The 57,671-nt window shown below is 42.4% G+C and carries 48 protein-coding genes, 1 tRNA gene and 1 pseudogene (1 of these 50 only partly in view); 21 read left to right on the forward strand and 29 right to left on the reverse strand.

What is annotated here, in order from left to right:
- The 3 genes from BLP85_RS02300 to BLP85_RS02310 form a co-directional block, all read left to right on the forward strand.
- Positions 1 to 146: the end of a Cd(II)/Pb(II)-responsive transcriptional regulator gene (locus BLP85_RS02300; protein ID WP_092818524.1), read on the forward strand. Its footprint begins 283 nt before the window's first position; 146 of the gene's 429 nt are visible here — the last part of the coding sequence; the start codon falls outside the window, past its left edge; its stop codon occupies positions 144 to 146.
- A gap of 68 nt (positions 147 to 214) precedes the next feature.
- The gene (gene trhP, locus BLP85_RS02305; protein WP_092818525.1) at positions 215 to 1,612 is read left to right on the forward strand and encodes a prephenate-dependent tRNA uridine(34) hydroxylase TrhP; all 1,398 of its coding nucleotides are present in this window, start codon (positions 215 to 217) and stop codon (positions 1,610 to 1,612) included.
- A gap of 14 nt (positions 1,613 to 1,626) precedes the next feature.
- A complete protein-coding gene (locus BLP85_RS02310; protein WP_092818526.1) occupies positions 1,627 to 1,881 on the forward strand; it encodes a YfhL family 4Fe-4S dicluster ferredoxin in 255 nt (84 codons plus the stop codon).
- A 232-nt stretch (positions 1,882 to 2,113) separates the two neighbouring features.
- On the opposite strand, the gene ahpF is transcribed toward BLP85_RS02310, so the two are convergent.
- The 4 genes from ahpF to BLP85_RS02330 form a co-directional block, all read right to left on the reverse strand.
- The gene (gene ahpF, locus BLP85_RS02315; RefSeq protein ID WP_092818527.1) at positions 2,114 to 3,679 is read right to left on the reverse strand and encodes an alkyl hydroperoxide reductase subunit F; all 1,566 of its coding nucleotides are present in this window, start codon (positions 3,677 to 3,679) and stop codon (positions 2,114 to 2,116) included.
- 206 nt (positions 3,680 to 3,885) lie between these two features.
- The gene (locus BLP85_RS02320; RefSeq protein WP_092818528.1) at positions 3,886 to 4,809 is read right to left on the reverse strand and encodes a hypothetical protein; all 924 of its coding nucleotides are present in this window, start codon (positions 4,807 to 4,809) and stop codon (positions 3,886 to 3,888) included.
- 42 nt (positions 4,810 to 4,851) lie between these two features.
- The gene (locus BLP85_RS02325) at positions 4,852 to 5,985 is read right to left on the reverse strand and encodes a toxic anion resistance protein (RefSeq protein WP_092818529.1); all 1,134 of its coding nucleotides are present in this window, start codon (positions 5,983 to 5,985) and stop codon (positions 4,852 to 4,854) included.
- Between the two features lie 20 nt (positions 5,986 to 6,005).
- Complete coding sequence (locus tag BLP85_RS02330) at positions 6,006 to 6,794, reverse strand: tellurium resistance protein (protein WP_092818530.1); 789 nt, start codon at positions 6,792 to 6,794, stop codon at positions 6,006 to 6,008.
- 351 nt (positions 6,795 to 7,145) lie between these two features.
- On the opposite strand from BLP85_RS02330, the gene BLP85_RS02335 reads away from it, so the two are divergent.
- From BLP85_RS02335 to BLP85_RS02350, 3 genes are all read left to right on the forward strand, one after another.
- Positions 7,146 to 8,396, forward strand: coding sequence for a YncE family protein (locus tag BLP85_RS02335; protein WP_092818955.1), 1,251 nt, complete (start codon positions 7,146 to 7,148; stop codon positions 8,394 to 8,396).
- Positions 8,397 to 8,477: 81 nt separating this feature from the next.
- On the forward strand, positions 8,478 to 8,960 hold the full coding sequence (locus BLP85_RS02340; RefSeq protein ID WP_092818531.1) for a hypothetical protein: 483 nt from the start codon (positions 8,478 to 8,480) through the stop codon (positions 8,958 to 8,960).
- Positions 8,961 to 10,520: 1,560 nt separating this feature from the next.
- Positions 10,521 to 11,360: an SPFH domain-containing protein gene (locus BLP85_RS02350; protein WP_092818533.1), complete on the forward strand. Its 840-nt coding sequence runs from the start codon at positions 10,521 to 10,523 to the stop codon at positions 11,358 to 11,360.
- Positions 11,361 to 11,993: 633 nt separating this feature from the next.
- Here the strand turns inward: BLP85_RS02350 and BLP85_RS02360 are convergent.
- From BLP85_RS02360 to efp, 7 genes are all read right to left on the reverse strand, one after another.
- Positions 11,994 to 12,070, reverse strand: a tRNA-Val gene (locus BLP85_RS02360).
- 31 nt (positions 12,071 to 12,101) lie between these two features.
- Positions 12,102 to 14,111 (reverse strand): transglutaminase family protein, encoded by a 2,010-nt coding sequence (locus BLP85_RS02365; RefSeq protein ID WP_092818534.1) that lies wholly within the window; start codon positions 14,109 to 14,111, stop codon positions 12,102 to 12,104.
- Between the two features lie 3 nt (positions 14,112 to 14,114).
- The gene (locus BLP85_RS02370; protein ID WP_092818956.1) at positions 14,115 to 15,020 is read right to left on the reverse strand and encodes a DUF58 domain-containing protein; all 906 of its coding nucleotides are present in this window, start codon (positions 15,018 to 15,020) and stop codon (positions 14,115 to 14,117) included.
- Between the two features lie 24 nt (positions 15,021 to 15,044).
- Complete coding sequence (locus BLP85_RS02375) at positions 15,045 to 15,950, reverse strand: AAA family ATPase (RefSeq protein WP_228143244.1); 906 nt, start codon at positions 15,948 to 15,950, stop codon at positions 15,045 to 15,047.
- Between the two features lie 153 nt (positions 15,951 to 16,103).
- Positions 16,104 to 16,406, reverse strand: coding sequence for a YbdD/YjiX family protein (locus tag BLP85_RS02380; RefSeq protein WP_092818535.1), 303 nt, complete (start codon positions 16,404 to 16,406; stop codon positions 16,104 to 16,106).
- Complete coding sequence (locus tag BLP85_RS02385) at positions 16,403 to 18,496, reverse strand: carbon starvation CstA family protein (RefSeq protein ID WP_092818536.1); 2,094 nt, start codon at positions 18,494 to 18,496, stop codon at positions 16,403 to 16,405. Before BLP85_RS02385 ends, BLP85_RS02380 begins: the two co-directional genes overlap by 4 nt.
- Positions 18,497 to 18,669: 173 nt before the next feature.
- Positions 18,670 to 19,239, reverse strand: coding sequence for an elongation factor P (efp, locus tag BLP85_RS02390; RefSeq protein WP_092818537.1), 570 nt, complete (start codon positions 19,237 to 19,239; stop codon positions 18,670 to 18,672).
- Between the two features lie 70 nt (positions 19,240 to 19,309).
- Between efp and epmB the strand changes: the two genes are divergently transcribed.
- Genes epmB through BLP85_RS02405 form a run of 3 tightly spaced genes read left to right on the forward strand, consistent with a single transcriptional unit; the run spans position 19,310 to position 24,178 of the window.
- Positions 19,310 to 20,326: an EF-P beta-lysylation protein EpmB gene (gene epmB, locus BLP85_RS02395; RefSeq protein ID WP_092818538.1), complete on the forward strand. Its 1,017-nt coding sequence runs from the start codon at positions 19,310 to 19,312 to the stop codon at positions 20,324 to 20,326.
- 13 nt (positions 20,327 to 20,339) lie between these two features.
- Entirely contained in the window at positions 20,340 to 22,085 is a 1,746-nt protein-coding gene (locus BLP85_RS02400) for a GTPase (protein ID WP_092818539.1), read from the forward strand.
- Complete coding sequence (locus BLP85_RS02405; RefSeq protein WP_092818540.1) at positions 22,067 to 24,178, forward strand: EAL domain-containing protein; 2,112 nt, start codon at positions 22,067 to 22,069, stop codon at positions 24,176 to 24,178. The genes BLP85_RS02400 and BLP85_RS02405 overlap by 19 nt, the downstream gene beginning before the upstream one ends.
- Before the next feature lie 87 nt (positions 24,179 to 24,265).
- On the opposite strand, the gene rpmE is transcribed toward BLP85_RS02405, so the two are convergent.
- The 4 genes from rpmE to BLP85_RS02425 all read right to left on the reverse strand — a co-directional run bounded on the left by rpmE (position 24,266) and on the right by BLP85_RS02425 (position 28,803).
- A complete protein-coding gene (rpmE, locus tag BLP85_RS02410; RefSeq protein ID WP_001200845.1) occupies positions 24,266 to 24,490 on the reverse strand; it encodes a 50S ribosomal protein L31 in 225 nt (74 codons plus the stop codon).
- 203 nt (positions 24,491 to 24,693) lie between these two features.
- Positions 24,694 to 25,692 (reverse strand): bile acid:sodium symporter family protein, encoded by a 999-nt coding sequence (locus BLP85_RS02415; protein WP_092818541.1) that lies wholly within the window; start codon positions 25,690 to 25,692, stop codon positions 24,694 to 24,696.
- A gap of 258 nt (positions 25,693 to 25,950) precedes the next feature.
- Entirely contained in the window at positions 25,951 to 26,352 is a 402-nt protein-coding gene (gene gloA, locus BLP85_RS02420) for a lactoylglutathione lyase (RefSeq protein WP_092818542.1), read from the reverse strand.
- A gap of 288 nt (positions 26,353 to 26,640) precedes the next feature.
- Complete coding sequence (locus tag BLP85_RS02425) at positions 26,641 to 28,803, reverse strand: AmpG family muropeptide MFS transporter (RefSeq protein WP_092818543.1); 2,163 nt, start codon at positions 28,801 to 28,803, stop codon at positions 26,641 to 26,643.
- Between the two features lie 183 nt (positions 28,804 to 28,986).
- Between BLP85_RS02425 and BLP85_RS02430 the strand changes: the two genes are divergently transcribed.
- The gene (locus BLP85_RS02430; RefSeq protein WP_092818544.1) at positions 28,987 to 31,626 is read left to right on the forward strand and encodes a Lon protease family protein; all 2,640 of its coding nucleotides are present in this window, start codon (positions 28,987 to 28,989) and stop codon (positions 31,624 to 31,626) included.
- Between the two features lie 66 nt (positions 31,627 to 31,692).
- Here BLP85_RS02430 and grxD read toward each other — a convergent pair whose 3' ends face one another.
- A complete protein-coding gene (gene grxD, locus BLP85_RS02435) occupies positions 31,693 to 32,034 on the reverse strand; it encodes a Grx4 family monothiol glutaredoxin (RefSeq protein WP_086175639.1) in 342 nt (113 codons plus the stop codon).
- Positions 32,035 to 32,197: 163 nt separating this feature from the next.
- Between grxD and BLP85_RS02440 the strand changes: the two genes are divergently transcribed.
- Positions 32,198 to 33,409 carry an aspartate aminotransferase family protein gene (locus BLP85_RS02440; RefSeq protein WP_092818545.1) on the forward strand — a complete coding sequence of 404 codons (1,212 nt, stop codon included), beginning with the start codon at positions 32,198 to 32,200 and terminating at the stop codon, positions 33,407 to 33,409.
- Positions 33,410 to 33,465: 56 nt separating this feature from the next.
- Here the strand turns inward: BLP85_RS02440 and BLP85_RS02445 are convergent, their stop codons facing one another.
- The 3 genes from BLP85_RS02445 to surE all read right to left on the reverse strand — a co-directional run bounded on the left by BLP85_RS02445 (position 33,466) and on the right by surE (position 36,185).
- Positions 33,466 to 34,395 carry a LysR family transcriptional regulator gene (locus tag BLP85_RS02445; protein WP_092818546.1) on the reverse strand — a complete coding sequence of 310 codons (930 nt, stop codon included), beginning with the start codon at positions 34,393 to 34,395 and terminating at the stop codon, positions 33,466 to 33,468.
- 93 nt (positions 34,396 to 34,488) lie between these two features.
- Positions 34,489 to 35,298, reverse strand: a complete 810-nt coding sequence (locus BLP85_RS02450; protein WP_092818547.1) for a peptidoglycan DD-metalloendopeptidase family protein — start codon at positions 35,296 to 35,298, stop codon at positions 34,489 to 34,491.
- A gap of 116 nt (positions 35,299 to 35,414) precedes the next feature.
- On the reverse strand, positions 35,415 to 36,185 hold the full coding sequence (gene surE / locus BLP85_RS02455; RefSeq protein WP_092818548.1) for a 5'/3'-nucleotidase SurE: 771 nt from the start codon (positions 36,183 to 36,185) through the stop codon (positions 35,415 to 35,417).
- A gap of 110 nt (positions 36,186 to 36,295) precedes the next feature.
- On the opposite strand from surE, the gene BLP85_RS02460 reads away from it, so the two are divergent.
- From BLP85_RS02460 to BLP85_RS02480, 4 genes are all read left to right on the forward strand, one after another.
- A complete protein-coding gene (locus BLP85_RS02460; RefSeq protein ID WP_092818549.1) occupies positions 36,296 to 36,670 on the forward strand; it encodes an MCR_0457 family protein in 375 nt (124 codons plus the stop codon).
- A 246-nt stretch (positions 36,671 to 36,916) separates the two neighbouring features.
- Complete coding sequence (locus BLP85_RS02470) at positions 36,917 to 37,306, forward strand: MCR_0457 family protein (RefSeq protein WP_092818551.1); 390 nt, start codon at positions 36,917 to 36,919, stop codon at positions 37,304 to 37,306.
- 118 nt (positions 37,307 to 37,424) lie between these two features.
- A complete protein-coding gene (gene dacC / locus BLP85_RS02475; protein ID WP_092818552.1) occupies positions 37,425 to 38,573 on the forward strand; it encodes a D-alanyl-D-alanine carboxypeptidase PBP5/6 in 1,149 nt (382 codons plus the stop codon).
- Positions 38,574 to 38,666: 93 nt separating this feature from the next.
- Entirely contained in the window at positions 38,667 to 39,197 is a 531-nt protein-coding gene (locus BLP85_RS02480) for a gamma carbonic anhydrase family protein (RefSeq protein ID WP_092818553.1), read from the forward strand.
- A gap of 156 nt (positions 39,198 to 39,353) precedes the next feature.
- On the opposite strand, the gene BLP85_RS02485 is transcribed toward BLP85_RS02480, so the two are convergent.
- Together BLP85_RS02485 and BLP85_RS02490 are read right to left on the reverse strand one after the other, a co-directional pair.
- Positions 39,354 to 40,007 carry a hypothetical protein gene (locus BLP85_RS02485; RefSeq protein ID WP_092818554.1) on the reverse strand — a complete coding sequence of 218 codons (654 nt, stop codon included), beginning with the start codon at positions 40,005 to 40,007 and terminating at the stop codon, positions 39,354 to 39,356.
- 11 nt (positions 40,008 to 40,018) lie between these two features.
- Complete coding sequence (locus BLP85_RS02490; RefSeq protein ID WP_092818555.1) at positions 40,019 to 41,233, reverse strand: DnaJ domain-containing protein; 1,215 nt, start codon at positions 41,231 to 41,233, stop codon at positions 40,019 to 40,021.
- A gap of 270 nt (positions 41,234 to 41,503) precedes the next feature.
- Between BLP85_RS02490 and BLP85_RS02495 the strand changes: the two genes are divergently transcribed.
- From BLP85_RS02495 to BLP85_RS02520, 6 genes and pseudogenes are all read left to right on the forward strand, one after another.
- A complete protein-coding gene (locus BLP85_RS02495; RefSeq protein WP_092818556.1) occupies positions 41,504 to 41,989 on the forward strand; it encodes an NUDIX hydrolase in 486 nt (161 codons plus the stop codon).
- A gap of 4 nt (positions 41,990 to 41,993) precedes the next feature.
- Complete coding sequence (gene mnmA, locus BLP85_RS02500) at positions 41,994 to 43,127, forward strand: tRNA 2-thiouridine(34) synthase MnmA (protein WP_092818557.1); 1,134 nt, start codon at positions 41,994 to 41,996, stop codon at positions 43,125 to 43,127.
- A gap of 16 nt (positions 43,128 to 43,143) precedes the next feature.
- On the forward strand, positions 43,144 to 43,875 hold the full coding sequence (gene hflD / locus BLP85_RS02505; RefSeq protein WP_086195683.1) for a high frequency lysogenization protein HflD: 732 nt from the start codon (positions 43,144 to 43,146) through the stop codon (positions 43,873 to 43,875).
- 63 nt (positions 43,876 to 43,938) lie between these two features.
- Entirely contained in the window at positions 43,939 to 45,327 is a 1,389-nt protein-coding gene (purB, locus tag BLP85_RS02510) for an adenylosuccinate lyase (protein WP_092818558.1), read from the forward strand.
- 230 nt (positions 45,328 to 45,557) lie between these two features.
- Positions 45,558 to 45,785: pseudogene (locus tag BLP85_RS02515) on the forward strand (IS30 family transposase); the annotation flags it as partial.
- Between the two features lie 100 nt (positions 45,786 to 45,885).
- Positions 45,886 to 46,554 carry a DUF2238 domain-containing protein gene (locus tag BLP85_RS02520; protein ID WP_092818560.1) on the forward strand — a complete coding sequence of 223 codons (669 nt, stop codon included), beginning with the start codon at positions 45,886 to 45,888 and terminating at the stop codon, positions 46,552 to 46,554.
- On the opposite strand, the gene BLP85_RS02525 is transcribed toward BLP85_RS02520, so the two are convergent.
- The 8 genes from BLP85_RS02525 to BLP85_RS02565 form a co-directional block, all read right to left on the reverse strand.
- Positions 46,513 to 47,130 carry a cytochrome b/b6 domain-containing protein gene (locus tag BLP85_RS02525; protein ID WP_092818958.1) on the reverse strand — a complete coding sequence of 206 codons (618 nt, stop codon included), beginning with the start codon at positions 47,128 to 47,130 and terminating at the stop codon, positions 46,513 to 46,515. The genes BLP85_RS02520 and BLP85_RS02525 overlap by 42 nt on opposite strands.
- A 125-nt stretch (positions 47,131 to 47,255) precedes the next feature.
- Entirely contained in the window at positions 47,256 to 48,218 is a 963-nt protein-coding gene (sohB, locus tag BLP85_RS02530; RefSeq protein WP_092818561.1) for a protease SohB, read from the reverse strand.
- A gap of 470 nt (positions 48,219 to 48,688) precedes the next feature.
- Positions 48,689 to 49,615: a phosphate ABC transporter ATP-binding protein PstB gene (gene pstB / locus BLP85_RS02535; RefSeq protein ID WP_092818562.1), complete on the reverse strand. Its 927-nt coding sequence runs from the start codon at positions 49,613 to 49,615 to the stop codon at positions 48,689 to 48,691.
- Positions 49,616 to 49,629: 14 nt separating this feature from the next.
- Positions 49,630 to 51,021, reverse strand: a complete 1,392-nt coding sequence (gene pstA, locus BLP85_RS02540; protein WP_092818563.1) for a phosphate ABC transporter permease PstA — start codon at positions 51,019 to 51,021, stop codon at positions 49,630 to 49,632.
- The gene (pstC, locus tag BLP85_RS02545; protein WP_092818564.1) at positions 51,018 to 52,397 is read right to left on the reverse strand and encodes a phosphate ABC transporter permease subunit PstC; all 1,380 of its coding nucleotides are present in this window, start codon (positions 52,395 to 52,397) and stop codon (positions 51,018 to 51,020) included. The genes pstA and pstC overlap by 4 nt, the downstream gene beginning before the upstream one ends.
- Positions 52,398 to 52,496: 99 nt before the next feature.
- The gene (locus tag BLP85_RS02550) at positions 52,497 to 53,522 is read right to left on the reverse strand and encodes a substrate-binding domain-containing protein (protein ID WP_092818565.1); all 1,026 of its coding nucleotides are present in this window, start codon (positions 53,520 to 53,522) and stop codon (positions 52,497 to 52,499) included.
- An 863-nt stretch (positions 53,523 to 54,385) separates the two neighbouring features.
- Positions 54,386 to 55,918 (reverse strand): pyridoxal phosphate-dependent decarboxylase family protein, encoded by a 1,533-nt coding sequence (locus tag BLP85_RS02560; RefSeq protein WP_092818567.1) that lies wholly within the window; start codon positions 55,916 to 55,918, stop codon positions 54,386 to 54,388.
- A gap of 3 nt (positions 55,919 to 55,921) precedes the next feature.
- Positions 55,922 to 57,295 carry a diaminobutyrate--2-oxoglutarate transaminase gene (locus BLP85_RS02565; protein WP_092818568.1) on the reverse strand — a complete coding sequence of 458 codons (1,374 nt, stop codon included), beginning with the start codon at positions 57,293 to 57,295 and terminating at the stop codon, positions 55,922 to 55,924.
- Positions 57,296 to 57,671 lie beyond the last annotated feature (376 nt).

Genomic DNA, 57,671 nt, shown 5'->3' on the forward strand with positions numbered 1-57,671 from the left:
AACAAGTCACTGATAAAATTATAGAATTACAAAAATTTCAACAACAGCTCATCCAGCTACGTGCCTCTTGCAGTAGCACCAAAACCATTGACAGCTGCCAGATTTTGAAGCAGCTCGAATCCGAAAATAAGGAAATATCCAACTAATTTACTAGGTTGAATCATTTTTTTAGATCCCTACAATAAAGCCATAGTTTTTTTATGCCTTTAAAGACATGACCATTTCACACGTAACCGAACTTCTTTCTCCTGCCGGCTCGCTGAAAAACATGCGCTATGCCTTTGCCTATGGTGCCGATGCGGTATATGCAGGTCAGCCACGTTATAGTTTACGTGTACGTAACAATGCTTTTGATCATGACAATCTGGCAATTGGCATTGCCGAAGCACACGCCTTGGGCAAAAAATTCTATGTGGTGGTGAATATCCAGCCGCATAACTCAAAGTTAAAAAACTTCATTCGTGACTTGGAACCTGTCATTGGGATGAACCCAGATGCACTGATCATGTCCGATCCGGGTTTAATCATGATGGTGCGTGAACATTTTCCCGACATGCCGGTTCACTTGTCTGTACAGGCCAATGCCGTGAACTGGGCAACGGTAAAATTCTGGAAAAACATGGGACTCACTCGTGTCATTCTGTCACGTGAACTTTCTATCGAAGAAATTGAAGAAATTAAAAATAATGTTCCTGACATGGAAATTGAAGTTTTCGTGCATGGTGCATTATGTATGGCTTATTCCGGTCGTTGCCTGCTTTCTGGCTATATGAATAAACGTGATGCCAATCAGGGCGCATGCACCAATGCGTGTCGCTGGGATTATAAAATTCACGAAGCAGCTGAAGATGAAACTGGAGATGTGATTCCAGTTCAACAAATCGAAGAATCAGCATGCTGCAAAAACCAAGATGCCGATGAGCAACACGCCCTAGAACAACACCAATTTGGCGAGCCGGTTTTATTACAACGCAATGAAGAAGACATGTTTGCAGCTGAAGAAGACGAACATGGCACCTACTTCATGAACTCTAAAGATTTGCGTGCGGTACAGCATGTCGACCGTTTAACCAAAATGGGCATTCATTCCTTAAAAATTGAAGGTCGTACCAAATCATATTTCTACTGCGCGCGTACTGCACAGATCTACCGTAAAGCGATTGATGATGCGCTAGAGGGTAAACCGTTTGATCCATCCCTGATGACTCAGCTGGAAGGCCTGGCGAATCGTGGTTATACCGAAGGTTTCCTGCGTCGTCATGTACATACTGAATATCAAAATTATGAAACCGGTTCATCGCGTTTTGACCATCAGCAATTTGTTGGTGAAGTATTAGAGCGTAACGGTGACTATATCAAGATTGAAGTAAAAAACCGTTTTGTGGTGGGTGACTCGCTTGAGCTGATGACCACTTCAGGCAATATCACTTTTACTTTAACAGAAATGAAAGATAAAAAAGGTAACCTGATTGAAGATGCCAAAGGTTCAGGCCATGTCGTGGATATTCCTGTTCCTGCGGATGTAGATATGAACTATGCCCTGTTGATTCGCAACTTACCGAATTCAACAGCAGATATTTCAGCATCTTCTTTGGCTTATCAAGCCATCTAGTTTGAGAGATCAGGATGGCTTTACTGATTACCGATAAATGTATCAACTGCGATATGTGTTTGCCTGAATGTCCGAATGAGGCCATTTATGAGGGTGACAAGGTGTATGAAATTGATGTGAAGCGCTGTACAGAATGTGTCGGCTTTTATGAGCACCAAACCTGTATAGCCGTGTGTCCAATTGAGTGCATTATTCCGCATCCTGAACATGTGGAAACGCAAGAACAGTTGATTCAGAAGTTTAAGAGCTTGAATTTATTCAAATCTTAAAAATATTTGAAAATGGCATATAACTTGCTTAATTAAATTTAAAAAGCTTGGGGAAAGAACAATAAAAAAGCAAAACAAAAAATGCAGAAGAACAGAATAACCATGGAAATGGTCATAATAAAAAAAGGAACCCAGAGTTAGCATGCTGAGTTCCTATAAACAGGGTAAAACAAAAACTTGGGGAACTAAAGCCAAAGTGTCTATGTTTACATAGCCACTTTGGCTTTTTTAATTACTGTCCCGAACGGATAATATAATCAAAGGCAGATAGCGATGCCTTGGCACCTTCACCTGTAGCAATGATGATTTGCTTGTACGGCACGGTAGTACAGTCACCGGCAGCAAACACACCCTTCACGTTGGTTTCGTTGCGCTCGTTAATCACGATCTCGCCACGATTGGTCAGTTCAACAGCTGTTTCTTTCAGGAAGTCCGTGTTTGGCAACAAACCGATCTGTACAAAAATTCCCACCAGTTCAATCGTATGTTCTTCATCCGTTGCACGGTCCTTGTATTTCAGTGCAGTGACCTGTGAACCATCACCGACTACTTCAGTCGACAGCGCATTCTTGATCACGGTGGTATTTGGCAAGCTGTTAAGCTTGTCTTGAAGCACCTGATCGGCACGCAGTTTGGTATCGAACTCCACCAAAGTTACATGCTCGACAATCCCGGCCAGGTCAATCGCAGCTTCCACACCCGAGTTACCGCCACCAATCACCGCAACGCGTTTGCCTTTAAACAGTGGGCCATCACAGTGTGGACAGTATGCTACACCACGAGTTTTGTATTCCTGCTCACCCGGAACGTTCATCTCTCTCCAGCGTGCACCAGTCGATAGAATGATGGTTTTCGATTCTAACTTCGCGCCATTTTCCAAAGTGACTTCAACTAGGCCATTCGCCGTTTCATCTGCACCTTTAATGTTAGCAACACGTTGCAGGTTCATGATGTCCACACCATACTCACGTACATGCGCTTCCATTTCGGCGGCAAATTTCGGACCCTGGGTTTTCTGTACGGAAGTGAAGTTTTCAATGTCCATGGTATCCATGACTTGACCGCCCATGCGCTCTGCCACGATTCCGGTTTTAATGCCTTTACGCGCGGCATAAATCGCTGCGGTGTTGCCGGCAGGACCGCCACCAATCACCAGCACATCAAAGGCGTCTTTGGCATTTAACTTTGCGGCGTCTTTGGCTGCAGAATTGCTATCCAGTTTGGCAATGATCTCTTCCAAAGTCATACGGCCCTGACCGATGTGGGCGTTGTCCTGGAACACCATAGGTACTGCCATGATCTTGCGCTGTTCCACTTCATCCTGGAAGAATGCCCCGTCAATCATGGTCGCCGTGGTGCCCGGGTTATAGATGGCGATCAGGTTTAGAGCCTGTACCACATCCGGACAGTTATGGCAGCTGAGGGAAACAAACACCTCAAAATCAGCCGTTAAATTTAAACCCTTGATCTGTGCCAGGACTTCATCCGATATTTTCGGAGCATAGCCTGAAGTTTGTAGCAATGCCAAAATCAAAGAGGTGAACTCATGGCCCATCGGTAAGCCAGCAAAGAAAACACGCGGTTCTTCACCTTGTTTTGCCACCCCAAAGCTTGGGGCACGTTTATTTGTACCGTCGAAGCGTGCAGTCACTAAATCAGACAAAGCTGCAACTTCATTCACCAGTTCTTTGATCTTGTCCGACTTGTCCGAACCATCTAGAGTTGCGACCAGTTCAATCGGGCTTTCCAGACGTTGCAAGAGTGTTTTAAGTTGTGCTGAAGTGTTTTGGTCTAACATGGCTAACGTCTCCAAGGGAGTAAATGCTTATTTAATAAAGCTATAGTAGGATAAATATTTAAATAGTTAAAACAGTTTGTTTTTATTATTATAATCGAAATACCAAATCAAATGAATTTTATCCTGCCCTTAAGCATGACTAAAATCACCTGACTGAAAGAAAGCATCAAAAATAAAAAAGCCCTTCTGTGGGCTTTTGTATGGCATCATTTAAGCTGCATACGCTGCTCAACCCTGAATATCCGCCTTTTTAAATGCTGCGACAGCAGCAGCAGAATTGCACTTAAAATTCCGAACAGTATGGCAGCAGCAATAATCAAAATTTGTACCACTGAACTCATCTGCTCTGCCTGAGCTACCTGTCTGGAAACAATTTTTGCCATTGGCGTTAAACTCTGACCATAAAGCTGGTGCTGCATGGTCCAAAGCTGTTCGGGTTTAAAACCATATTCAAAAAAATCAGGATCTGTTTTTTCCGCTTTCACTAAAGCCAGCACTTGTGGAATAGCCGCATCCTTATCCACCGGTGTATGCAGCAGCGCAGCTTGTGCCAGCAGATAAGCTTTGACGGGTTCATCTACATTACTACGCTGTAAGTACTGGGCCAATTCGCTTTGCTGAATATTTTTATCATAGTGAATGACGTCACTATAGGCCTCATTTTCTTCATTATTTAACTCATATTGCAGATAGGTCAAGCCAGCCCACAGCACAATAAAGGCAATCAGCCAGCCCACAAACTTCAAAATAAAAGACTGAAAACGGACATAGAAAAACCGTATTTTCTTTAAAAAATGAATGACAAAAAACGCACCCATAAAAGAAACAAACAGCTTCAGAATCAGCCAGCCAAACCATGACAGCAGGTTACTAAAATAATCCCGATGCTGACCCAGTTCAGCAAGGTTTGCATCGACACTGAGCGGGATATGCAATTGTTTCAGTTCCGTCGTAATACCGAAAAAACTATAGACAAAATCATGTTGCAGAAAAAAAGCCACCACGGAAGCCAGGAAAATGGTGCTGCTGGTGATCGCCCATAACATCACATTGCGTTGACGCTTCTTCAGCATCACCACACCATTTTCAATCTGTTGCGGATTCACGGCATATTCATCTAAGGGAGGCAAACGCTTTCTCCTAAAGTGCAGACAATGAACTTAAACGAATAGTTAAGATTTATTCACTCCACTGTTACTGGATTCTATCACCAAATGGTTCAGATTTTCCTGCAAGGCACGTAAACGCGTGGTCGCTTCGGCGCGTTTTTGCATCCCCTCTTTTTGTACCTGAATCACGTCGTTCACTGTTTTAATGAGGGTATTCTGCACATGTTCAAGCGTTTCAATATCAATCACTGAACGCTGGTTGGCTTTGGCCGTAGCCACCGAGTTTTGGTGCAGCAAGTCGGCGTTACGGCGTAACAGGTCATTGGTGGCATCATCAATGCTATTGGCCAGCTGGACACTGTTTTTCTGTTCATGCAGGGAAATAGCCAAGCTGATCTGATTTTTCCATGCCGGTAAGGTAATGTTTTTAATGGCATAAAATTTGTCGACCAACATCAGGTTATTGGACTGGATAATCCGGATCATCGGCAAGGTTTGCATGGCAGACTGCTGTAAAACCTGTAAATCACTGACCCGTTTTTCCAGATTATTGGCCAGATGATTCAGGTCATAGACTTTTTGCACCGTAGGTTGATCTTGGGTCTGGGCCGTTAAATGTGCAATGTGCTGCTGAATTTCCTGCTCTTTCAATTTTCCCGCCGCAATATAGATGCCCAGCTGTCTGTATTCCTCCTGCACACCCTGAAACATTTTATCCAAAGTGTCCACCCGGGTTTTCAAGCCCGATTGGGACGTTTCAATTTCCTTGACCAGCACATCAATCTGTTCTTTGGTGCTGTTAAAATGCTGATCAAAGTTTTGCTTGGCGCCTTTCATCTTGCTGATCAGGCCGCCCAGGAAACCGGAACTCTTTTTCTTGTTTAAAATACTGCTGCTATTCAGCTGCCGGGCAACCTGCACCACCTGATTTAACTTTTGGCCTGTGGTGTCCAGTTCTTTGTTTTGTACAAGATTCAGCAATTCATCGGTATAACCCGACGTTTTTGTTGCAATATTCTTCCCATATTCCGCCACTGCATTATGGCTCATTTCAGCCAGTTCTTTATGTGCATTCATCACTTCATTAAAGTCTGAATGCTGCAAACCAATTTCTTGTAAATTCAGTTGCTGAAACTTTTGCTGAACAAGATCCTGAGTGACTTCAGCGGGTAAATCTTTAGGTTCAAAATCGGTCATGCTTCACCTGAATAGAATGATTAATGTATGGGTTTCTCTAGTGATTTTCTTAAAGTACGAATTAACTTCTCTCTGCTATGATCCAGCTTGTCCAGTTCAATGCCCGAACTGTTCTGCTGACTTTGTTTAACATGATATTGCCAGGCAGGAATCAGTACCTGCTGCGCCTCTTTAAAACGGTCCAGCAAATTAAAAGAAAGCTGCTGCGATAATTGCATTTGTGTAATTGCAATATCATTACTGGCTTGCAAAGTTTGTAATGAATTGATTTTTTTAGATAACCTTTCAGCAAAGTTATCCAGAGGATGGACATTCCTGACGAAATTTGGATATTCCAGCAAAAACTCTTGCGCAGCTCGAATGTATTTCGCCATTTGCTCCCGATACCCGAGCAACTGCTGAAAACGAGCCTGAGACTTCTGTATTTCAATCTGCAATTTTTGACTTAAATGATTGGCCCGATTGAGCAATTGATCCAGGTTTTTGTAATACTCGACCTGCCCGGAGCCATATTCCACATCAATCCCCAGCCACTTTTGCAAGGCATTAAACTTGCGGCTGCTTAAATATTTTTTTGAATCGGCCAATGCCTGAATCAGCTGTTCTATGGTGCTGCTCAATTGCTGGGTCAGATGTGGATCGACTCCGTTTAATAGAACGGACTGAGCCTGAATGACTGAATCGGCATAATGATTCAGACGATACTGATCCTGCAGCAAAGGAACCAAATCATTTTGCTGAATAGAGAGCAGTTCAGCCCGATTCACTTCAATGTCGGCCAAGGCAACAAGCATATCTATCTGAGACATAATATTGGAAACTCAACAAAATCATTTTTATAGTACGGCTTTTGTAGCAAAGATCATGTAGTGTTTTGCAAATTTTCTAGACCTGCATCAGAGCTGTTGCAAAAGCTAAGATACGGTTCGGCAATTCGTCGGAAAAACAATATGCTCCAGCAAAATAATTAATTTATTATTCAAATATTTATAAAATAAAAGAATCATACAGATCATTTTCAGCAAGTATTTTTATCGGATTGTCGGGGATTTGATTACTGAATTCTTTATCCTATGCTTCAGCGAATACAGGAGTATTCGACAGCAATGAAAATTCAAATAAAAAATCGATTTCATGGAGCTGAATCGGAGAATAATATTATGAAAAATCAAAATTTTTTCCTCAAATGGAGTGTAAAGGCATTATTTGCATCACTCGCATTTACATCCCTCAATGGCAATACAGCAACCTCGATAATGCCTGCACCAGCGAATAGCCAACAGGTCTTTTTTGTAGGCAATAACTGGGATGGAACAGTGACCGTCATTCGTCCATCGGGTGATTTTGGCAAGATCGGTGTGATCAACATGGTTCCTGATCGCAAAGAGCGTTTGTTGGAAATCCACCTCAATCCAATTAAACTGATTGCCTATACTTATATCCAGGCCACCGCCGGGGAAGGTAATGATCAGCTGGTAGATGATATGTACTCTACGCCAGATGGTCAGTCAGTGGTTGCCTCTCGCCCAAGTTTTGCCGATGTCGTTTCGATTAATATTGCGACGGGAAAAATCAACTGGCGTACTCCTGTAGAAGGGTTCCGTGCCGACCATATGGCGGTTTCTCCTGATGGCAAACGCTTAGCCGTATCGGCATCTTCCGGCAATGTGGTTCATGTGCTGGATATCAATACGGGTAAAGAATTGGGACGCTTTGCAACAGGCGACAAACCGCATGAAAATATTTTCTTTAACGGCGGCACAAAAATTCTAAACTCCGCCATTGGTAATGTGGAAACCTCTATGGATGCTGCATGGCAAGATTTCACCAAGGGGAAACGATTCCTCACCATTGCCGATGCCAATACCTTTAAAGTTCTCAAGACCATCGATTTCCGTCCGGCGCTGGATGCAGTGGGCCGTAAAGATCTGTCCAACTCTGTACGTCCGATTGTCCTGAGCAATGATGAAAGTAAAATTTATGCCCAGGTTTCATTTTTTAACGGTTTAATCGAATATGACCTGAATCAGAATAAAGTTACTCGCATTGGTCAATTACCGGGCAGCTCGACAATTCCTTCTGACCGAACCAAATATGTAAACGACTCGCGTCATCATGGATTGTCGATTAGTGGCGATGGTGAAAAACTGTGTGTCGCCGGTACCATGGATGACTATGCAACGATTGTCGACCGTTCAACCTTAAAAGCGGGCAAGCTAATTCCTGCAGGCAAACCCTACTGGGCAACACAAAGTCCTGATGGCAAAAGCTGTGTAATTTCTGAGAGTGAGACTGATGTGGTTACCGTGATTGATTTTGCGACGGGCGAAAAAGTAAGGAGTGTTCCTGTAGGAAATCACCCGCAACGTGTTCGGATCGGTTATGCACCTGCGGGCTGGTCAACACCTTAACTGTTAATTTTTTATCAACTGTACGGACCTGATCTTTAGATTGGGTTTGCTTTCATTAAATGCAAGAGCAGGATTTCTGGCATGGATCGCAGTATACGACTTGGTCTTATCATTGGTTTTATTGTGACCTTGTCACTTTTCCTGGTGGTTTATATGTTTAAACCGCTTCCCCCTTCCCTCCCATCTGCATCATATACAGCCCAGGCAAAAGAAAAACCCTCTCCAGTTGTAGTCGCTCCTGTTGAAAGGGAAGCTGTATCTGGCACACCAGTTCAAACAGATACAGTGTCGGCATCCAGTCAGGCAACACTCATTCAACAGCGCGACCAATTGTATAAAGATTTTGCAGGAATTAGCGACGCGTTGAGTCATGGACAACAACCCGATTTACGTCAGGTAAGCCAAATGCTGGAACAGCAAAAACAGCTGGTTAAAACAGGTACGGTTGCTGCGGATGAAGCCATTTCATATTGCCAGTTTTTAAGGCAGATTTTACCTGCCATGGAGCATCAGATTGATCAAAATATTATAGAGTTAGAGAAGCTTAAGCGTAGCGCTAAATAGAAGTACAGTCGTGATGATAAATAATGTTAATGAACTTCTTTTATTAGCGCCTTTTATTTTTCTCTCTAAACAAGAAATAAAATGCAAACAGCTTTAATCAATCTCTTTCAAACAATCCCGACACACCTTGATTTCTTTATCATCAACCGTGTAGTCAACTTCAGTAGTACCATGCAGGCCGAATAAGCACTTTAAGAATTGGAGCATCATTTTTTCCCAAAAAAAAAGTCCCATGCGAGGGATGCATAGGACTAAAACTAAAGAAACTACAGCGTTTCAATTTGTTGGCGCATTCTAAATATGTATTAAAAATATATGAATAGCAAAAACTACCAAAATTTATAATAGAAGAAATTTTATAGATAAAACCAGAATATTTTCATGCCTTGGTTTTATTCATATTCTAGAAAAAGAAAAGCCCCGATATATTAATGACGAGGCTTATATGTCGTAATACTTTCGACAAAAGATAAAAAATCTTCAATAAAAAAACCTGCTTAACTCTCCAAGATTAAACAGGCTTAATTGCGCTAATATCTTAGAATTTTTGGAGTTATTATTTGTTTTCAGTGAATATAAGATTAAATTATTTCAACATTGTGAAAATAAAAAAAATATGATTATTAATTTAATTAATCGCATTTTTTTTGATCAGTCATTGCTTCACTTCTGCCAAGCAATAACGACATGCCTTGATTTTTTTCAGCATCAAGCGTGTATTCAATTTCAGTCGCCTCATGAAGACCCAATAAGCCCATTAAGAAACGGAGCCTTGCTTTTCTCCATGCAAAAAAAAGCCCACACATGGAAAGACGATGTGGGCTTGTAAACTAAAAACTCCGGAAGAGCATTCAGAAACTACAGCAGTTAATGTTGGTCATTTTATACACTATTCAAGCAACATTCAGTGGCGGAATATATCAAAAATTAAAATATTATTAATTTAATCAAAATTTTAGAACGACTTGATTAATAATATATTAAATATTAAAAAACCCGCTTAATCTGGGGATGTGATTAAGCGGGTGAAGTCTTTGATAGCCATTTTATTATTTTTATTCATGCTGTGCTCTCTTTAATGTAGTTAAAAGTTATCACTCCAAAGTAAATTACAAAGTATAAAAAATATGCAGAAATAGTTTTCCCCAGTTACTTTTTAGTTATTTTTTGATTTTTGTTAGACAATACTCATTAAAAATTTAATCTGGGTGGCCCTGATATTGCTTACACAGAAAACATTTCTCAGGGCATTAAAAATGCTTACATTCCTGTAAGCATTTGTGGTACTTCTCGTCTTTCCGAGTGTGGCTCTGAGGTTGGCGGTGCAAAGATCGTATCGATCAAGGATGTAAGCCCAAAATTGGTATCCGCTTCTGAATTGGCTCAGCAATATGGAATTAGTGTTGATGCGGTTCGTGATCGCTGTGTAGAGATCAACAAAGGTACTCGTGGCAAATGCCTTTATGATCCAGAACAAGCGAATTTGATTTTAACCGCTAGGCCTGTGGCTAAGCGAGGACGCAATAGAAAGAATTAATCATTTTTTATAAAGGGGTAAACATGCAAAAAAAGTCATATAAAACTGCTGGTATAGTGGGCACGATCATTGTCGCAATTATTCTGGCCTTAATTATTATACCGGCAAGCTTTACGCGCATCACTGATGCAGATGTTGGTATTCGTCAAACGTTCAGTGGTGAAATTGAAGATACCGTACTTGGGCAAGGATTACATCAAACCGTGATTGGTGATGTAATCAAAGTATCAAAGCGCAATCTTGTGCTTAATGTTGAATCTCAGCCTATTGTAGTTGAAAAGATTCCAATGCAAGATTTTCAACTAAAAGTGAATTACGGGATTGTGCCATCAAATGCCGCAATCGCATATAAGACTGAAAAAGCACAGCACATTATTACAGATGATGGTGATGTGTATTTACTAGGTCAGTACGTGCAGTACGTTGCAAACTCAGCAATCAATGATGTTGTGAGCAAATATAAAGCTTTAGCTGTCAATGACAATCGAGCAGCCATAGAAACTGAAATCAAAAATAGTATTAATGTTAAATTAAAAGCTCAGGGCAAAGATAAATTTGTCAAAGTTAATGAAATTAACATCTTAAAAGTTTCGCCACCTAAATCTATTTTGGATTCATCATTAGCAATTGTTAATTCTCAAAATGCTTTAAAGACAAAGCAAAATGAATTAGAAACCGCACGTGTTGAAACTGAAATTAAAAAAGTACTTGCTGAGAATGCCTCTGAAAAATACGTTGATCTCCTTCGTGCTGAAGCTGAAAAAACTAAAGCCGAAGCATTATTGAAAGCAGCTGAAAAAGGCACTTTAAATACGATGGTTATTGTTCCAGACAAGTTTACTGGTGTAGGTCAATTAAAATAATGAAAAAGCCCTCGATAAGAGGGCTTTTTCTTCACTATCAATTTTAATCACTTTAAAGTTTGATTATTCACATCAGGTTTTTCTACTGATTTAGGTTTGTCCTTAGTAAGTGCTGACGTGTTAACCTCAATAAAATCTGCTTTAGTTCCTACAAGCCAAACGCATTTTACAATTCCTAATGCATTAGGCTTTGAAGCAACAGTCTCTTTATGTGCTTACCAGTAATGCCATCAAAACAAGCCAACCATTCGAGTAATGGAATTATTAGCTTAAGCAGGATTCGGGTTATTTATGAAAAAGTGTTTTGAATGGGTAATGTTGTTTTATGCCTTGATCTTCAGCAAATTTATTGGCCTTAGGCTCAAGCGCTTTTTGTGCAGCCCATTGCTCGCATTCTTTTGCAGTATCACGAGTTGCAGATGAACACTTGCATTGATTATGATCTCAATATAGAAAGCTTCTCCACGCTTACGAGGCTTCGGTAATTTCATGACGTAAATTAAACTGCATTATCGGCAAAAATAGCGATTATAAAGATAGTGCAGATAACGGCGAACATTATTCAAGACAATAAAAAAGGGCTTTAAGCTACTGTTTTCGCTTAAAACCCTTATTACATAAGGTTTGGAATCTTGGTAGGTATAAGCAGACTCGAACTGCTGACCTCTACGATGTCAACGTAGCGCTCTAACCAACTGAGCTATACACCTAAGTGTTGTGCATCATATTCATTTTTATTTTTTAAGACAAGTGCTTTCTATTCTTTTTTAACGTATCTGCACAAGTTTTAAGCATTTCTCTAAATTGCTTTATTTGCTCGGGATTTTGCATGAATGAATATTGCTGTTGTTGATAATACTGCGCTGTTTGAGTAAATATCTGTTGCTGCTCCTGCCCTGCTGTTTCCGCTAAACGATGCATCCAGCTATAAAAAGTTTCTGCAGGCTGCTTGTGTAAGCCGGGTTCCAATTTTTTCGAAAATTGTTGAATGGCACGCTCATAAGCTGAAACCGACCGACTGTTTCGATACACAATCCAGATAAAATAAATTAACACCACCAGCAGAATACTGAATAACATAATGATGCTACTGGTATACGCGTTTTGAATACCTAACCTGGACAGCCAGCCTTGCTGCTTTTCGGCATCATAACCCACTACCTTGCTTTGCCATTGATAACTCGCGTAGTCACTCCAGATGCGCATGTTTTTCATCACTGCAAACTGGCGGTATTTCCACTTTTGCTCTTTGTTGCCCAAAATGCTGCGATCACTTTCAATATAATCCTGCATTCCACCATCTATTCGATGGGGCGCAATAATTGCTGTCGGATCAATTCTTTGCCATTTTCCATGCAATAGCACCTCTGTCCATGCATGTGCATCGAGCTGGCGTACTTCCCAGCTGACACGATCTGGTGCAAGTTGTCCGCCCTGATAACCCACCACCACACGTGCAGGTATTCCAACATAACGCATCAGCAAAGCAAAACTGGAGGCATAATGCTCACAAAAACCACGACGTGATTGAAACAGGAATTCATCTATCCGGTTTTCTCCCAATAATCCGGGATTCAGGGTATATGCAAAGTCATGCTTTTTGTACCATTGCAAAATGTTGTTTATATAGCGCTCGGGTTGCTGTCCGCTCTGCCTGAACATGTCGACTGCAAACTGGCGTGATTGCTCATCCAGGCGCCCTGGAATTTTGGTATTGATTTGTTCCAGTACGCTGGTTGTGTACAAAGCCTCCTCTTGCACCTGAGCATTCCCCAGCCATTGCAATGCAATCGGCTGATTCTGCAAAATTTGGCGTACCGGCGTAATACGGCCATCGTGTTTTAACTCATAGTTCCGCTGCAATGGCCGTGATTGTTCGAGTCCCATCACCCACATCACATGAGGGTCAGCCGCTAAATACTGATAATCAAAACTGTCTTTGCTGTTCTGAAAACCTTGCATTGAGACGGGTTTTTCGTTTACAAAACTGCTGGTCCAGGTTTTACCGTCATACTGATCTAACACCATAGCTCGCCAATACAATTCATTGCGGCCTGGCAACTGGTTCATATCCCCAATAATTCGAAATGCCAGACTGGTCGACTGTGACAATTCGGCAATATCCCCCGGTGACATGCTGTCACTCATCCCGGTAACACTTTTTTGTACCGGAATCGGAATCGCCCAAAGTGGCGGCAAGCGCGGAAAAAACACAAACAGCAAGATAAAAAAAGGCAAAGCCAGAATCAGGAATTTGCCCACATGTTTTGCGTCACTTTGCAATGCGCCGGATGAATTTTGCAATTGCCTGAATTCATGGGTCTGTAAACGGTACAGGCCAATCAGGCAGCTGAGTAAACAGAGCACCACCATCAACGCCATCCAGATGGACTGGCTAAACAAGAATGAACTGGCACTGACAAACATGGCAAAATTAAACAGGATAATGACATCGCGCTTATTTTTGCTTTCTAAGGCTTTGGCAAATAAAAATGTCGATAAAATGGCAACGCCGGCTTCTATGCCAATAAAAGTTTGATAGTTAAAATAAATCGCAGCCAAGGCAATGAAAGTCAGGATAAAAGTCCATATTCTGGATAAAGCCTTGCTCTGATCTTTTAAGCTATAAAATAAAAAAAGGATCATCAGGGCAAAAATAAGGCTCAATAGCAGCGGATTAAACACAACCTGTGCCAGAAGTATCAATGACAGAGTCATCAGTATCGAAGTTCTGATCTGTGCATGAATCATGATTTAAGCCTGCGCCAAAAGTTTTTTGGCCTGTAATAACTGGCTGTTACCCAGACCTGCCGCCAATTCGGCTTGCGGTAAAAAGACGGCATATGCACACTGCATTTGCTCACATTGCTCAATCAAGCCCATCATGAGGCTTAGTTTTTCTTCATGCTGGGCACTTGGCATATTGCTATAATGAATTTCAATATTCATCTGCTCGTTATGCTGTTCAAACACCTTGATATATAAACCTTGTCCGCGTGCGGCCTGCTTCCAGGATACCGCTTGCAGACGATCTCCCAACTTGAAATTACGCAGCTCGCGAAATTCATCCATATCCGGTTCAAAAGTGTGCTGATGCTGCTTGTTTTCCGCATGATAAACGGCCGCTTTAGGCGCTACCCAGGAATATTCTTTTAAATAAAAATAGGTCCAGGCACGCACCAGGCCAAAAGGATAAACTGAATATACCTGCAGGGCTGGATAATCAAACCGCCCTCTTTTTTCAGTAAAAAAAGATAGGGTCATGCTGTGCTTCAATTCTGAGATGTAGATTTTTTCCAGATGCTGACTGGTTTTGACCCACAAATAACGCGGCTGCTTTTGCGCTTGCTGAAAATGGAGTTGCAAATCCAGTTGATGCCCCGCCTGTCCAACTTCATTGACTGAAACTTCAAGCTTAAGCCCATGCAACTGCTTAAAAGTTAAATAAAAGCTGATACATAAAATAGCACTGACCAGAAAGCAAAAACCCAAAATCAGGTTGTTAGCATAATTTACCCCGGCAATAAAGGTCAGCAAAATCAATACCAGATACAAATAACCTTGCTGATAGATAAAAATCAAAATGTCTTTTTGCGAGAGCTGTTTGACTTTTTTAAACTGAAAGCGTTTCGCTAACCATTTTTGCCAGGGCTGGGTCAAAGGTGTAGTCAAGTGAATCACCTTTTAACTAATATGGACTTGCTGCATCAACTGCAAGGCTTCTGCTTCGCTTAAGCCCATACGATGCGACACCACAGCAGCAAACACTGCCTGCACATCATCCGGGGTCACATAACTACGCTGTTCAATAAAAGCATGCGCCTGGGCTGCTTTTTTCAAGGCAAGCAATCCACGGGTCGATAAACCATGCGGTCTTTTGCGGGTTTCAGTCGCCAGATCCAGCAGATAATCCAGCACTGCATCGGCAATATAAACTTGCGCTACCAGCTGTTGAATCACCAGAATTTCATGTTCATTAAAAACGTGTTGCAAGGTTGAAATCAGGGCATAGCGGGAATCTTGCTGTAATAACAGTTTTTCTGCCAAACGCGATGGATAGCCCAGTGACAAGCGCATCAAAAAACGGTCGAGCTGGGATTCGGGCAAGCTATACGTTCCACTCTGGAACAGGGGATTTTGGGTAGCAATTACCCAAAAAGGTTGCGGCAAGTCATAACGCACTCCATCTACCGTCACCCGTCCCTCTTCCATGGCTTCCAGCAAGGCACTTTGCGTTTTGGGACTGCAGCGGTTAATTTCATCGGCCAGCAAAATCTGGGTAAAAATGGGTCCCTGCTTGAATTCAAACTGATGTTCTTTTTGATTAAATATGTTCACCCCAATCACATCACTGGCGAGCATGTCATTGGTAAACTGGATACGCTGAAACTTCAATCCGGCAATATGCGACAAGGCACTGGACAAGGTGGTTTTACCCAGACCCGGCAAGTCTTCAAACAGCACATGTCCACCAGACAGCAGACAACATAAAGCCAGTTTGGTCTGTTGTTCTTTATCCAGAATAATGCGGTTGATTTGAGTCAAGAATGCCTGAATTTTTGCCGCAAAAAATTCCACCTGAAAATTCAGCTCTTGCTGCGCTGGTGTGAGTTCTTGTTTTTGAACTTTATTCGTACCCCAAATCACACTCTTTCCTCAATAAAAAACGGTGCATGATTAACATACACCGTTTTCCGTTTTTTCCAAACAAATCAGAAGATTTCAGACAAACATATCTTCAGCTTAGCAAGGACATTTCTTCATTCCGCCACTTGCACTTGGATAACGCGCATCCACACAGTGACGGTAAAATGTTTTAGCATCCATTGGAACCAGGTCCGGATGGTTCTTTTCCATATGCTCCAGATAGGTCTGATAATCCGGTACACCGACCATCAGGCGAAAGCTTTGCTGCAGGCGTTGCCAAATGACCTGAATAGTTTTAATGCCATTCAGCATCAACAGCTTTTTCGGTTGAGCCAGTACCGTAAACTTGATGATTTTGCCTAATGCCAGTTTCTGGCGAATTTGATCTTTTAGACTCATTTCACCTCTCCTGTCCCAATTGAATCACTGTAAATGGCTTCCGATTCCTGCACGCTTGGATTTGGATTTGCCAAGGCACGGCGAATGACGCCAATCGCAGCAAACACCATGACAATAGCCACAATCATAAAGAATCCACAAAGTACGGCATTAATCTGATTGGAGAATACAATCGTTTGCATTTCAGCAAGGTCTTTGGCTGGCTTTAAGATTTCTCCGCGGGCAATCGCATCCGAGAAACGATTGGCCTGTGCCAGGAAACCAATTTTCGGATTTTCATGGAAGATCTTTTGCCAGCCTGCAGTCATACAGGTAATGAACAGGAAAATGGTAGGAACAATCGTGATCCACACATATTTTTCTTTCTTCATTTTGAACAGAATGACCGTACCTAAAATCAGTGCCATAGCAGCCAACATCTGGTTACCAATACCGAACAGTGGCCATAAACTGTTAATCCCGCCGAGCGGATCAACCACACCTTGGTAAACGAAGAAGCCCCAGCCTGCAACAGCCACTGCGGTACCCAACAAGTTACCAAAGAAATTGTGCGATTTTTTCACCGCAGGAATCACAATACCGACAGTATCCTGAACCATGAAACGGCAAGCACGTGTACCTGCATCCACCGCTGTTAAAATAAACAGGGCTTCAAACAGAATGGCAAAGTGATACCAGAACGCCATCATGGAACGGTTATTGAAAATTTCCGTAATAATGTGCGCCATACCAATCGCAAATGTCGGGGCACCACCGGTACGCGATAGAATTGAACTCTCACCCACTTCCTGAGCAAGCAGGGTCAAGGCTTCAGGTGTCACCACAAAGCCTAAAGTCCGCACCGCTTCTGCCGCGCTTTCAACCGTTGTACCCAGTACCGCGGCCGGTGCGTTAATTGCGAAATACACTCCAGGTTCAAGAATGGTCGCGCAAATCATCGCCATCACCGCAACGAAGGATTCCATCAGCATGCCGCCATAACCGATCACGCGAATGTCCACTTCGTTATTGACCAGCTTCGGAGTCGTTCCTGAAGAAACCAGGGCATGGAAACCGGAAATGGCACCGCAGGCAATGGTAATAAACAGGAACGGGAACATCGAACCGGCAAAGACAGGACCTGTACCATCCACGAAATGCGTTACCGCCGGCATTTTCATTTCAGGCAATGCCACCATAATGCCCACGGCCAGACCGGCAATCACGCCAATCTTCAAGAAGGTGGACAAGTAATCACGTGGAGCAAGCAGTAACCAGACCGGCAATGCCGAAGCAATAAAACCGTAAACAATCAAACACCAGGTCAGTTGCGTACCTGAAAGGGTAAAGATGGGTCCCCAGTACGGATCAGCTGCAACATTACCGCCATAGACAATCGCCAGCATCATCAACACAAAACCAATGATAGAGACTTCTGCGATTTTACCCGGACGGATAAAGCGCATGTAAATCCCCATGAAGACTGCAATTGGAATGGTTGCGGCAATACTGAACACGCCCCATGGACTGTTGGTCAGAGCTTTTACCACCACCAAGGCAAGCACGGCAAGAATAATGATCATGACGCCTAATGCACCCAGCATCACAACGATACCTGCGAAAGATCCAAGCTCCTGCTTTGCCATTTCACCCAGTGAACGTCCATCACGGCGGGTCGAAATAAACAGAACTAAAAAGTCCTGAACAGCGCCTGCAAGCACGACCCCGACCAGCAACCAGATGGTTCCAGGCAAGTAGCCCATCTGTGCCGCAAGAATTGGCCCGACTAAAGGCCCGGCACCGGCAATGGCGGCAAAGTGGTGTCCAAACAAAACATATTTATTGGTCGGTACATAATCCAGACCATCTGCCAGACGGTGAGCGGGGGTTAAACGTCTTGCATTGAGTTCAAAAACTTTATTGGCAATAAATAAGCTATAGAAGCGATAAGCGATGCTATAGACACAGATGGCAGCTAAAACCAGCCAAACTGCATTGACATGCTCACCTCTGCTGATGGCAAGTATTCCAAATGACACCGCACCTAGAACTGCCACCAGAAGCCACACTATTTTGGAAGTCATTGATAACTTCGGTTGAATCGTTTCCATGTAAAGCCCTCATATCTAATGCATAAATCAGCCTTAATTTTTTATTGTTCGGTATACTGCTGTTTCTTCCCTTGCGACTGTACTCCTCATATTTTGCTTTTCATCTAATACTTTGGCATAAAAAAAGGGATGATTTTGATCATCCCTTTCGATAATAGTCTATTTTAAAACCATTATGCACGTTCTAAATAGTCACCAGTACGGGTATCTACACGAACGCTTTCTTCTTGCTGTACGAATAATGGTACACGAACAACCGCGCCAGTTTCGAGTTTAGCCGGTTTGCCGCCGCCGCCAGAAGTATCACCACGTACGCCTGGATCAGTTTCCACGATTTTCAATACTACGAAGTTTGGCGCACTTACTGTCAATGGAACGCCATTGAATAACATAATTGTACACAGTTCGTTAGAATCGTCTTTTAACCATTTTGCAGCATCACCCATTGCAGTTTTGTCTGCGGCAATCTGTTCAAAAGTTTCTGGGTCCATGAAGTTCCACATTTCACCATCGTTGTACAAGTAGTTCATTTCTACTTCTACGATGTCCGCTGCTTCTAAAGAGTCACCTGATTTAAAAGTTTTTTCTAAAACTTTACCTGTTTTAAGGTTACGAAGTTTTACACGGTTGAATGCTTGACCTTTACCAGGTTTTACATATTCATTTTCCATGATTGAACATGGGTTGCCGTCAAGCATTACTTTAAGGCCTTGCTTAAAGTCATTTGTAGAATAATTGGCCATGAAAGGCTCGCTCCAAACTTACTAACTTAAATCTATTAATGCTAGACTAGCATTATTTTTAACATCTGGCATGATAAACTATTTGTATCAAGAGCAAAACTGGCAATCTCAACTGAGTGACCTGATTACGGACCCTTTAGAGTTGCTTGAAACGCTTCAGCTCTCGCCTGATCAATTATTATCAGGGGCAATCCTGGCTTCTGAAAAGTTTAAGTTGCGTGTTCCACGTGCGTTCGTCGGAAAAATGAGCATTGGTGACCCGCTTGACCCTTTGCTGTTACAAATATTGCCCCACCATCTGGAACTTGAAGATCATCCTGGATTTGTGACTGATCCTTTAAGTGAAGAACAGGCCAATCAGCAGCCAGGCGTATTACATAAATATAAATCGCGTTTTTTACTCACCTTAACCGGTGCTTGCGCAGTTCATTGTCGTTACTGTTTCCGCCGTCATTTTCCCTATCAAGAAAACCTGCCAAAAAACGAAGACTGGCTAAATATTAAACAATACATTCAAAATCAACCAGATATAAATGAAGTTATTTTGAGCGGTGGCGACCCGCTTACCCTGTCCAACCGAAAACTTGCACTGTGGATTGATCGTCTTGAGTCCATGCCGCAAATTAAATTTTTGAGAATTCATTCACGGGTTCCGATCGTAATCCCCAACCGTGTCGACAATGAGCTGATTTCCCTGTTAAAAAACAGTAGGCTGCGCATTATTCTAGTGGTACACTCAAATCATGCCGCTGAGCTGGACGATTTTACCTGTTCCAAACTTTCAGCGTTGGTTCAACAACAAATTACCGTGCTGAATCAGGCAGTTTTATTAAAAGGGGTTAATAATTCTGCGCAACTGTTAGTGGATTTAAGTTACCGCCTGTTTGATGCAGGTGTGATGCCATACTATTTACACGTATTAGATAAAGTAAAAGGTGCCCATCATTTTGACTTAAGTCCTGAAGAAATTAATCTGATATATAAAGAGGTTTTAGAGAACCTGCCGGGATATTTGGTTCCTAAACTCGTTAGGGAAATAGCGGGCGAGAAAAATAAAACACCGCTTTTTGGAGTTTCAACTTTTTGAGTTAATAATAACGATGCTTATGAGTAATTCAGATATCTTCCAAACACCAACAGAGTTAAAGTTGGAAAAATTAAGCTTTTGCCCAACGAATGCAAAGGGATTACAAGAATGGGTATCCAATTTATCCATTCTTCAACTGGGGAATTCTTCTAAAGAACTTTTCAATGCATTGCTGGAAATATCAGAACTTAAATGTCCGGAAATGTTGCGTTTTGACTTGATTCAAATCCTGCATCCGACCCTGGATAACGTTTTAAGCAGTCTGGAAAAGCATTTTTTCAATCAGGGGCTGGCGAGCAATGACCGCAGTGACCAGATTATTGAACTGGCGATGCTGTTACGTAGTCATTTTGCTAAAATTTATATCGATATTTCAAAACGCTGCAACACCCAGCTCAGCATGCAAAAGTTTTCTCTATTTGCATTCAACCAGAAGAAAAGTTTGCAGACTGCCAGAATCGTGTCTACTTATTATGCCTTGCAGCAGCTGTCTTTATTGCTTTATCAACAGCATCTGCTGTATAGCACGCCTTTATTTGGACAATGGTTAATTGCACATCAGCTGATTGAATGTGCAATTAAAAATAATTTTTATCAAACCAATATTAACCAGATTTTAGACACGCAACATCCTTTACAAACCGTTGCTCAGGCTTATTCACAACTGGTGTTGCTGGAAATTCTGAATACCCATCAAATTCGGCCTTCTGAAATGCAGGGCTTATATTTATGCAGTTTCGACTGGGCAAAACTGGTCCATATATTACCTAAGGAAACGACGCTTTCTCGTTATATTGTCGATATTCATAAAGACTATCCCCCTGTTTTCAATGTCAATCAATCCAGTTTATATAAACCAACCATTTATATTTCAACGCAAAATTTATTAGATCACCTCTCGGAAACCCAAACCAAAAAGTCGGGTTATCTATCGCGTAATGAAAAGATATTCTTAACGCCGGCGCTGCATTTCCATATTCACAATCTGCTTACGACCAATACGGAACGTCGTCATGAGCGTTATGAATATTCTGCACAATTACAAATCTGCTTCAGTCTTTCAGTGGCACATTTTTACCTGTCTAAGGGCAAAAACTTTCATGAGACTCTGGATCTAGATGGCAATTATCAGTTCCACAATGAAAGCAGCTTTATTAATTCGATGAATTCGAATATTCCTGCTGAAATGACGACGGCGAAAACTCTAGACCGGGAAGCCAAACAAATTTATCCCGCAGAAGTTCTGGACATCAGTGTCAATGGTTACAGAATTAAATGGAATGGCGCTGCACCTTCGAATTTGAAAACCGGCGAATTTATTTTAATTCAGGAAAATACCCACAGTCCCTGGCGTGGTGGTGTGATCCGCTGGATCAAGCAGTCCACAGCCAAAAGCCTGGAACTGGGACTGGAAGTCCTGGCACAAGATTTATTCCCTTGTGCTGTCATGATCAAAACTGATCGTCATAGCCATAACTACCAACCTGCCCTGATCGTTCAGTCTAGCCAGCTTGATGAGGTATCCACCAGCCTGATCGTTTCCGGTTCACATATGTTTAGAGAAAAACAAACCATTCATCTGCGCTTGGGACAAGAAGAAATAAAAATTTATTTAACCAAAGCACAAATCATTACACAAAGTTTTATTCATTTTGAGTTCGAATTACTGAATGAGCATCAAGAAAACCTGATCAAGAACTTTATTAATAAGCAAACGAATGAAGTCAAGAATCACGATTTATGGGAAGCATTGAAGTGAGAAATCCATTATTGTCCAAAAAGTTAAAGCGTACTGAAACACGTTTACTCATTATCGATGACAATCAGATCCGTTTTAACCAAATTCGTGACCTTTTAACATCAAGTGAACATGTGGTACATGCTACCTTGCTGGATGACTTACAAAATTTTGAAAAACAATTACATCATCCATGGGATCTGGTGATTTTTGGCCGTGCTTATGACCTGAAATATGAACAGGCGTTAAGCTTAATCCGTCTGTCTAAGCAACCCAACCTTCCTATGATCCTGCTCAAGCCTGATGATTATCAAGCTGATCAATATGCGGGATATATTCGTAAAGGCGTCTATGACATTCTTAATCTGGATTATCCAGATCGTTTTTATCTCGGGCTTTTACGTGCACTTTCACTCAGTCGTTTGGTCCTGACGCAACAACATTTAATGGAAGAGCTAGAAACAGCTCAAACGCATGCCCAGTCCTTAGTTCAAGAGAGCAATAAAGCCATTGCATTAATTCAGGAAGGTATTCATGTTCAGGCTAACCCTGAATATTTAGCACTTTTTGGAATTAAGAATGAAGATGAGATTGTTGGACTTCCCCTTCTGGATCTGCTTCAGCCTAAAGATTTAAATGACTTTAAGCTACGTTTTAAAAAAATTTCACAAGGTCAGTTTGATTTGGGGCGTTTTGAAATCAACAGCCTCAATGATCAGGTCTCTATTCCCAACCCGCTTAAAATCGAGTTTTTGCCCTCTACGGATGAAGAAGATGCGGTACAAATTACCGTTGATATTGACTCTTCACCATCAGCTCAGGCGACCTCTCCGACTGATGCTCCAAAGCCGAATACTTATCAGCTGATTAATCGCACAATTACTCAACAGCCTTCTGATATCAATGCATTAGTTCTATTCTCCTTGACTTCCTGCCCGGACAGCATTTTTGAAGGTGAATGGGATACTTTCAAAAAGTATTTCAGCAATATCAAGGAATTTTTAAAAGAACAAACTCATGTTCCCTTATTTGAAATGAGTTCTGGAATTTACGTTGCTTTGTTCCAAGCTGAATCCAAAGCCAAGTTAGAGTCAAAACTTATCGGTTTAAGCTCGCTGAAAAAACCGCAATTGCTGTCGATTAACCAAACATCTTATCCGCTTAATCTAAGAATTGGCTATACGCTGTTAGATACTGAAATACGCGATGAAAAACATTTTGAACAATTTATTGCTTCAGCTTATAAGACTGTTTTACCAGAAAATCAGCCGACTCCAGCACTTGAATTAGAAACACCATTAGTCATTCCAAGCATTGATCTCCACCAGCCCGAAATTAAGGCAGCACCGAGTTCGCCTGAAGCAGCCCTACTCCGAGCCTTGCAACAAAGTCTGGATCGTGGTGAAATTCATCTTAAATATCAGCAACTTTACGATAAGCAAGACACCAATTTATATACTTATGAAGTGACCAGTGGCTTTATTTATGAGAATACCTGGAAAGATTTGGCAGGTTTAAGAGAACTTGCAGAAGATCCTGAATTATCTATTAAACTGGATCGCTGGATACTCGTGGAGTCATGTAAACAACTGCATAATTTCATTACTCAATATCCTGAAGCAAGATTGATTGTGAATCTGAATAAAGCGGTTCTATTACACGATCGCACTTTCCCTGAATTTATTTCAAAACTCATTACCATTGTGCGCAGTAAATTGAAGCATCCGTTAATTTTACAATTTTCGGAAGAAGATATTAGTCAAAATATTTCAGATGCCCAAAAGTATATTGCCCAGTTACGTCAATTTGGTGCTGAAGTTTCCCTCAGAGACTTTGGTAATACCATTTATAGCGAGTCGATGTTACGTCAACTGGATGTAAATTGTTTAACCTTGCATCAGAATTTGACCAAAATGTTGCAGGCAGAAAAAACGACCCAGGAGTTACAGGAAAAACTGAGCGCTTTCCAGGAAATCAAACCTGGCGAAATCATGCTGCGTGACCTGAATGACATGACCCTGTTTGCAAATGCCTGGAATGTGGATGCACGTTTTATTCAGGGCGATTATTTCCAGAAAAAACTGGATCATTTGATTGATGTACAAGACCAATAGGTCTTGTACAAAGTTTGTCATTGAGTCATTGATGAAATGACAGGCATAAAAAAACGGGCAAGAAGCCCGTTTTTTTCATTTTGGGTATTAACGTTTGATAGAACGTGACATACCAGCAAAACGTTGTTTGAATTTGTCGATACGGCCGCCAGTGTCCACATTCTTTTGTTTACCAGTATAGAATGGGTGGCATGCTGAACATACGTCTAGGTAAATTGTTTCTTTACCAAGCGCTGAACGAGTTTCGATTACGTTACCACATGAACAAGTAGCAACTAATTTTTCATATTTTGGGTGAATATCGGCGCGCATCGTCGATTACTCCTAAGTTAAGAAAGGCTTATGCTGTCATCGCAATTGATCACTCTCATGATTCATGAGGAATAAGCTTAATCCAGGAAAAAGCTAGACCAACACCACAACAGACCATTCTTTTGGCCCACCGAGACGGATACCGTCAGAGCTAAGCACAACAAGTGGGCGCAATTATACGGGAAAAAATAACAGATAGCGAATTATTCTTTACATTCTTCTATCGCGTTAAGCTCATCTGCAGGATGTTTTGACCAGTAGTTGGCAATGACTCCACAGACCATGAGCTGAATCTGATGAAAAATCATAATAGGGAGAACAATCATACCCAACGGCTGCCCAATAAACAGAATTTGTGCCATCGGCACCCCACTGGCCAATGTTTTTTTGGAGCTGCAAAAGAACATCGCGACTTGGTCTTCCCGGTTAAAACCCAGCCATTTCGGAATATATAAAGCCAGTAGCATGATAATGGTCAAAAATACTGAACAGACCAGCGTCAAAGCCAGTAATGTTTGCCAGCTGACTTCTTGCCACAAACCGGCGACCACAGCCCCACTAAATGCCCCATACACCACCATCAAAATAGTACCCTGATCGAATGCTTTGACAATACTGGGCAATTTCAACATATACGGATAAACATAAGGGCGTAATATTTGCCCCAATATAAATGGGACCAGTAACAATAAGGTAATTTGAAGAATTGAGGATGTAGGATCAAAGCCATGTTGCGACTGACCTAAAATAAAGAAACTCACCAATACAGGGGTAATAAACATGCCGACGATATTGGAAAATGAAGCACTGCACACTGCACTGGCGACATTGCCTTTTGCCACCGAGGTAAATGCAATGGAAGATTGCACGGTTGATGGCAAGAAGCACATGAACAGGAAGCCCCAGTACAACTCTTTGCCCAACATCGGTAAAAGAAGCGGCTTGGCCAATAGACCTAAAAGCGGAAATAATGCAAAAGTGAAAGCAAACACCACCACATGGAATTTCCAGTGCATGATGCCCTGCACCACCGCTTCTCGGGACAGTTTTGCCCCATGCAAAAAGAATAGAATCGCAATTGCCACCGAGGTGATTACACTAAAAATATCCGCAGCCAGCCCCGATATAGGCAGAAGGCTTGCCAAGATCACCATCACAATCAACAAAATAGTAAAGCGATCCAATGCCAATAATTTTAACATCGCTACTTCCTGTAATCATTGAAAATATTAAAAAGCCCAATAAGTGAATTTACCTACTGGTAAAGTTTCATCTTACTGGGCTAAATAAATAAAGCCAGTTTTTCAACTCAATGTTGAATATTTAGTTTATCTATATCACTTTATGATCAGACTTCTTTCATCAATTCTTTTTATTTCTCTTGCGCAGACTTGAAATACATTTCAATTCAGCTCAGGCAGAAAAATACAAAAGATGTGAATAATGATGAAAGAAATCTATTAGTTATTTCTGGCATTAACATCTTGCTGAATCAGCTCAATTTTATAGCCGTCCGGATCTTCAACAAAAGCGATCACGGTAACACCACCCTTCATTGGCCCAGCTTCACGCACTACCTTACCGCCACGTGCCTTAATCTCTTCACAGGCTTTGTAGGCATCATCAACCGCAATGGCAATATGACCATAAGCATTTCCCAGCTCATAACTTTCTGTGTCCCAGTTATGGGTCAACTCCAGTACCGTATGATCTTTTTCATCGCCATAACCGACAAAAGCCAGAGTGAATCGGCCTTCTTCATAATCGCGTTTACGAAGCAAAGTCATACCGAGTACTTCAGTATAGAACTTTAAAGATTGTTCCAAATTGCCTACACGTAACATGGTATGCAGCATGCGCATAATTCATTTTCCTATGTTTTCCATTTTTACAGACACTATAGGGACTTGGTGTGGAAAATTCAATTTAGCAATCTGGCGGTGGATATCATTTATTGTTCCACTTCCCTGTTGTTTTGACATTTTTAAATCATATTATGCTTAACAGCACAGCGCGCCGTAAGGATGGAGTCATTGCTTAGGCTATTTACAAGATAAAATTGAATCCTTACCACAATTTTTAGCTCAAGAAAAAACCCATTTCATCCTCAAGACAAATGGGTTGTTCGTTCATTTTTTTTAAATTTGAGTTTAGCTCGACTGTTGCTGATGTTCACGCAATAACTTCGCCACCCAGACCACCAGGATTAAAATGGGAATGCCAATCAGCGTGGTCATGAGGAAGAAATTCGGATAACCGATATTGGTCACAATAGTCCCTGAATAGCCACCTAAAATCTTCGGCGTTAAAGTCATCAGTGAACTGAAAATGGCATATTGTACTGCCGTGAAAGATACGCTGGTTAAACTGGACAAGAATGCAATGAATGCTGCACCCGCCAATCCAGATGCCAGGTTATCGACAATAATGGCAAAATATAGCCACAGTGAACTATAAGGTTTAATCACCTTGCCGCTAATTTCAACATCGTCAGTTGATTGAGCATTGACTGCCGCTAAAGGCTGTACATCAATATCCAGACCTTTTGCTGTGGCTGAACCCATATCGACCGTATAGCGATGCTGTGTGCTTAAAATCGCTTTGTCATTATCGATCACTTCAGCCACAAGCTGTTTTGATGCTGAATTTGCAAGGCTTTCCGCGGGAATAGCGGTGCTAAATACCCCTGTCTTGTCCAGATTGGCATCAAATTTCTGTTTATCCAAATGCAAGACAATTTTTTGTGTCTCAGTCAATGGTTGTCCAAAATACTGGCCACGCACCACCAGACTGTTCTCTTGTTCATGTGCAGTAATCACATTATCACTGGTCACCGGCAGAATTTGCATCATGCCCGATTGAGCACCCTGCTGCTGAGCATCCTGTTTTAAATAAGGTACAGCGCTCATGACTGGCGGCTGGGCATCATCGTCATATTGGACTTGAACCTGTACGGCATTGGCTTGGGCCAACACCTGACTCGGCACTTTCAGTTTCCAGTAACCCACCTCATCCGACTGAACCTGATACTTATGCTGACCTACCGTAACTTGAACATCATGGGTCGGCTGACCGGATTTGACCAAACCGATAAAAATCAGGTTAGTTGAGCTGGCCAGAACTGCACCGACAAACATCAGTTTCATAATGTTCATGCGCTGTGCCAGCAAGCCCCCCAGGAAACCACCAACCAGGCTGAAAATCACCCCGTAAATTTTTACCGCTTCGGCAATCTGCTCTTTGCTAAAGTTTAAATCCTGATAGAACACATTGGAAATCACACCGGCAATAATGTCCGAAATACGGTAAAAACCGATGAGCAACAGCAAAACCAAAGCCAGCTTTAGGCCATAGCGTTTAAAGAAATCGGCAATTGGGCTGATCCAGGTTTCCATCGCCATTTGCTTGTTGACCGCACCCATTTTGACCAATAATGTGCCCAGCAATACGGCTACCGCAGCAGATCCAATAAAACGTAGGCTTTCAAAGCAGAACAACAGGAACGAATCGGTAATTGAAAATTGTGCCTTAATAGATTCGGTTAAAGTTCCAGAAAAAATATAGCTCACGACAAAGCCAATCACGGCAACAAAAAATACAGCCACCAGACGATAGTAATCGCTACGCTTATAATCTTTATAGCTACGATCCACCTGCGGTTCACGAATCACGAAAGTGGTGATAATGCCCACCAGCATAACTGCGGCCATAACCAAATACGTGATTTTCCATGCACTATAAATATAGTTTCCCTTGGCCGTGCCAAGCGATGCTGCAAGGAACAACGCACCGGCTCCAGCTACAATCATCCCGATGCGATAACCTGCATTATAAGTCGAGGCAAGCACTGTCTGCATTTCAGTTTCAGCCAGTTCAATACGATAGGCATCAATCACAATGTCCTGAGTCGCTGCAGAAAAACCCAGTAACACGGCGCCTGCTGCCATCTGATACAAATAGCCCTGACCAAGTGCCGGATTAGAAAAAGCCATAATACTGATAGCGCTGATAATTAAAACTTGCGCAATGAGCAACCAGGCCCGACGTCGTCCCAGCTTTTTGGTCAGGAAAGGCACCGGCAACTCGTCAATTAAAGGTGCCCAGACAAACTTGAATGAATAGCCCAGTGCTGCCCAGCTAAAAAAGGTCACAGCGCTTTTTTCAATGCCGGCTTCACCCAACCATAAGGACAGACTGGAAAAGATTAGAAGAATGGGAATACCGGCTGAAAAGCCTAAAAACAGCATGATCAGTGCACGACGATCGAGAAAAGCAGTAAAGGCAGATTTCCACCCTGGAGATTGTGTTGTCATTACGTTGTTTTTTCTGCAAAACTGAATGCTGCTATTCAAACGCTTAATAAGTTCAGTTTCAACAATAATTGTGAAATCATTATTTTATTTTGTCGATAAAAACGACCTGCGCGCTTGAATTTTTCAACTAAACCTGTATACCTTTAAATCTCTATTGCAATATTTTAGTTTTGGATTTAAACAGTGCCCCAAAAACTCGATCAAATGAATTCTTCATTATCTGCAACAACTACAGTGACTCAACCAGACCCTATACCAAGCAGTTTAATTTCAGCATTCGATCAACCGGAAATTCAAAACACCCTGACCAAAACACAGCTTCATCCCAAACAACTGACGCATATTCCCAATCTTGAAAAAATTCCTGCGTCAACACGAAGAATCAAACCGCTCAATGACTTTCTTGGGCAAGATCGCGCACGTGCCTCGGTTGAAGCAGGCATCGCCCTGCCTTACTCGGGCTATAATATTTTTGCAGTCGGTACGGCAGGCTTGGGTAAACGCACCATGATCAAGCGTTTACTGCAACAACATGCCAAGACCATGCAAACCCCAAATGACTGGGTCTATGTCAATAATTTCAAGTTCCCCCGTCAACCGATTGCACTTGAACTTCCACCAGGACAAGCGCCTAAATTCCAGGCCTTGCTGCATCAAACTTGGCAAACCATTTTAAAACAGCTGGAACGGCGCTTTACGGCTGAAACCTACCACAACCGTATTGAAATGATTCGCGAGCAAACTGGCGATGAACAGCAATCGGCCCTAGTCGAACTGACCAAAGAAGGTGCAGACTTTGATTTAAAACTGATTTCACAAGATGATGAACACTGCTTCGTACCGGTTCATCTGAAAGACAATGAATATCAGGAAATGTCCAAAGAAGACATTAATGCCCTGGATAGCAAACAGCGCGCAGAGATTGCCTCGAACATCCGCTACATGAATAAAAAGCTGGAGCGTTTGGGCTTGCATTTGGGTGACCTGGAAGATGACGCACGGGATCAGGTCCAGCATCTCAACCGCGATATTGCCAAGCAAGTGGTGATGCCGCGCATTGACCTGATTCAGAACAAATACCCAGATGTCGATGGCCTGACTGAATATCTGCAATATTATGCGGAAGATATCATCAATAATGTAGAAATTATCCTTGAGCAAGAAGAGGATGATTTTGCTCCGGGCATCTTCAGTCGCGTGCCTTCACGCTATCAGGCCAATATCATCGTTTCCTATAAGCCGAATAGCGGTGCGCCTGTCATTTTCGAAGATTTTCCGACCCACTACAACTTGTTGGGACATGTGGAACAGCTTACTCAAAATGGCACCATTACCACCGACTTTACCCTGATTCGTCCAGGTTCACTGCATAAGGCCAACGGCGGTTTTCTGATGCTTGAAGCCGAACAACTGCTGGAACAGCCTTATGCATGGCAAGGGCTAAAACGTGCCTTGAAATCCGGAAAATTAAAGCTGTCGTCGCTGGAACATATGCTGACCTTAACCGGCAGCATTTCCATCGAACCAGAGGCTATTCCATTAAATATTAAAGTGATTTTGCTTGCAGAACCTGAAATTTATTATGAAATTCTGGAACTGGAACCTGAGCTTGGCAGCGTGTTTAAAATTCGGGCCGATTTCACCGACACATTACAACGTAATGACATTAACGAACAAGCCTATATGCAATTGATTGCAGACTATGTTCAGGCCGATAAACTCTTGCCTTTCGACCGTTCTGCGCTGGCTGCACTACTCACCGATTCAAGCCGTCAGGCGGAAGACCAAAGCTCATTGTCATTGCATGCCTTAACTTTGGGTGACCTGATCCGCGAAGCCCATCATCATGCAGCGCAAGCCGGTGACAAAACCGTTTCTGAAAAACATATCAATACCGCACTTGATCATCGCAAGTATCGCTTGGGTTATTTACGTGAATTGTACTGGCAAGATTTAACACGTGGCACGCAGCTCATCGAAACCAAAGGTCATCGTTTGGGTCAGATCAATGCGCTGTCGGTGATTCAGTATGCCGATGTTGAATTTGGCCTGCCTTCACGTTTAACGGCGTCGGTCTATCAAGGTGGCGGTGACATTCTGGATATCGAGCGTAGTGTTGAACTGGGCGGCTCACTGCATGCCAAAGGCGTATTGCTGATGTCCAGTTTCCTGAAAGCGCATTTTGGCCGTGAACAGATGCTGCATTTTTCAGCTGCCCTCGCCTTTGAACAAAGTTATGGTCAGATCGATGGCGACAGTGCAACCGTGGCTGAGCTTTCTGCCCTTATTTCTGCCATTAGCCAGTTACCGATTGACCAGTCCTGGGCCATTACCGGCTCCATGAACCAGCTGGGTCAGGTTCAACCGATTGGCGGTGTCAATGCCAAAATTGAAGGCTTTTATGATGCCTGCAAATTGCAAGGCTTGACTGGCAAACAAGGGGTAATTATTCCTTATCAAAATATGGAACACTTGATGTTGCGTCATGATGTAATTGAAGCCGTAGCCCAAGGTCAGTTCCATATTCACGCCATTGAAACCATTGATCAGGCTTTAGAACTTTTAATGGCACGTCCTGTAGGCACACTGAATAAAAAAGGTCGTTACAGTAAAGGTTCAATTTATGCGGCGGTCATGGATCAGTTAGAATATTGGCAGGCGCTGGAAGATGGTGCCGAACTCGAAGAAGAGCCGAAGAAAAAGAAAAAAAAGAAGAAAGACAAGAAAAAGTCCAAAACTGAAGCAGCAACGGATGAAACGGGATCAGCCACATCGGCTGAAACTGTTGCAAATGATCCAAACCACAGATCAGAAGATCGCTGACATTTTCTAAGACATAAAAAAAGCGCCTTCAAGGCGCTTTTTTTCATACCGCATCATTACACTGAATTAAGCTTCAGGTGCCGGGCTGTACTGTTCAACCAAAGGTTTTAACTCACCTTTTTGGAACATATCCAACATGATATCGCTACCACCGATCAATTCGCCATTGATCCACAATTGTGGGAAGGTAGGCCAGTTGGCAATTTTCGGTAAAGTTGCACGAATATCCGGGTTTTCCAAAATATTGACATAAGCAAATGGACGACCAATTTGACTGAGTGCTTCTACCGCACGTGCAGAGAAACCACATTGTGGGAATTGTGGTGTACCTTTCATGTAAAGTAACACTGCATGTTTAGCAATTTGGTCACGAATTAACGCTTCAGTATCGCGTACTTGTTCAGTCATTGATAAATCCTCAACTAATCTGCTTCGCATTATACCCAAAACTGGACGAAACAGTATCTCTAAAGCAATAAATCCATTTTTATTTACATTTGGGCTTTTATTCTGTTCTGGATTTTGCTTATATAAACTTTTATTTTTCCCTCCTAACAGATAAGAGTTAGTCATGAATAACATTACCCTTGCTCCTGTGCAAACTGATCAACCATCTCATTTGATGCCGGTATTTGGCCGTCAGCCGATCAGCTTTGTCCGAGGACGAGGTTCTTATCTTTATACTGAAGATGGTACTGAATACTTAGATGCCTTAACCGGTATTGCCGTATGTGGCCTGGGTCATTCACACCCTGCGGTCACTGAAGCGATTGCCGAACAGGCCGCCACCCTGATGCATACCAGCAACATTTTTGAAGTGCCTTGGCAAACGGCTGCTGCACAAAAACTGGCAGAAGTTTCCGGCATGGAAGAAATTTTCTTCTCCAATAGTGGTGCAGAATCAAATGAAGGTGCCATTAAAATCGCGCGTAAATTTGGTCATATGCAAGGGATCAACACCCCAAAAATTATTGTGGCAGATCATTCTTTCCATGGCCGTACCCTGGCGACCCTTTCAGCAACGGGTAACAAAAAGGTTCAGGAAGGTTTTGCGCCTTTGGTTGAAGGTTTTATCCGTGTGCCATTTGGTGATATCGAAGCGATTGAAGAAGCTGCAATTCAGCATCCAGACATCGTGGCAATTCTGGTTGAACCAATTCAGGGTGAAGGTGGCGTCAATACTGCCCCTCAAGGCTTTAGCTACCTGGAAGAAATCCGTCAAATCTGTAATCAGCACAACTGGCTGATGATGCTGGACGAAGTTCAAACGGGTAATGGCCGTACCGGTAAATACTTTGCTTACCAGCACACCAATATTGTTCCCGATGTACTCACCACTGCCAAAGGTTTAGGCAATGGTTTTCCGATTGGTGCAGTGATGACCCAAGGCCGCGGCGTCGGTGTGTTAACGGCTGGCAACCATGGTTCTACTTATAGTGGTACTGCCCTGGGTTCACGTGTGGTTTATACGGTTATTGATACCCTTCAAAAAGAACATCTGGTTGAAAATGCTGCAAAAATGGGGAGTTATATCGTTGAGCAGTTGACCCAGCAACTGGCTGATCAAAACGTTAGCGTTCGTGGTTTTGGTCTGATGATTGGTATTGAGTTACCAAAAGCCTGTGGAGAATTGGTCAATGTAGCACGTGATGAATATCATTTAATTGTCAATGTGACTGCCGGTTCTGTCATCCGTTTATTACCGCCACTAAACATTAACCAAGAACAGGCAGATCAATTGATTGAACGCCTGGTTAAAATGATCAAGGATTATTTGGCTTAAGCCTTCAACCCAATCTAAAAAAGCCGCTGATCGCGGCTTTTTTTTGTGCTCTATTCTTATGAGACTGTCTGGTAAATTCTTCCGCCGGGTAACTGGCTAAAGTATTGTTTTAATGCCTCTAAACAGCGATGAACCTTCATCGGCTGCTGATCTTTTTTTGCTGTGATGGCATATAAGGTGAAATTTTCTAGTTTCCACTCTGGTAAAACTTCCACCAGCGAGCCATTCACTAAATCTTTTTGTACATCCAGATATAAAATTCGTGCAATACCATGTCCTTGCAAACATAATGATTTTGCCACCAGGACGTTATTGGTACTTAAACGTGATTTCATTTCCAGATTCACTGTTTTATCTGACGCCGCATGTTGAAATGAAAAATGTTGATAATTTTTCATAATATTGATTGGAATCAGGTCATGATGGTTTAAATCTTCAGGCCGCGATACAGGCGCCGACTGATTCAAATAACTTGGAGAAGCCACCAACACCTGCTCTACCAGAGCCAGAGGCATCACATTCAAATGATGATCTTCTATTTTTGGACTCATGCGCAAGGCAATATCAATACGCCCTTCCATTAAATCAATATATTGATTATCTGCCTCTACATGGACAGCTAAACCACGGTGTGCCTGCATCCAGTGAGACAATGCAGGAATCACATGATTCGCACCAAGTTCCGGGGTTGTGGCAATGCGTAAATCCCCTACCAAGTCATCGCGTAACTCGTTGATACGGATTTTCCCACGCTCTGCAGCGGCAAGCATTTCTTGACAGCTGTGGAAAAAGGCCAGTCCGGCTTCAGTCAAATTTAATTTTCTCGTAGATCGATGTAGAAGTGTGACTTCCATTTCATTTTCTAAAGAACGAATTTGCTGACTCACGGCGCTGGTCGTGATTCCTAACTCACGTGCAGCACCGCTAAACGAGCTTTTTTCAACAACACAAGCAAACACACCCATTGCTCGAAGTTGATCTAACATAAATTTCCCTCTGAACTTATGATTACTTTATCTTTCCGATAAAAGCAACTCATTGTATTATACGGTGAAATTTATGTTTTGTATTTGTAAAATTTAATTTATTGGTAAAACGATGGTCGGATTGATAGGTTTGCCATTTAAACGTACCTGAAACTCCAGCATGGTGCGACTGGTTCCTGTTGAACCCATTTCAGCAATTTTCTGCCCGGCTGTCACATTCTGGCCACTGCTCACATTCATTTTACTGTTGTGGGCATAAGCCGTAATGTAGCCATCGATATGCTTGATCAGAATTAAATTGCCATATTCTTTCAAACCATCTGCTGCATAGACCACTTGACCATCTGCCGCTGCAAAAATAGGATCACCCGTATTCCCGCCATAGCGAATACCTTTTACATTTGCAGCCACATTAAAGCTTGCAATAACTGGGCCATTACTTGGTTTTACCCAGCGCAAAGCAGAAACTTGCGAAGATGCCACGGGTGCAGTTGTCGTAGTTACCGGAACAGCAGGTTTAGCCGGTGCAGTCGGAAGCTGAACGGTTTGGCGCTGAATCGGTGCCGCCTGGGTCACCGCTTGTGTAGTGGTCGTCCGACGTGAGCCTGAATCCTTTAAACGCAAAGATTGACCGACATAAATGCGATAGGGTGCCGCTATATCATTCATATCAGCCACACTGGTATAAGCCAGACCATAACGTGCAGCAATTCCGCTTAATGTATCTCCAGACCGAACAGTATAGTAATCTGGCGCAGCCGCGTAACGTGTTGCATTATGAACTTGTGGTTTTGAAGCACAACCACTCAAAATGGCTGTGGCAATAACAGCTGTAGACAACACCATGGTTTTCAACAAGCCTGCAGGCGCAGCAAATATGCGATACGGTGACACCAAGTGCATTAATCTTCCTCTCTACACATTAAGTCTGTTTATTGGTTTGCGCTAAGATTAGCAAAAAAGCATCTGAAAAATATGTTCAATTCCGCTTTTTCACAAAGTTATAACACTACTGGACACTATTTAGAAAACTGTGCGTGTAATGTGTGCAAAATCTCATAATTTGTGGCGTCCATTTGAATCGGCGTAATACTGACATAACCATTTGCCACCGCAAAAAAGTCCGATTCGATTTCAGTTAAACCTTTTTTAGGTTCAGCAACTGCCTCTCCTGACAATCCAATCCAATAAACCTGACGTCCACGTGGGTCTACATGACTGGTAATTGGTTTAGATTGACTGCGACGTCCCTGATAGGTAATTTTCGAACCTTTCAATTCAGATATATCTGGAATATTCACGTTAAAAATATGACGAGGCGGTAAAATCGGCAACCCCTGGACAATGAAATCATGTACCCATTTTGCTGCCACGGCATAATCATTCGGGCTGTCATAGGAACGCACATTGGGACCGGCCATAGATACGGCAATAGCCGGCTGTTTCATCAGGCGGCCTTCGAAGGCGGCTCCGACGGTGCCTGAATAAAGCACATCATCACCCAGATTTGCTCCACTGTTAATTCCGCTGACCACCAGATCAAATTCAAAATCAAATAAGCCGTTCATTGACAGATATACACAGTCTGCAGGCGTGCCATTGACCGCCCAAACATCGGTTGAAATCTGAACAGGCCGTAAAGGACGGTCTAAAGTCAGGGCGCTGGAAAAACCACTGCGTTCACTTTCAGGAGCAACAACGACTACACGGCCAAGCGGAGCCAGGGCTTGAGCCAATGCTTGAATACCGGGAGCAAAAACGCCATCATCATTGGCAATTAATATATTCACTACAACATCTCTTAACGGTTAAAAATGACTAATCAGAACATTTGATTGAATTGTATAGAAAATTATATATATTTGACGCTCAACATCCATTCAAAAAGTGTGATTTAAAAATGACTAAAAGCATATCATTTCGTGGCTTATTGGGGTTAGGCATTGCGGCATTATTATCTTCTAGTGTGTTAGCCAATGACGGCTTATCTTTAGAAGAAGCCAATACGATTGTGAAAGAAGACCTTGCTTCAACTCAGGTGATGGCTGAAGTATGCCCTGCCATTATTGGTAAAAATGCAAAATTTGATCAAAACATTCAGCTGTTGATTCAAGCCTATCTGCAAGACTATTCCGATAAATCAATGACTTTCGATAAAATTCAAGCAGATTCAGAATATAAGGCTGTACTGAATGAAGCCCGTCAGGCGGCAAAAGAAACCAGCCAGGATGAGCAAAAATCGGTTTGTGATGATGTGGTCAATTATCAGGCTTGATATAGAACACTGGCTTTAGATTAAGTCATCATAATCTTGAACATTTACAATGATCATCGGCATAAAGAAGTTTCTTCTTTATGCTTTTTTTTGATGCTTTTCTCAGCTCCAACTCTTTTTATAAACCGGGTCATGTTCAACAGCTTCAATACATTTATGTACTTACAATTACGAAAAATATCGTTAAGCTTATTATCGTTAAGCTTATTTTTATTGTGATGTTTTTAAATCATTCAGGTCTTTTTAATGAAATTATTTATGCTTAAGTCACTTTCTTTGGGACTGTTGACCACTGCCGCAATGGCTCTTTCCATGACTCACGCAGCCACACAAAAAGATGAAAATATTGAAGTGACTCCGCTACAAAAAATCACCCAGCAAGAGCTGGCTGCCATTTATGTACTCTCGGAAGTATGTCCAGGTTTAGTGAAAGATCATGCTAAATTTGAACAAGGATATGCCAAGCTGGCACAGGAATATTTACCTGCCGAAAATAATGCGGTTTCAAGCCTGGCTAAACTCAGTAAAGAGAAAAAATTTAAACCTATTTTAGCTGAAGCACGCACGGATGCGAAAAAAGCAGGTGACGCAAAAAACCAGGAAATTTGCCAAGAACTTACCACATACAGCAAATAACACAAATTGGTTACAATACTTTTGAAATAAGCTGATTTCCCCCATAGAAGTCAGCTTTGCTTTGTCCTAAAATGCAAAGCTCTTTGTGCTTATTATTAAGATATTGGAACCACCCAGAATGACCCACAAAAGCGCCCTTGCTGCATTATTACTATTGCCGAGCTTCACATACGCAGCAACTGTCTTATCTGCACCGCCAGAACTCAATAATAAATCTTATGTTTTAATGGATTATGAGACAGGGCAAATCCTCGCATCAAAAAATGAAAATGAAAAATTAGCACCAGCCTCCATGACCAAGATGATGACCAGTTACATCATCGAACAGAAGTTATTGAGCGGTGAACTGACTGAAAATGAAAAAGTTCGCATGAACGAATCTGCGTGGTGTCGTGGCAGCAGCACGGAATCATGTATGTATGTCCCGCTTAACGGTACTGCAACGGCACTGGAAATGCTGCGCGGGATTATCATCCAGTCTGGTAATGACGCCTCTAAAGCCATGGCAGAACATATTGCCGGCAATGAAGGTACTTTTGCCCACATGATGAACCAGGAAGCAAAACGTATTGGCATGACCAATACCAGCTTCATCAACGCAACGGGTATGCCTGCTGAAGGTCACTACTCGACTGCCAAAGATATGGCGACACTTGCGCAACATATCATTCATGACAGTTCAAAGTATTATCCAATCTATTCTGAAAAAGAATTTACCTTTAACGGCATTAAACAGGGTAACCGTAATGCCTTGCTTTATACTGACCCGAGCGTAGACGGTTTAAAAACCGGCCATACTGAAGAAGCCGGTTATTGCTTAACTACCTCTGCCAAACGTGGTCCATTACGTTTAATTTCCGTGATTTTTGGTGCACCAAGCATGAATGAGCGTGCATCACAAACACGTGAACTTTTGGCTTGGGGTTATGCAAACTTTGAAACCGTAAAAGTTCAACCTGCCAATCAGGTTCTGGCTAAATCAAAAGTCTGGTATGGCAAAAGCAATGATGTTCAAATTGGCCTGGCAGAAAACTTTAACGTGACCATGCCTAAAGGCGAAGCCAATGCCATTAAAACTCAACTGGTGGTTCAGCCTAAACTGACTGCACCTTTGAAAAAAGGTCAAGTGGTAGGTAAATATGTGGCTACCTTGAACGGTAAAGTGATTGCGGAAAAACCGCTTGTTGCCCTTCAGGCTGTTGAAGAAGCCGGTTTCTTTGCCAAAATGATTGATCACATCAAGCAATTCTTTGCAAACTTGTTCTAAGCCCAGTTTTAGACTTAAGTTAAAGCATCCATACTTCGGTCTGGGTGCTTTTTTATTTTATAATGCTTGAAACCCACAGACTGAAACTCTCACATGGCTAAAAACATTCGTCCCTATTTAGATATTGCACCGCAGATTGATGACTCATGTTATGTCGATGACATGTCTGTCGTGATTGGCGATGTGGTACTTGCTGAAAACGTTTCGGTGTGGCCGTTTGCCGTGATTCGTGGTGATGTCAATCATATCCGTATTGGTAAAAATTCCAATGTGCAAGATCATGCCATGCTGCATGTCAGCCATAAAAAAGCCGATAAACCTGAAGGTTCACCGTTAATTATTGGTGAAGATGTGACCATTGGCCATCATGTGACTTTACATGGCTGTAGCATTGGCAATCGGGTATTGGTGGGGATCAACACCATCGTTTTAGATGATGTCATTATTGAAGACGATATAATGATTGGCGCAGGCTCTTTGGTACCACCGCGTAAACGTCTGGAAAGTGGCTATTTATATGTGGGCAGTCCGGTACAAAAGGTCCGCCCTTTAACCGATAAAGAAAAAGAGTTTTTGCCTTATTCGGCACGGCATTATGTGAAGGTGGCGGGGAATTATAAATAGAGCATCAGGATGCTGCGTTTATTAATAAAAAAGTACAATCCATTTCAAAAGTAAAAAACATTCAGTGCTATAATTTAATAGTGCCATCTATAAAAATACGCATAACAAAGCTACATCGTGTCATCAATATGATGTAGCTTCAATATTATGATTTAGCTATACAAGTGGCTTACAAATCTCTTGTCTGAATGTGACCGAATGAATCAAAGCCAAATGCTCCAATTGCACATTGAGCGTGATCTTGTCTCTATAGAGACGAATTTTAACATCTTCCGTAGATTGAAACTCTTCCAGAATGTGTTTGCTTGGCTCATAGCCCCAATATTTATGTGGCACAAAGTAGTCCATATTAATCACACGCATTGGCATAAGTCCAAAACTGCCGAGTGTGTTGTCTTCTTTGTCTCTTAAATCCATTTTAAAGCAAACACGTGGGCGGTTAAGATCTGGCCCAATCACAGCCTTATAGTTCAATTTATTAACAGCACCTTTATAGAGTACGGTCGATTTCACCACTTTGGCTCTTTGTTGATTACGTTTAATGGCACTACGCTTCATAAATAGTTCAATATCTTGCACCTCAAAAGTATAGCCATCACGATCTTGATCGATTTTTTTACCGCCCACTTTAAAATAAAAACCATTTTTCATCATGTCATCTGTAATGGCTTTAAACACATCGATATATTTACTTTCTTCGCTAATCAAGCTTTCTACGTTTAAGCTGTTTTTAATTTCAATTTTTTGCTCGTTGGCAAATGCCAATGTACTACACGTCATAAGTGAAGCTAAGCTTAATGGTTTGATCATCTTATTTCCTCTTAATTAAAAAAATCATCATTGCCTAAACTTAAACCATCCTCCTTTTTCTTTACTGTTGCAGATGGTTGTGGTTTTTCAATCTTTGGCTGTATAGGTACAGTTTGTGCTTCAACCGTTGGTGCCGTATCAGTGGTTGCTGTCGTTGCTACGTCCGCTGTCATGTTGATCACATCAGCAGCGGTGTTTGCATGTTTATCTGAGTCATCTACATGTATTTGGTGTTGATCTCGTTCCTGTTGACGAACACCCTGTTCATTCAATTCATTTTCACTTGGTTCATCATATAAATCAGGTGGAAGTTGAACCTCCTCTGCACTTTCATCAAAGCCATACGCTGCATAAGGATCATCAAGATAATCGCTTTGCGTATGGTTCTTTTGATACACATAAAAAGCTATAACGAATCCTATTACACACAAAACCAATAAGATGCGTTTCCGTTTTTTTGATGCATGCGCTATAGCTTCTTGCTTGAGCTTTTCTTCTGCCTCTTTTGCTAGACGTGCTGCTTTGGCTCGACGTTGATCTTCTTCTTCACGTAAGCGTTGCTTTCGAATCGACTCTTTAATCTGTTCATCACGTTGGGCTTTGGCTTGACGTTCTTTTTCGAGTTGTTCTTCGTATTCACGTTTATGCTTTTCAAATTCTTTATCACGCCAAGCACGTTCACGTGCTTTGCGCTCAGCCTCTTCCCGTTCACGTTTGCGTTGTGCTTGTTGTTCTTTACGGTATTGTTCTCGGCGTCGTTCTTTGCTCTGTGATTCTTGCTGTTGGCGTTGCGATTGTTCTTGTTTTTCTTGCTGTGCTTGCGCTTGTCGATCACGTTCAGCTTGTTCACGTTTTTCACGCTCGGCATTGGCTTGGTGTTGACGCTTAGCTTGTTCCTGTTTTTCTCGTTCGGCTTGCTCGGTTTGTTGACGTTTTTTACGTGCAGCTTGTTCTGCCTGTTCACGTTGTCTACGTTCAGCTTCTTGCTGTTGACGGGCTTTAAATTGCTGGAATGAATAAAGTGCAGCGTCGTATTCTTCACGCTTTTCATCATTGAGCAATACATCTTTAGCTTCATTTAGCAGTTTCATCATTTCTTCTGCTTCATGACTATTACCTTGATGGCGATCAGGGTGATATTTAAGAGCTAATTTTCGATACGCCTTTTTAATTTCTTGGCTAATTTCATTGTTATCAACACCCAATAAATCATAAAAATCAATCATTAAAAAAATAAATTATAAATATAAAAGTATTCCAATTATAATGATTTATCCACAAAATTTACTATCTTTTTCATATTTTTTTAATCCTAGATAACGTAATTGAGTCATAGAATAAGCTTCTGACACAGTTCAATGTTCATCAAGTACAGTGGCCTTTTTGATTCTAAAATGAGTTAATCATTTTTCTAATACACAAAGAAATCCCCTCCCGTCATAGCCACCACGCGCTAAATTTTGTAGAATACCCCTTTTATCCCATGGTGCTTTTCTATGACCGCTTGGACTGCCCACGTTACCGTCGCCACTGTTATTGAAAAAAATGGAAAATTCCTTTTTGTTGAAGAACATACTCAAGGGGTAACGCATACTGTATTTAACCAGCCTGCGGGTCATGTCGAATGTGGCGAAACGCTTATACAGGCAGCCATTCGTGAAACCATGGAAGAAACCGGGCATGAAGTAGAAATTACAGACCTGCTTGGCATATATACCTATACTCCCCCGATGTTCCCTGACCGTACCTATTTCCGTTTCTGCTTCTTGGCTAAAGATCTGCATCATCATGCAGAGGCAAAACTGGATACTGGAATCGTGGGTGCCGTCTGGATGACATTGGACGAACTGGAAGAATCTGCACGCGCACGTAGTCCTTTAGTGATTAAAGCCGTGAAAGATGCCTTATCCGGTCAAAAATATCCTTTATCGCTCGTTTACGAGCACCAAAACTCTCCCCTATTTACAACTTTGGATGCTTAATCCTATGCAACAACGTGTCATCGTCGGTATGTCTGGTGGTGTAGATTCATCTGTGTCTGCAGCACTTCTTCTTCAACAGGGTTATCAGGTTGAAGGTCTTTTCATGAAAAACTGGGAAGAAGATGACGGCACGGAATATTGCACGGCCATGGAAGACCTTGCCGATGCGCAAGCCGTGTGTGACAAAATTGGCATCAAACTGCATACCGCCAATTTCGCCATGGAATACTGGGATCGCGTGTTTGAGCATTTTCTGGCTGAATATGCGGCTGGCCGTACCCCTAACCCAGACATTCTATGTAATAAAGAAATTAAATTCCGTGCCTTTTTAGACCATGCCGTGAATTTGGGTGCAGACTTTATTGCCACTGGTCATTACTGCCGTCGCGGTGAAACCATGACCAACTCGCGCGGTGAAGAATACGCGCCTTTGTTACGCGGATTTGACCAAAACAAAGATCAGACTTACTTCCTGCATGCAGTACATGGTCGTGAAATTAACAAGACCCTGTTCCCTGTCGGTGAAATTGAAAAGCCACAAGTACGTAAAATTGCAGAAGAATTGGGCTTGGCAACCGCCAAGAAAAAAGACTCCACCGGAATCTGCTTTATTGGCGAACGCCGTTTTAATGACTTTTTAAAACAATATCTTCCAGCCCAACCCGGAAAAATTTTACTGGATACCGGCAAAGAGGTTGGTGAACATCACGGCTTAATGTACTATACGCTCGGTCAACGCGGCGGCATCGGCTTAGGCGGTCTGAAAGGCGAAGCTGAAGGCGCATGGTTTGTGCTTTATAAAGATATTGAAAACAATCGCCTTGTTATTGGTCAGGGTCATGAGCATCCACTGATGCAAAGTACTATACTTTGGAGTGAAGCGATTGATTGGGTCGCCGGCGAGCAGGATATTCCGGCAACAGGTTTCCGTTGTACGGCTAAAACCCGTTATCGCCAGCCAGATCAGGCTTGTGTCATTTATAAAGATGCCGATATGCCAAATGGCGTACGTGTTGAATTTGACGAACCGCAACGTGCGGTGACTCCAGGACAAAGTGTAGTGTTCTACGCAGATGAAGTTTGTTTAGGTGGCGGTGTGATTCATCATACCAATGCACCAAAACCTGATTTTATTTAAAAAGGAAGCGATAGGCATGGCTGAGTTACCCTTTCAACAGCCTCGGACTTTGAATGTACGTCAGAACCGTGCTTTGGCGTTGGCAGCTGTGTTCCAGTCGACACAGCTGACCCATATGACAGCCATGTCAGGACAACACAGTATTGGTGAAAATGGCAGCTTCTATTTAGAACAACTGATTAAGGCCAGCCTGAATATCCGTCCTACTTCCAATGAATCCTGTCAAACCCTAGACTTTTTTAATCAACTGGCCGATATTTCCCTCGGTTTAAAAACCTTAGAAAGCAGCATTACCCAACCCTTTAATCCTTCTCCCAAGTCGCGTTTGCCGAAATTTTCCAACGCCAAGCTGCCGATGAGCTATGCCATGGCACTGTTGCAGTTAGAGAAAAAAGTCTATAGCAATCCAAAATTTGTTGAAATTATTGAACAATCACAACAAAAAATTCTCAAACAGCTGTCTTTTTTCGATAATAACTATCTGCATCCCAGCATTATTGCCAACCTTGCCCAAACCTATATAGACACTGCCGGACAGATTAATCCGCGGATTATGGTCAAGGGCAATGCCGAAGCATTTAAAGATAGTGCACATACCAACCGAATTCGCGCTTCCCTGTTTACTGGCCTGCAACTGGCGCACTTATGGCGTCAGCTAGGTGGCAGCTCATGGGGCATGATTTTTAGCAAGCGCAAACTACTCCAGGATATTCAAGATCTTGCCCGTTTACAGTATCAGGTGGTTTAACCTGATCATGAACGAATTTTTATTATTCGCTTTACGTTTAATTCCAAAGTTTAAGGAATCGCTATGAACGCTTTAACCGCACTTTCTCCATTAGATGGACGTTACGCCAGCAAATGTGATGCTTTGCGTCCTTTCCTCTCTGAGTTTGGTTTAATCCACGCTCGTGTGACTGTTGAAGTTCGCTGGTTACAAGCGCTTGCAAACCGTCCTGAAATCACTGAAGTTCCTGCTTTCAGCGCAGAAACCAATGCTGCACTTGATGCGATTGTGGCCAACTTCTCTGAAGACAATGCCAACCGCATTAAAGAAATTGAACGTACCACCAACCATGACGTTAAAGCAGTTGAATATTTTCTTAAAGAACAGATTGCTGATATCGAAGAATTGAAAAATGCCGGTGAATTCATTCACTTCGCATGTACTTCTGAAGACATCAACAACCTGTCTCATGCATTGATGCTGAAAAATGGTCGTGAAGTACTGGTTGCTGCAATGCAGCAAATCATCGACTCAATCGTTGCTTTGGCTGAACAACACGCTGAACAACCAATGTTGTCTCGTACCCACGGTCAAACTGCCAGCCCAACCACTTTGGGTAAAGAAATGGCAAACGTGGCTTACCGTTTAGCGCGTCAAATCAAACAGTTCAAACAGGTTGAACTTCTAGGTAAAATTAACGGTGCTGTAGGTAACTACAACGCACACTACTCTGCTTACCCGGAAATCAACTGGCCTGCACATTCACAAGCATTTGTTGAATCTTTAGGTTTGACTTTCAACCCGTACACCACTCAAATTGAACCGCATGACTACATGGCGGAACTGTTTGATGCGTTACGTCGTTTCAACACCATCCTGATCGACTTTAACCGTGACGTTTGGGGTTACATCTCGCTTGGTTTCTTCAAACAACGTTTGAAAGAAGGTGAAGTGGGTTCTTCAACCATGCCGCATAAAGTCAACCCGATCGACTTCGAAAACTCTGAAGGTAACCTGGGTATTGCCAATGCAGTTCTTGCACACTTGGGCGAAAAACTTCCTATTTCTCGCTGGCAGCGTGACTTAACTGACTCGACTGTACTTCGTAACATGGGTGTCGGTTTTGCACAAAGCTTGATCGCCTTCGAAGCTTGTTCTAAAGGTATTGGCAAACTTGAATTGAATGCTGACCGTATTCTGGAAGATCTGGATCACGCTCAAGAAGTGCTTGCTGAACCAATTCAAACGGTAATGCGTCGTTATGCAGTTGAAAAACCATATGAAAAACTGAAAGCACTGACTCGTGGTCAGGCCATGACTCGCGACATGATGGTGAACTTCGTGAATGGTAACGAGTTAGAAGCCGTTCCTGCTGCTGACCGTGCCCGTCTTGCGACAATGACACCTGCAACTTATACAGGTAATGCGTCAACTCAAGCGAAACAGATTAAAGATTTAATCTCAAAAATTTAATTCGAAATAAATCTAAAAAGCGAAGCTTCGGCTTCGCTTTTTTATTAGCTTAGATTCTCAAATGAAGTGCAACAGAGATTAAATTATTGGAAGGAAGCAAGATGAGCTAGCATTTTGCTTCCGACCGACCAAAGTCAAAGTTGCATCATGAACTACACTCATCTTACCCAAGAAGAAAGATATCAGATTTATACTTTGTTACGTGAAGGTTTTTCTAAACGTTGGACTGGTATTTCGCTGATCCTTATAGCGCTTGGCAACGAGGCACGAATGAAAATACCAATGGCTTAATCAGGCAATATATTAAAAAAGGCAGTAATTTAAATGCCTATACGGATGAATATATTGCAGAAATCACTCAACGTTTGAATCATCGCCCAAGAAAAAGACTCGGCTTTAAAAGTCCGAGTCAGGTATTATGGCAACAACATGGTGTTGCACTTCAAATGCTAATCTAAGTAGAATAGAATCTGTTGATAATTCATCTATGTTTATAACTACATAAGTCATTGATAAAATTTCAGCACTCCCAATAAAACTTTGCCAATACAAGAAATAATGATTGAACATCAATTAAGCATTAAACACTGGCTTGCACTGGCAGTGATCACGGTTGCGATCATCATCGCCAGTATTCGTCCTTTAGAATTTGAAGCATATCTACTGCATCAAGCCGGCACCGTGTTTATGCTTGTGCTGTTATTGTTTACCCAAAAAAAAATCGGCATGAGTTTTTATAGTTTTGTGCTCTATCTCATTTTTTTGCTGATCCATATTATCGGCGCACATTACCTCTATTCATATGTCCCCTATAACGAATGGCTGATTCAGCTGTTCGGCTTTGACCTCAACCAATCGATGGGCTGGTCACGCAATATGTATGACCGCCTGGTGCATCTTGCCTATGGAATACTGCTCTACCCGGTGTTACTGCGGCTGTTTCAGGTGTGGCTGCCTGAAGCTAAACCCTTCATGCTATTTTTATTGGTGGTTCAATTTATTATGGCCACCAGTTTAATTTATGAATGGCTTGAATGGCTGATTGCGATTGGTTTATCCTCAGAGGAAGCGGAAAATTATAATGGGCAGCAGGGAGATATGTGGGATGCACATAAAGACATGCTGCTAGCAACAGTCGGCGCAGCAGGCTATGGCCTGCTTGATCTGTGCTACTCTCGCAAAAGCTTAGCTAAAATACCACAGCCAGAAAGCGACCAGCATGCCTAGTGACAGGACTGACGCAAACAGGGTGAACCATGAATGGGGATCTTCGCCCCAGAACATACGCTTTGCCAGCCATTTTTTAAGCAGAACACTGTTCAATGTCAGCGCTGCCAAATGCAATAACACACTGGTTAAAAACAGGTTGGCAAATAGCTCATGCACTTCTTTTAAACTATGACTATGCGTATAGTCAGTAAAAAATCCGGCCAGCACAGTTAAAGGCAACAAGCAAAAAATACCCAGGATACTGAGCTGAAACAGACTGGAACTGGCTGCTTTTAAAAATGCGGGTGAAACCCATTGCTGCGGCTGCGCCCCATAACGCTTTACAAATGGCTTGATTACATTTAAACGACGGCTTATTCCTGAAGGCTGGGTATGGGCCAGTCGAGGAGCGAAAAACTGCCATAAAACTCTTAATATCAGGCTAATACCGAGTGTATAGCCAAATGCCATATGGATGTGATGCCATTCTTCTATATCCCCGGTGAGATAAGCCCCGGTAAAACTCAAAATAATAACAATATGCAGAAATCGGATCAGCAAATCTGTTGAAGAGTTCGTCGTATGATGAAGCATAAAAAAACCTGTGCTCATTTATTTTAATGCCATCATAAAAGATCAAGCTGAATCGGAGATTAAGATCCAGTCAAAAAAATTGCGCTCATCAGAGCGCAATTTTAAAATAGCCCAACGAATTTCAATTAAAGCTTAGGATCTCGCATTTGAACCAAGCCAGCATTTGCCTTGCTCAAAGTTTCCATGACTTTATTCATCACGGCCGGCACCAGACCATCTGCCATTTGTGCGGCTTGTAAACCCAGTTTTTCACCCAATGTCGGTTTACGGCGAGTTTCAATCACAAAGACTTCGTGCTGCGCTAACAAGCCGAGTAAATACTCATCCGAAGTTTGCAGCTTATCTACCAGGTTGAGTTCAAGCGCGTCTTTTCCATACCAGTGTTCACCTGTCGCCACTTTCTCAACATTCAGTTGCGGGCGGTATTTTTCTACAAAGTGTTTAAACAGCTCATGCGTCTGCTGTAACTCTTCTTCAAATTTGGCTTTACCTTCTGCGGTATTTTCACCAAACATTGTCACGGTACGTTTAAACTGGCCTGCGGTATAAAGTTCAAAGTCGATATGCTTTTCTTTCAGCAAGCGGTTAAAGTTCGGTACCTGTGCAACCACACCAATGGAACCGACCACGGCAAATGGAGCAGAGACAATTTCATTGGCAATGCAAGCCATCATGTAACCGCCACTGGCTGCGACTTTATCGACACAGATCGTCAGGTTAAAGCCCGCATCACGCAAACGCACCAGCTGGGCAGCCGCCAGGCCATAGCCATGCACCATACCGCCCGGGCTTTCCAGACGTACCACAACACGGTCACGCCCTGCTTTTGCAGTGGCTAAAATCAGGGTAATTTCTTCACGCAAGTTTTCTACGGCAGAGGCTGCTGTATCACCCTTGAAATCGAGTACATAAATTTTTTGATTGTTCTTTTTACGTAAGCGTGCTTCTTTGGAAAGCTGCTGGGCAAGATGCAAGAGTTCCAGTTTAGACGCAGTCGCTTGGGCAATTTTTTTACGTTGTTCATTTATACGTGCGTTTAAATGGCTAATACGAATTTCAGCGGGTAATTTGGGGGTGTGAAATAACATACAGATACAGACTCATTTAATTCATATTTATCTTGCATAAGATGTGGGCAATCACACAAAAATTCAATTTATATTTTGCAAATAATAAACTTCTTTCATAAATCATTTTAGAAATTAAGAACTGTTCGTAAAGCTGAAATTGAAAATAGATTTTTAGTCAATATTAGATTCATGAGTGTGGCATGGATGCCACACTTTTCCCATCGACAAGGATGTCGTGTATGGGAAACAAAAGGTTTTTGTCTACTTTTGACCTTTCAAAAGTAGAGAGATTGCCTACGAGAAGGTACAAAATTAAATCAGTCAAATGAGGCCGTGCTGATTTAAAAAAATCTAATATTGAATATTTTTTGATTTATAAAAGGAATCTAATGATCATTATCTATAAAAGAAAACCAGATCTTTCCAACTTCAGCCCCAACACACAAATAAAAAGAGCCTTACGGCTCTTTTTAAATTTGGTGTTCAGATTAACCAAAACGACCGGTAATATAGGCTTCAGTCAATTGATGGTCTGGCTGGGTAAAGACTTTTTCAGTTGAATTGACTTCAATCAAGTCGCCTAGATGGAAATAGGCAGTACGGTCAGATACACGCGCAGCCTGTTGCATCGAGTGGGTTACAATCGCAATGGTATATTGGGTTGAAAGCTCTGAAATCAGTTCTTCAATTTTGGCCGTTGCAATCGGGTCCAGCGCCGAACACGGCTCATCCATCAGAATGACTTCCGGACTAACTGCAATGGTACGCGCAATACATAAACGTTGCTGCTGACCACCCGAAAGACCTGTACCCGGCTGGTTCAAACGGTCTTTGACTTCATTCCACAACCCCGCTTTATGCAGGCTATTTTCCACAATTTCTTCCAGGTCATATTTATCGCGCGCCAAACCATGCAGTTTAGGGCCATATGCCACGTTGTCAAAAATCGATTTCGGGAACGGGTTCGGTTTCTGGAATACCATACCAACTTGTGCACGCAGTAAAACCACGTCCAGATTCGGGTCATAGATATCCTGATTATCCAGCATCACCTTACCGGTCACGCGACATGAATCAATGGTGTCGTTCATACGGTTTAAGGTACGCAGGAAGGTTGACTTACCACATCCCGATGGACCAATAAAGGCAATCACTTCATTTTCATAGATATTGATGTCAATACCTTTAATGGCTTCTGCTTCGCCATAGTAAACATGGACATCTGAAGTACTTATCTTAACATTCGACGTTTCATTTTCTTTTTTCGTTGAAGCATGAGTATCGAATTGAGAAACAAATGAAGTACCAGGATGTTTTTGATCGACTTCAGGAGCTGTAAACTGTTTCTGTTCTGGATTCACGGATTCATCCTGTTCTAAGGAATTTGCTTGTGTCATATCTGTTACAGTATTCATATATTGTCCTCACCTTACCAGCGTACTTCAAATTTCTTACGTAACCAGATGGCCAGGCTGTTTAATCCAACCATCAGCGCCAGTAAGACAATAATTGCGGCAGCAGTACGTCCTTCAAAGAAGTTACGCAATTCATTACCCTGCCACAAAAAAATTTGTACCGGTAATGCAGTGGATTGATCGAGTGGCGATGTTGGCACACTGGCCACGAATGCGCTCATCCCAATCAGAAGTAAGGGTGCGGTTTCACCGAGTGCTTGTGCTACCCCAATAATGGCACCGGTTAAAATACCCGGCAGTGCCAACGGCAACACATGATGAAATACCGTTTGTACACGGGAAGCGCCTAAACCCAATGCCGCCTGACGAATCGATGGTGGTACGGCTTTTAGTGATGCACGAGTGGTAATAATTACAGTTGGCAAGGTCATCAGGCTCAGAACCAGACCACCGACCAATGGTGCAGAAAGAGGCAAATGCATCCAGCCAATAAAAATCGCGGCACCGAGCAAACCGAAGACAATCGAAGGAACGGCAGCCAGGTTATTGATATTCACTTCAACAACATCGGTAATCCAGTTTTTAGGCGCAAATTCTTCAAGATAAATGGCTGATGCCACACCTATCGGAATCGAGATAAAAATCACGATCAGCATCATGAACAATGAGCCCATGAATGCACCCGCAAGGCCGGAAGTTGCAGGTGAACTGCGTGAGTCAGGCGTAGTAAAGATATTGGTATTGAAAGTATTTTCAATCACACCTTTGGCTTTTAAATCATCGGCAAGCTGGCGAGTTTCAGGACTCAGCTGTTGCTGGTCATCAGGTAAACTGCGGTCAATATTACCTGCTAACCATACGTCGACATTGGCATCGGCCAGAATCTTGATCTCTTCTTTTTTGCCAATCAGTGTTGGATCAGCCAGGACCATATCACGCAGGCGATAGGCTTCTGAACTGGTATACAAACCAGATAACTCATCACGCTTTGATGCACTTGAAGGGTCTTTTGCAATAATGCCATTGACGATCAGTGCATCCCAATCCACCATGCCCATTTCGGTTTGCCACGCAATGATACGCTCTTCAAACTGGGCTGGAGATTCACCCTCTTTCGGGGTAGGTTTGGCACCTACCTGAATGATGGCCGGATCGAAATAGAGCGGTACAGAAATACTGTTTTGCCAGAAAGCAGGTAAGCCTTTCGCTAAAATACTTCCGAATAAAAGCACCACAAAGAACAGACCTGTCACAACTGCAGAAAAGCCCAAAATACGGAATGTCTTTTCTTTACGATGACGTTTCGCTAAAGAACTGGCAATTTTCTGTTTACGTTTTTCGCGTAATTCAGCTGCAGCCTGTGGGTCAAGGCTTTGACCCATAGAAGATGTATTTGATGTACTCATTCGTATTGCTCGCGATATTTACGCACGATATACAGTGCAACAATGTTTAAACCTAACGTAATCACAAACAGCGTTAGACCTAATGCAAAGGCAACCAAAGCTTGCGGGCTGGCAAAGTCGGTATCGCCGGTTAACTGGTTCACAATGGTAATGGTGACTGTAGATACGGCTTCTAGCGGATTGACGTGCAGTAATGGACTGTTCCCTGCCGCCAGAACCACAATCATGGTTTCACCAATTGCACGTGAAGCAGCAAGTAGGAATGCGCCAATAATACCCGGGAGTGCAGCCGGCAGAACTACCTGACGAATGGTCTCAGATTTGGTTGCACCTAAACCTAATGAACCGTCGCGTAGTGCACGTGGTACCTGAGTAATAATGTCATCCGACAGTGACGACACGAACGGGATAATCATGATGCCCATGACAAAACCGGCAGTTAAGGCACTGGTTGCATTAATGTGCAGTCCAATGCTTTCGCCAAGCAACTTGAAAAATGGGCCAATGACCATCAATGCAAACACGCCATATACAATGGTTGGAATACCGGCTAAAACTTCAATGGCAGGTTTGGCCCAGGCACGAAAACCTGATGGTGCATATTCAGCCAGATAGATGGCAATCATCAGTCCAACAGGAACCGCAACCAATAAGGCGATTCCGCTCACCATGAGGGTTCCCCAGATTAATGGCACCAGGCCATAACTGCCCTCTGCATTTCCGGAAGTACTAAACCCAGGATTCCATTCCGTACCAAAAAAGAAATCGATCGGACTGACAAAATGGAAGAAGCGCATGGCTTCGCTAAACATTGAAAGCACAATGCCGATAGTAGTTAGGATTGCCACACCGGAGCATAGCGCCAAGCCCCAATTAATGATTTTTTCAACCTGGTTACGGGCACGATATTGCTGGGCAATGCGCTTTTTGGCCATCACCAGACCCACCAGGGCGGCACAGATCACCAAAGCCAATTTGGCAAAGGAACTAATGGTTTCAATTTTTGCGAGTTGCTGTGCCGCTGCAATTTCATAGGCCGCAGCTTGATCACTCACCCCAAAACCTGAGGCAATCGCTTGAACACGATCAATGAGCACTTCTATGCCTGCACGATCCAATGTGGCTGCAACATTTGCAGGCACATTATTTAACACCACATGACGCAGAATATTCGGTTCGACAATATTCCAAACCAGTAAAATTAAAAAAGCAGGGATACCACACCATAAAGCCACCAGCGCCCCATAATAGCCAGGACGAGAGTGTAGTTTTGCAGTGTTATTTCCCTTACCTGCTAGGTTACGGCTTTTCGATAACCCGATTTGATAGGCGATGGCGATCAATGCCAATAACACACCCATAAGTAGCAGATTCATGTATTCTCCAGCATTTTTCAATTTTCATGCTTTGAAAAACTTGTCTATGCAAAAAAGCCGAAGGTAGAAATAATTCTACCGTCAGCTCATTCAACCTAATTACTTAACCGCTTTACCGGCTTTCAAATTTGCAAGAATTTTGGCACGCTCTTTATCTGACATAGAAATCAGACCTGCTTTTTCCAGTTTAGAACCTTTACCTGAAACTTTCTTATTCAGGAAGTACTCAGAATACTGTTGTAAGCCTTTGATTGATTTAAGGTGCTCACCTTTCACGTAGAAGTACAATGGACGTGAGACCGGATAAGAACCATTCAGAATGGTTTTCTCTGATGGAGTCACATTGTTTACTGTAGCAACACGCAATTTGTCACGGTTTTGATCATAGAAACCTAAACCAAACACGCCTACTGCACTTGGAGAAGTTTTTAAACGTGCCAGTGTTTCAGTGTAATCACCAGAAATTTCAATTACTTTTCCGTCTTTACGGAAAGTCGAACATGCTTTCTTCTGTGCATCTTTGTCTAAATTTTTGAAATATGCATAAGATTCACAACCTGCCTCAACCATTTTTTCCTGGAACACTTCGCGTGTACCGTGGTTAGAAGCTGGAATTACCAAAGTAATTGGTTCATTTGGAAGTGCTTTGTCAATTTGGTTCCAGCGTGTATACGGGTTTGGAACCAGTTTACCTTGTGAAGGTAACTCTGCTGCCAATGCAGCAAATACATGTTGTGGACGCAGTTTATAAGCTGCTTTCTTTGAGTTAGACGCAAATACAATACCGTCATAACCTACTTTAATTTCAATCACCTGGTTTACGCCAGCTTTTTTACATGCCGCCAATTCAGTATCTTTGATTTTACGAGATGCATTGGCGATGTCGATGGTATTGTCACCTACACCCTGACAGAATTGTTTTAAACCACCAGATGTACCACCAGAACCAACAACCGGTGCTTTAAATTGCGGGAAAGTATTACCAAATTCTTCTGCTACAATACTTGCGTATGGCAAAACAGTCGAAGAACCAGCAATCTGGATGGTGTCACGAGCTGCATTTGCGGTTGTTGCTACAGCTGCCCCTGAAACTGCTAAAGCAAGTGCGATATGGTTTAAGCGCATTCTTTTCTCTCTTCAATAGATGCAAGTTTGAAGTACGCTACTTTTTATAAAGTTTTGTACTTATTTCGATGATTGCATTTTGATTTTAGAATATGACAATCAAGTTACAGCATTGTGACGCTTTTATGATAATTCCTTTCTTTTGTAGGATTTTTAAAAATACCTTTTAAATTCAATAACTAAAAATCTATCAGAAATATTATTCAGGGATTATTTTTAACTGCAAATTTGTAATAATTCTTAAATCTGTCATTTTTTCATGTCTTCTTTTTCTACTTGCAGAGTGTTTATTCTATGATCAGACAATAAAAATCTTCTATTTCTGGATTTCTTTTCTATCCGTATCAGACTTTCACGTTCCCTTCTCAAAGATACACTGCTCTTTTTTTTGCCAGCACTGGCCCAAATCTTTGAAATTTCATAGAACATAGCTTTGTCATATATTCAAAAATAAATAATGACAGTGATATGACCATAAACAGTAAAACAATTAAAAAATTAATTCTGATTGACCCGTTCATATGATCTTTAAAGAACATGACTGGGACTTGCTTGCAGAATACTGGTATCTCAAAGGTTTTAGCCTGTAGTTTGCAGCGCGAATTTAAAGCAGAAATTTAAAACCACATCTCTCCCAATCGGACCAATTGACGTGGATGTCGCCGCGGTACCAAGGAAGAATAATATTCCTTCTGTAGCGAAAAAGGATTTTTGTTTATCTTGCAGAATATATTCCTCATCCCTGAAAATTAAGACCCAACTCACACAATATTATTGATGTCCCATAACTCAAATGAGGTCGTATAATCTTAGGTATAAAAAAAGGAGACCGCGTGGCCTCCTCCTTTCACACAGACAATCGATTAATCAATTGCAGGTGTATAAGTACCGTCCGCGATTGGACCTTTGATACGGTCAGCTTCTGCAAGCACCAGTGCAAGCAGGTTCTTCACGTTTTCTAAAGTCGCCACCGGGCTTAAAGTAGTCATTTTCAAGGATTGAACCTGACCCACTTTCGTTACGCCAATGTTCGCTTCACCACGTGCAAACAGTTCGTCCGCAACGTTCTGGTTCAGTGTATCCAACAATTCTACTGGGTAGCCTGCCGGTACTACACGGAACAAGACCGAAGCAAATTGCGGTTCAACCAGAAGCTCCAGACCGTCAGTCGCTTTGATGTAATCAGCAACATCACGGGTCAGTTTCACGCCATGATCGATCATGGAACCGTAAAGCTCTTCACCCAATGCTTCTACCGTCATCCAGAGTTTTAACGCGTCAAAACGACGAGTCGTTTGTAATGACTTGGACACCAGGTTCGGCACACCATGTTCTTCATCATAAGCAGAGTTCAAGTACTCAGCTTCATAATGCATGAAACGGTAGTTGGCTTCGTCTTTCAACAGGAACGCGCCACATGAAATGGTCTGGAAATAATGTTTGTGGAAATCAAGCGTCACGGAATCAGACAGCTCAATACCATCAAGCATAGAACGATAGTCATTCGACAAAATCAGTGCACCACCCCAAGCTGCGTCAATGTGCATCCACGCGCCGTATTTGTTGGTGATTTCACGAATCTGTTTGAGTGGATCAATCGCACCCGCATCGGTCGTACCTGCAGTAGCAACCACACATGCCACGATCTTGCCTTCAGACTGAAGGTGAGCCATGGTTTTTTCCAGTGCGTCTACATCCATCTGTGCATTTTCGTTCACAGGAACAGTGACTACAGACTGGAAGCCCATGCCCATCATCGCCATGTTCTTTTGCACAGAAAAGTGTGCATTTTCAGAACAGATGACTTTAACATTACGCATAGCATCCGCAGGAATACCATCGCGCTGAACAGACCAAGGATTGCCGTTTTCGTCTTTCCAGTTTTTCGCGATGCAGGCATCACGCGCAAGCAGCACACCCATCAGGTTCGACTGGGTACCGCCAGAGGTGAATACACCTGCCTGACCTGAGCCATAGCCGACTTTTTGACGCAGCCAGTCAATCAACTGCACTTCCATCAATGAACCGGCCGGGCTTTGATCCCATGAGTCCATAGACTGGTTGGTTGCGTTAATCAATACTTCTGCAATCTGGCTTGCCACCATGGTTGGGCAATGCAAATGTGCTAACGAGTGCGGATGATGAACCTTTAAGCTTTTGTTCAAGAAAAGCTCAACCATACGTTCAAGCGACTTGTGTAGACCCATGCCTTCTTTTGAAGGATGAAATGCAATCGCACTGCGTAGCTCTTTAATGCTACCGCCGGTGTACATTTTGTCGTTTTGCAACCATGCAGAAACGGCTTTTACCGCTTCGTCCATTGCTGACTGATAGTCAGCAATAGAACCTGCATCATTGCAGAATAACGCTTTACGGTGTTCTGCAAAATCTACCATGCCTTAAGCACCTCGAACTGCAACAAGCGCTTCAGCGATTGCTTTCTTAAAGCGGGCAATCACTTCAACACATTCGTCTTGCGTGATGATAAGTGGGCAAAGTAAACGGATCACTGTACCGTTACGGCCACCTTTCTCAAGCAACAGCTTGTTGTCGAAACATGCAGCCTGAATAGCAGCAGCCAATTGAGAATCACCCGGTAATGAACCCATGTGATCTGCTTGTTGGCGTTCGTCAACGATCTCGATACCGATCATCAGACCACGGCCACGCACGTTACCGATACATGGGAATTCCACTGCCATTTTTTTCAATTCAGCTTGCAGGAAATCACCACGCTCTTGTGCATTTTGTGCAAGATTTTGTTCTTTGATGGTTTTGATCGTTGCAAGACCTGTACCCATCGCCAATTGGTTACCACGGAAAGTACCGGTGTGACCTGCTGGCTGCCAGGCATCAAATTTGCGTTTAATACCCAGTACTGCAAGCGGCAAGCTACCACCGACTGCTTTAGACATCACCACCACGTCAGGTTCAATACCCGCATGTTCAAAGGCAAACATTTTGCCTGAACGTCCAAAGCCTGCTTGAACTTCGTCAAGAATCAACACGATATTGTGTTTTTCAGTCACTTCACGGATTTTCTTCAACCATTTAACCGGTGCTGTAACCACACCGCCTTCACCTTGAATCGCTTCAAGAATCACAGCTGCCGGCTTGGTTACGCCGCTTTCTACATCTTCAATGAAGTTTTCGAAATAATAAGTCAAGGCATCAACACCCGCTTCACCGCCAATGCCTAACGGGCAACGGTATTCATGCGGATATGGCATAAACTGTACACCTGGCATCAAGCCATTGACTGCATTCTTCGCAGACAGGTTACCCGTCATGGCCAAAGAACCGTGTGTCATACCGTGATAGCCACCTGAGAAGCTGATCACCGAGCTACGACCGGTATAGGTTTTTGCTAATTTAATCGCTGCTTCTGTACCGTCTGCACCAGACGGGCCACAGAACTGCAGGCAATACTCTTCCTTCCCACCAGGAAGTTGTTCAAGTAATGCTTCAGTAAATGCATCTTTTAAAGGTGTCGTTAAATCTAAAGTATGTAATGGCAAACCACTCGCTAGAGTGTCCTGAATACTTTGAATTACCGCAGGATGATTATGGCCTAAAGCCAATGTTCCTGCCCCAGCTAAACAATCGAGGTACTCTGTACCTTCAACATCAGTAACCCAACAACCTAAGGCTTTTGCTATCGCTAACGGCAATTTGCGTGGATAGCTACGAACATTGGATTCCATCTGGCTTTGGCGAGTCAAATAGTATTCGTTAGTAGACTTAGTGGCAGGATTTACAGAAGAAACGCTCATATCGAATTACCATCTCTGATATGGGTTGAAAGAAATAAGTCGGGTGACTTGTGGTCCTTTGACTCGGTGCTTTATAGAATCTAGTTTGACGACTTGATTTATACATCATAACTAAACGGCGGATGATACAGAATTTTTCAATAAAATAAACAAGTTTTATGACTTTATCTGTCCAAAACCGATCAAAAAAATATATCAAGCCAAATCTTAGATTGAATTATCATCTTACAGTGTGACAGACTAAAGAAAACCTTATTTTTATACTTTTTTTATGCAAAAGATTGAATTAACGTAATCGCTTATTTTTTATAAAATTAAGTATTTAATTTTTAAATGTTTTCTTGAGAAGTCATTCTTTATAAAAGAAATGAAATAG

Source organism: Acinetobacter kookii (assembly GCF_900096895.1).
Taxonomy (GTDB): Bacteria; Pseudomonadota; Gammaproteobacteria; order Pseudomonadales; family Moraxellaceae; genus Acinetobacter; species Acinetobacter kookii.

Bases quoted from the DNA above. Each gene is read 5' to 3' on its own strand.
- BLP85_RS02400 (WP_092818539.1), top strand. From the start codon at position 20,340: ATGCTTATGAGTAATTCAGATATCTTCCAAACACCAACAGAGTTAAAG.
- BLP85_RS02525 (WP_092818958.1), bottom strand. From the start codon at position 47,130: ATGCTTCATCATACGACGAACTCTTCAACAGATTTGCTGATCCGATTT.
- BLP85_RS02425 (WP_092818543.1), bottom strand. From the start codon at position 28,803: ATGACAACACAATCTCCAGGGTGGAAATCTGCCTTTACTGCTTTTCTC.
- pstB (WP_092818562.1), bottom strand. From the start codon at position 49,615: ATGAATACTGTAACAGATATGACACAAGCAAATTCCTTAGAACAGGAT.
- pstA (WP_092818563.1), bottom strand. From the start codon at position 51,021: ATGAGTACATCAAATACATCTTCTATGGGTCAAAGCCTTGACCCACAG.
- gloA (WP_092818542.1), bottom strand. From the start codon at position 26,352: ATGCGCATGCTGCATACCATGTTACGTGTAGGCAATTTGGAACAATCT.
- BLP85_RS02335 (WP_092818955.1), top strand. From the start codon at position 7,146: ATGAAAAATCAAAATTTTTTCCTCAAATGGAGTGTAAAGGCATTATTT.
- epmB (WP_092818538.1), top strand. From the start codon at position 19,310: ATGATAAACTATTTGTATCAAGAGCAAAACTGGCAATCTCAACTGAGT.
- BLP85_RS02560 (WP_092818567.1), bottom strand. From the start codon at position 55,918: ATGGTAGATTTTGCAGAACACCGTAAAGCGTTATTCTGCAATGATGCA.
- BLP85_RS02365 (WP_092818534.1), bottom strand. From the start codon at position 14,111: ATGATTCATGCACAGATCAGAACTTCGATACTGATGACTCTGTCATTG.
- BLP85_RS02330 (WP_092818530.1), bottom strand. From the start codon at position 6,794: ATGTCTCAGATAGATATGCTTGTTGCCTTGGCCGACATTGAAGTGAAT.
- dacC (WP_092818552.1), top strand. From the start codon at position 37,425: ATGACCCACAAAAGCGCCCTTGCTGCATTATTACTATTGCCGAGCTTC.
- BLP85_RS02470 (WP_092818551.1), top strand. From the start codon at position 36,917: ATGAAATTATTTATGCTTAAGTCACTTTCTTTGGGACTGTTGACCACT.
- BLP85_RS02405 (WP_092818540.1), top strand. From the start codon at position 22,067: ATGGGAAGCATTGAAGTGAGAAATCCATTATTGTCCAAAAAGTTAAAG.
- BLP85_RS02310 (WP_092818526.1), top strand. From the start codon at position 1,627: ATGGCTTTACTGATTACCGATAAATGTATCAACTGCGATATGTGTTTG.
- sohB (WP_092818561.1), bottom strand. From the start codon at position 48,218: ATGTTATTTCACACCCCCAAATTACCCGCTGAAATTCGTATTAGCCAT.
- BLP85_RS02460 (WP_092818549.1), top strand. From the start codon at position 36,296: ATGACTAAAAGCATATCATTTCGTGGCTTATTGGGGTTAGGCATTGCG.
- grxD (WP_086175639.1), bottom strand. From the start codon at position 32,034: ATGACTGAACAAGTACGCGATACTGAAGCGTTAATTCGTGACCAAATT.
- BLP85_RS02385 (WP_092818536.1), bottom strand. From the start codon at position 18,496: ATGGAAACGATTCAACCGAAGTTATCAATGACTTCCAAAATAGTGTGG.
- BLP85_RS02350 (WP_092818533.1), top strand. From the start codon at position 10,521: ATGCAAAAAAAGTCATATAAAACTGCTGGTATAGTGGGCACGATCATT.
- BLP85_RS02450 (WP_092818547.1), bottom strand. From the start codon at position 35,298: ATGCACTTGGTGTCACCGTATCGCATATTTGCTGCGCCTGCAGGCTTG.
- ahpF (WP_092818527.1), bottom strand. From the start codon at position 3,679: ATGTTAGACCAAAACACTTCAGCACAACTTAAAACACTCTTGCAACGT.
- rpmE (WP_001200845.1), bottom strand. From the start codon at position 24,490: ATGCGCGCCGATATTCACCCAAAATATGAAAAATTAGTTGCTACTTGT.
- BLP85_RS02490 (WP_092818555.1), bottom strand. From the start codon at position 41,233: ATGATTGATTTTTATGATTTATTGGGTGTTGATAACAATGAAATTAGC.
- BLP85_RS02520 (WP_092818560.1), top strand. From the start codon at position 45,886: ATGATTGAACATCAATTAAGCATTAAACACTGGCTTGCACTGGCAGTG.
- BLP85_RS02550 (WP_092818565.1), bottom strand. From the start codon at position 53,522: ATGCGCTTAAACCATATCGCACTTGCTTTAGCAGTTTCAGGGGCAGCT.
- efp (WP_092818537.1), bottom strand. From the start codon at position 19,239: ATGGCCAATTATTCTACAAATGACTTTAAGCAAGGCCTTAAAGTAATG.
- BLP85_RS02485 (WP_092818554.1), bottom strand. From the start codon at position 40,007: ATGATCAAACCATTAAGCTTAGCTTCACTTATGACGTGTAGTACATTG.
- BLP85_RS02495 (WP_092818556.1), top strand. From the start codon at position 41,504: ATGACCGCTTGGACTGCCCACGTTACCGTCGCCACTGTTATTGAAAAA.
- BLP85_RS02565 (WP_092818568.1), bottom strand. From the start codon at position 57,295: ATGAGCGTTTCTTCTGTAAATCCTGCCACTAAGTCTACTAACGAATAC.
- BLP85_RS02440 (WP_092818545.1), top strand. From the start codon at position 32,198: ATGAATAACATTACCCTTGCTCCTGTGCAAACTGATCAACCATCTCAT.
- BLP85_RS02325 (WP_092818529.1), bottom strand. From the start codon at position 5,985: ATGACCGATTTTGAACCTAAAGATTTACCCGCTGAAGTCACTCAGGAT.
- purB (WP_092818558.1), top strand. From the start codon at position 43,939: ATGAACGCTTTAACCGCACTTTCTCCATTAGATGGACGTTACGCCAGC.
- trhP (WP_092818525.1), top strand. From the start codon at position 215: ATGACCATTTCACACGTAACCGAACTTCTTTCTCCTGCCGGCTCGCTG.
- mnmA (WP_092818557.1), top strand. From the start codon at position 41,994: ATGCAACAACGTGTCATCGTCGGTATGTCTGGTGGTGTAGATTCATCT.
- hflD (WP_086195683.1), top strand. From the start codon at position 43,144: ATGGCTGAGTTACCCTTTCAACAGCCTCGGACTTTGAATGTACGTCAG.
- BLP85_RS02445 (WP_092818546.1), bottom strand. From the start codon at position 34,395: ATGTTAGATCAACTTCGAGCAATGGGTGTGTTTGCTTGTGTTGTTGAA.
- pstC (WP_092818564.1), bottom strand. From the start codon at position 52,397: ATGAATCTGCTACTTATGGGTGTGTTATTGGCATTGATCGCCATCGCC.
- BLP85_RS02480 (WP_092818553.1), top strand. From the start codon at position 38,667: ATGGCTAAAAACATTCGTCCCTATTTAGATATTGCACCGCAGATTGAT.
- BLP85_RS02415 (WP_092818541.1), bottom strand. From the start codon at position 25,692: ATGTTAAAATTATTGGCATTGGATCGCTTTACTATTTTGTTGATTGTG.
- BLP85_RS02340 (WP_092818531.1), top strand. From the start codon at position 8,478: ATGGATCGCAGTATACGACTTGGTCTTATCATTGGTTTTATTGTGACC.
- BLP85_RS02380 (WP_092818535.1), bottom strand. From the start codon at position 16,406: ATGAGTCTAAAAGATCAAATTCGCCAGAAACTGGCATTAGGCAAAATC.